This is a genomic window from Enterobacter asburiae, from assembly GCF_001521715.1.
GTDB lineage: Bacteria > Pseudomonadota > Gammaproteobacteria > Enterobacterales > Enterobacteriaceae > Enterobacter > Enterobacter asburiae.
On record NZ_CP011863.1, the window covers coordinates 4,343,549 to 4,397,278 of the forward strand.

At 54.3% G+C, this 53,730-nt stretch carries 65 protein-coding genes, 1 tRNA gene and 8 pseudogenes (3 of these 74 cut by a window edge); 48 read left to right on the forward strand and 26 right to left on the reverse strand.

What is annotated here, in order from left to right:
- A protein-coding gene (trhA, locus tag ACJ69_RS21090) for a PAQR family membrane homeostasis protein TrhA (RefSeq protein WP_023309101.1) crosses the window boundary here: on the forward strand, window positions 1–382 show its 3' portion. It extends 278 nt beyond the left edge of the window; the window shows 382 of its 660 coding nt (coding positions 279–660); the start codon falls outside the window, past its left edge; the stop codon is at window positions 380–382.
- Between the two features lie 75 nt (window positions 383–457).
- On the opposite strand, the gene ygfZ is transcribed toward trhA, so the two are convergent.
- A complete protein-coding gene (ygfZ, locus tag ACJ69_RS21095; RefSeq protein ID WP_054830214.1) occupies window positions 458–1,438 on the reverse strand; it encodes a tRNA-modifying protein YgfZ in 981 nt (326 codons plus the stop codon).
- A gap of 294 nt (window positions 1,439–1,732) precedes the next feature.
- On the opposite strand from ygfZ, the gene sdhE reads away from it, so the two are divergent.
- Both sdhE and ACJ69_RS21105 read left to right on the forward strand, forming a co-directional pair.
- Window positions 1,733–1,999, forward strand: a complete 267-nt coding sequence (sdhE, locus tag ACJ69_RS21100; RefSeq protein WP_010435322.1) for an FAD assembly factor SdhE — start codon at window positions 1,733–1,735, stop codon at window positions 1,997–1,999.
- Window positions 1,980–2,390: a protein YgfX gene (locus tag ACJ69_RS21105; protein WP_021242050.1), complete on the forward strand. Its 411-nt coding sequence runs from the start codon at window positions 1,980–1,982 to the stop codon at window positions 2,388–2,390. The genes sdhE and ACJ69_RS21105 overlap by 20 nt, the downstream gene beginning before the upstream one ends.
- A 6-nt stretch (window positions 2,391–2,396) precedes the next feature.
- Here ACJ69_RS21105 and fldB read toward each other — a convergent pair whose 3' ends face one another.
- Entirely contained in the window at window positions 2,397–2,918 is a 522-nt protein-coding gene (fldB, locus tag ACJ69_RS21110; protein ID WP_059347709.1) for a flavodoxin FldB, read from the reverse strand.
- A 101-nt stretch (window positions 2,919–3,019) separates the two neighbouring features.
- Here fldB and xerD point away from each other — a divergent pair, with 101 nt between their 5' ends.
- The 5 genes from xerD (at window position 3,020) to lysS (ending at window position 9,113) form a co-directional block, all read left to right on the forward strand.
- A complete protein-coding gene (gene xerD, locus ACJ69_RS21115) occupies window positions 3,020–3,916 on the forward strand; it encodes a site-specific tyrosine recombinase XerD (RefSeq protein ID WP_023309098.1) in 897 nt (298 codons plus the stop codon).
- Window positions 3,917–3,944: 28 nt separating this feature from the next.
- Complete coding sequence (dsbC, locus tag ACJ69_RS21120) at window positions 3,945–4,658, forward strand: bifunctional protein-disulfide isomerase/oxidoreductase DsbC (RefSeq protein WP_029740340.1); 714 nt, start codon at window positions 3,945–3,947, stop codon at window positions 4,656–4,658.
- A gap of 5 nt (window positions 4,659–4,663) precedes the next feature.
- On the forward strand, window positions 4,664–6,397 hold the full coding sequence (gene recJ, locus ACJ69_RS21125) for a single-stranded-DNA-specific exonuclease RecJ (RefSeq protein ID WP_059347710.1): 1,734 nt from the start codon (window positions 4,664–4,666) through the stop codon (window positions 6,395–6,397).
- Window positions 6,398–6,487: 90 nt separating this feature from the next.
- A protein-coding gene (gene prfB, locus ACJ69_RS21130) for a peptide chain release factor 2 (RefSeq protein ID WP_096151315.1) occupies window positions 6,488–7,586 on the forward strand; the annotation gives its coding sequence in 2 pieces (ribosomal slippage) (window positions 6,488–6,562 and window positions 6,564–7,586; 1,098 coding nt in all).
- A gap of 9 nt (window positions 7,587–7,595) precedes the next feature.
- Window positions 7,596–9,113 carry a lysine--tRNA ligase gene (gene lysS, locus ACJ69_RS21135; protein ID WP_029740338.1) on the forward strand — a complete coding sequence of 506 codons (1,518 nt, stop codon included), beginning with the start codon at window positions 7,596–7,598 and terminating at the stop codon, window positions 9,111–9,113.
- A gap of 38 nt (window positions 9,114–9,151) precedes the next feature.
- Here lysS and idi read toward each other — a convergent pair whose 3' ends face one another.
- Entirely contained in the window at window positions 9,152–9,694 is a 543-nt protein-coding gene (idi, locus tag ACJ69_RS21140) for an isopentenyl-diphosphate Delta-isomerase (RefSeq protein ID WP_059347711.1), read from the reverse strand.
- Between the two features lie 163 nt (window positions 9,695–9,857).
- Here idi and actS point away from each other — a divergent pair, with 163 nt between their 5' ends.
- The 5 genes from actS (at window position 9,858) to ACJ69_RS25375 (ending at window position 14,179) form a co-directional block, all read left to right on the forward strand.
- Window positions 9,858–10,601: an amidase activator ActS gene (gene actS, locus ACJ69_RS21145; RefSeq protein ID WP_059347712.1), complete on the forward strand. Its 744-nt coding sequence runs from the start codon at window positions 9,858–9,860 to the stop codon at window positions 10,599–10,601.
- An 80-nt stretch (window positions 10,602–10,681) separates the two neighbouring features.
- Window positions 10,682–10,755: transfer RNA gene (locus ACJ69_RS21150), tRNA-Gly, on the forward strand.
- A 1,142-nt stretch (window positions 10,756–11,897) separates the two neighbouring features.
- Window positions 11,898–12,524, forward strand: a complete 627-nt coding sequence (locus tag ACJ69_RS21155) for a recombinase family protein (protein ID WP_059347713.1) — start codon at window positions 11,898–11,900, stop codon at window positions 12,522–12,524.
- Window positions 12,525–12,815: 291 nt separating this feature from the next.
- Window positions 12,816–13,616: a helix-turn-helix domain-containing protein gene (locus tag ACJ69_RS21160; RefSeq protein ID WP_059347714.1), complete on the forward strand. Its 801-nt coding sequence runs from the start codon at window positions 12,816–12,818 to the stop codon at window positions 13,614–13,616.
- A gap of 191 nt (window positions 13,617–13,807) precedes the next feature.
- Window positions 13,808–14,179 (forward strand): hypothetical protein, encoded by a 372-nt coding sequence (locus ACJ69_RS25375; protein WP_153251291.1) that lies wholly within the window; start codon window positions 13,808–13,810, stop codon window positions 14,177–14,179.
- 37 nt (window positions 14,180–14,216) lie between these two features.
- Here ACJ69_RS25375 and ACJ69_RS21170 read toward each other — a convergent pair whose 3' ends face one another.
- Window positions 14,217–15,197, reverse strand: a complete 981-nt coding sequence (locus ACJ69_RS21170) for an IS5-like element IS5 family transposase (protein ID WP_000019402.1) — start codon at window positions 15,195–15,197, stop codon at window positions 14,217–14,219.
- Between the two features lie 42 nt (window positions 15,198–15,239).
- Here ACJ69_RS21170 and ACJ69_RS21175 point away from each other — a divergent pair, with 42 nt between their 5' ends.
- Window positions 15,240–15,782, forward strand: coding sequence for a phage baseplate protein (locus ACJ69_RS21175; protein WP_269670881.1), 543 nt, complete (start codon window positions 15,240–15,242; stop codon window positions 15,780–15,782).
- Window positions 15,783–15,815: 33 nt separating this feature from the next.
- Here ACJ69_RS21175 and ACJ69_RS21180 read toward each other — a convergent pair whose 3' ends face one another.
- The 19 genes and pseudogenes from ACJ69_RS21180 to ACJ69_RS21265 form a co-directional block, all read right to left on the reverse strand.
- On the reverse strand, window positions 15,816–16,487 hold the full coding sequence (locus tag ACJ69_RS21180) for an EAL domain-containing protein (RefSeq protein ID WP_044157545.1): 672 nt from the start codon (window positions 16,485–16,487) through the stop codon (window positions 15,816–15,818).
- Window positions 16,488–16,766: 279 nt separating this feature from the next.
- A pseudogene (locus tag ACJ69_RS21185) lies at window positions 16,767–17,801 on the reverse strand (tyrosine-type recombinase/integrase); the annotation flags it as partial.
- A gap of 37 nt (window positions 17,802–17,838) precedes the next feature.
- Window positions 17,839–19,046, reverse strand: a protein-coding gene (locus ACJ69_RS21190) for an IS3 family transposase (RefSeq protein ID WP_116799391.1) whose coding sequence is annotated in 2 segments (ribosomal slippage) — window positions 17,839–18,725 and window positions 18,725–19,046 — 1,209 coding nt in all. Because the reading frame shifts where the segments join, the coding sequence is not laid out codon by codon here.
- Window positions 19,047–19,137: 91 nt separating this feature from the next.
- Window positions 19,138–19,368 (reverse strand): annotated as a pseudogene (locus ACJ69_RS21200) (DUF6538 domain-containing protein); the annotation flags it as partial.
- A gap of 836 nt (window positions 19,369–20,204) precedes the next feature.
- On the reverse strand, window positions 20,205–20,594 hold the full coding sequence (locus ACJ69_RS21205; RefSeq protein ID WP_032637458.1) for a Mor transcription activator family protein: 390 nt from the start codon (window positions 20,592–20,594) through the stop codon (window positions 20,205–20,207).
- On the reverse strand, window positions 20,591–21,019 hold the full coding sequence (locus ACJ69_RS21210; protein WP_029464108.1) for a gp16 family protein: 429 nt from the start codon (window positions 21,017–21,019) through the stop codon (window positions 20,591–20,593). Before ACJ69_RS21210 ends, ACJ69_RS21205 begins: the two co-directional genes overlap by 4 nt.
- A complete protein-coding gene (locus tag ACJ69_RS24650) occupies window positions 21,009–21,224 on the reverse strand; it encodes a hypothetical protein (RefSeq protein ID WP_024153841.1) in 216 nt (71 codons plus the stop codon). Before ACJ69_RS24650 ends, ACJ69_RS21210 begins: the two co-directional genes overlap by 11 nt.
- Window positions 21,214–21,441, reverse strand: a complete 228-nt coding sequence (locus ACJ69_RS21215; RefSeq protein ID WP_024153840.1) for a hypothetical protein — start codon at window positions 21,439–21,441, stop codon at window positions 21,214–21,216. Before ACJ69_RS21215 ends, ACJ69_RS24650 begins: the two co-directional genes overlap by 11 nt.
- Entirely contained in the window at window positions 21,441–21,710 is a 270-nt protein-coding gene (locus tag ACJ69_RS21220) for a hypothetical protein (RefSeq protein WP_024153839.1), read from the reverse strand. Before ACJ69_RS21220 ends, ACJ69_RS21215 begins: the two co-directional genes overlap by 1 nt.
- On the reverse strand, window positions 21,697–21,993 hold the full coding sequence (locus ACJ69_RS21225) for a nucleoside triphosphate pyrophosphohydrolase family protein (protein ID WP_023229473.1): 297 nt from the start codon (window positions 21,991–21,993) through the stop codon (window positions 21,697–21,699). Before ACJ69_RS21225 ends, ACJ69_RS21220 begins: the two co-directional genes overlap by 14 nt.
- Before the next feature lie 15 nt (window positions 21,994–22,008).
- Window positions 22,009–22,281 (reverse strand): hypothetical protein, encoded by a 273-nt coding sequence (locus ACJ69_RS21230; protein ID WP_021553508.1) that lies wholly within the window; start codon window positions 22,279–22,281, stop codon window positions 22,009–22,011.
- On the reverse strand, window positions 22,278–22,466 hold the full coding sequence (locus tag ACJ69_RS21235; protein ID WP_054830068.1) for a hypothetical protein: 189 nt from the start codon (window positions 22,464–22,466) through the stop codon (window positions 22,278–22,280). Before ACJ69_RS21235 ends, ACJ69_RS21230 begins: the two co-directional genes overlap by 4 nt.
- A 78-nt stretch (window positions 22,467–22,544) precedes the next feature.
- Entirely contained in the window at window positions 22,545–23,156 is a 612-nt protein-coding gene (locus ACJ69_RS21240; protein ID WP_023214065.1) for a DUF3164 family protein, read from the reverse strand.
- Between the two features lie 17 nt (window positions 23,157–23,173).
- Window positions 23,174–23,414: pseudogene (locus ACJ69_RS24655) on the reverse strand (hypothetical protein).
- 2 nt (window positions 23,415–23,416) lie between these two features.
- Window positions 23,417–24,583 (reverse strand): ExeA family protein, encoded by a 1,167-nt coding sequence (locus ACJ69_RS21245; protein WP_059347717.1) that lies wholly within the window; start codon window positions 24,581–24,583, stop codon window positions 23,417–23,419.
- Between the two features lie 10 nt (window positions 24,584–24,593).
- On the reverse strand, window positions 24,594–26,363 hold the full coding sequence (locus ACJ69_RS21250) for a DDE-type integrase/transposase/recombinase (protein WP_059347718.1): 1,770 nt from the start codon (window positions 26,361–26,363) through the stop codon (window positions 24,594–24,596).
- A 3-nt stretch (window positions 26,364–26,366) separates the two neighbouring features.
- On the reverse strand, window positions 26,367–27,275 hold the full coding sequence (locus ACJ69_RS21255; RefSeq protein WP_059347719.1) for a hypothetical protein: 909 nt from the start codon (window positions 27,273–27,275) through the stop codon (window positions 26,367–26,369).
- A gap of 9 nt (window positions 27,276–27,284) precedes the next feature.
- Complete coding sequence (locus tag ACJ69_RS21260) at window positions 27,285–27,590, reverse strand: helix-turn-helix domain-containing protein (RefSeq protein WP_059347720.1); 306 nt, start codon at window positions 27,588–27,590, stop codon at window positions 27,285–27,287.
- A gap of 55 nt (window positions 27,591–27,645) precedes the next feature.
- The gene (locus tag ACJ69_RS21265; protein WP_054830067.1) at window positions 27,646–27,834 is read right to left on the reverse strand and encodes a DNA-binding protein; all 189 of its coding nucleotides are present in this window, start codon (window positions 27,832–27,834) and stop codon (window positions 27,646–27,648) included.
- Between the two features lie 92 nt (window positions 27,835–27,926).
- Between ACJ69_RS21265 and ACJ69_RS25380 the strand changes: the two genes are divergently transcribed.
- The 3 genes from ACJ69_RS25380 to ACJ69_RS21280 are packed head-to-tail and all read left to right on the forward strand — an operon-like array spanning window position 27,927 to window position 29,351.
- Entirely contained in the window at window positions 27,927–28,343 is a 417-nt protein-coding gene (locus ACJ69_RS25380; protein WP_153251290.1) for a helix-turn-helix domain-containing protein, read from the forward strand.
- Between the two features lie 13 nt (window positions 28,344–28,356).
- Window positions 28,357–28,893 carry a hypothetical protein gene (locus ACJ69_RS21275; protein WP_054830066.1) on the forward strand — a complete coding sequence of 179 codons (537 nt, stop codon included), beginning with the start codon at window positions 28,357–28,359 and terminating at the stop codon, window positions 28,891–28,893.
- 23 nt (window positions 28,894–28,916) lie between these two features.
- Window positions 28,917–29,351 (forward strand): hypothetical protein, encoded by a 435-nt coding sequence (locus ACJ69_RS21280; RefSeq protein ID WP_054830065.1) that lies wholly within the window; start codon window positions 28,917–28,919, stop codon window positions 29,349–29,351.
- Window positions 29,352–29,389: 38 nt separating this feature from the next.
- Here ACJ69_RS21280 and ACJ69_RS21285 read toward each other — a convergent pair whose 3' ends face one another.
- Complete coding sequence (locus ACJ69_RS21285) at window positions 29,390–30,160, reverse strand: DNA adenine methylase (protein WP_054830064.1); 771 nt, start codon at window positions 30,158–30,160, stop codon at window positions 29,390–29,392.
- A gap of 243 nt (window positions 30,161–30,403) precedes the next feature.
- Between ACJ69_RS21285 and ACJ69_RS21290 the strand changes: the two genes are divergently transcribed.
- Window positions 30,404–30,970 carry a DUF2441 domain-containing protein gene (locus ACJ69_RS21290; protein ID WP_054830063.1) on the forward strand — a complete coding sequence of 189 codons (567 nt, stop codon included), beginning with the start codon at window positions 30,404–30,406 and terminating at the stop codon, window positions 30,968–30,970.
- Here the strand turns inward: ACJ69_RS21290 and ACJ69_RS24660 are convergent.
- Window positions 30,891–31,214 carry a hypothetical protein gene (locus ACJ69_RS24660; protein ID WP_024160641.1) on the reverse strand — a complete coding sequence of 108 codons (324 nt, stop codon included), beginning with the start codon at window positions 31,212–31,214 and terminating at the stop codon, window positions 30,891–30,893. The genes ACJ69_RS21290 and ACJ69_RS24660 overlap by 80 nt on opposite strands.
- Window positions 31,215–31,345: 131 nt before the next feature.
- On the opposite strand from ACJ69_RS24660, the gene ACJ69_RS21295 reads away from it, so the two are divergent.
- From ACJ69_RS21295 to ACJ69_RS21435, 30 genes and pseudogenes are all read left to right on the forward strand, one after another.
- Window positions 31,346–31,696, forward strand: coding sequence for a putative holin (locus tag ACJ69_RS21295; protein ID WP_023229458.1), 351 nt, complete (start codon window positions 31,346–31,348; stop codon window positions 31,694–31,696).
- 2 nt (window positions 31,697–31,698) lie between these two features.
- Entirely contained in the window at window positions 31,699–32,427 is a 729-nt protein-coding gene (locus tag ACJ69_RS21300; RefSeq protein ID WP_054830061.1) for a transglycosylase SLT domain-containing protein, read from the forward strand.
- Window positions 32,411–33,061, forward strand: coding sequence for a hypothetical protein (locus ACJ69_RS21305; RefSeq protein ID WP_059347721.1), 651 nt, complete (start codon window positions 32,411–32,413; stop codon window positions 33,059–33,061). The genes ACJ69_RS21300 and ACJ69_RS21305 overlap by 17 nt, the downstream gene beginning before the upstream one ends.
- Window positions 33,058–33,390 carry a hypothetical protein gene (locus tag ACJ69_RS21310; RefSeq protein WP_000175096.1) on the forward strand — a complete coding sequence of 111 codons (333 nt, stop codon included), beginning with the start codon at window positions 33,058–33,060 and terminating at the stop codon, window positions 33,388–33,390. The genes ACJ69_RS21305 and ACJ69_RS21310 overlap by 4 nt, the downstream gene beginning before the upstream one ends.
- Window positions 33,383–33,694, forward strand: a complete 312-nt coding sequence (locus ACJ69_RS21315; RefSeq protein WP_006122433.1) for a hypothetical protein — start codon at window positions 33,383–33,385, stop codon at window positions 33,692–33,694. The genes ACJ69_RS21310 and ACJ69_RS21315 overlap by 8 nt, the downstream gene beginning before the upstream one ends.
- A complete protein-coding gene (locus ACJ69_RS21320) occupies window positions 33,694–34,239 on the forward strand; it encodes a DUF3486 family protein (RefSeq protein ID WP_011410682.1) in 546 nt (181 codons plus the stop codon). Before ACJ69_RS21315 ends, ACJ69_RS21320 begins: the two co-directional genes overlap by 1 nt.
- The gene (locus ACJ69_RS21325; protein WP_059347722.1) at window positions 34,236–35,759 is read left to right on the forward strand and encodes a hypothetical protein; all 1,524 of its coding nucleotides are present in this window, start codon (window positions 34,236–34,238) and stop codon (window positions 35,757–35,759) included. The genes ACJ69_RS21320 and ACJ69_RS21325 overlap by 4 nt, the downstream gene beginning before the upstream one ends.
- Complete coding sequence (locus ACJ69_RS21330; protein ID WP_045621860.1) at window positions 35,759–37,255, forward strand: DUF935 domain-containing protein; 1,497 nt, start codon at window positions 35,759–35,761, stop codon at window positions 37,253–37,255. The genes ACJ69_RS21325 and ACJ69_RS21330 overlap by 1 nt, the downstream gene beginning before the upstream one ends.
- Window positions 37,236–38,056, forward strand: a pseudogene (locus ACJ69_RS21335) (phage head morphogenesis protein). Before ACJ69_RS21330 ends, ACJ69_RS21335 begins: the two are co-directional and overlap by 20 nt.
- Before the next feature lie 2 nt (window positions 38,057–38,058).
- On the forward strand, window positions 38,059–38,517 hold the full coding sequence (locus ACJ69_RS21340) for a phage virion morphogenesis protein (protein ID WP_006122439.1): 459 nt from the start codon (window positions 38,059–38,061) through the stop codon (window positions 38,515–38,517).
- Window positions 38,518–38,731: 214 nt separating this feature from the next.
- Window positions 38,732–39,829 (forward strand): hypothetical protein, encoded by a 1,098-nt coding sequence (locus ACJ69_RS21345; protein ID WP_032637444.1) that lies wholly within the window; start codon window positions 38,732–38,734, stop codon window positions 39,827–39,829.
- A gap of 13 nt (window positions 39,830–39,842) precedes the next feature.
- Window positions 39,843–40,796, forward strand: coding sequence for a hypothetical protein (locus ACJ69_RS21350; protein WP_032637443.1), 954 nt, complete (start codon window positions 39,843–39,845; stop codon window positions 40,794–40,796).
- A 10-nt stretch (window positions 40,797–40,806) separates the two neighbouring features.
- Window positions 40,807–41,163, forward strand: coding sequence for a DUF2190 family protein (locus ACJ69_RS21355; protein WP_000537462.1), 357 nt, complete (start codon window positions 40,807–40,809; stop codon window positions 41,161–41,163).
- 1 nt (window position 41,164) lies between these two features.
- Window positions 41,165–41,611 carry a gp436 family protein gene (locus ACJ69_RS21360; RefSeq protein WP_032637441.1) on the forward strand — a complete coding sequence of 149 codons (447 nt, stop codon included), beginning with the start codon at window positions 41,165–41,167 and terminating at the stop codon, window positions 41,609–41,611.
- Window positions 41,611–42,075 carry a Gp37 family protein gene (locus ACJ69_RS21365; protein ID WP_032637440.1) on the forward strand — a complete coding sequence of 155 codons (465 nt, stop codon included), beginning with the start codon at window positions 41,611–41,613 and terminating at the stop codon, window positions 42,073–42,075. The genes ACJ69_RS21360 and ACJ69_RS21365 overlap by 1 nt, the downstream gene beginning before the upstream one ends.
- Window positions 42,075–42,326, forward strand: coding sequence for a hypothetical protein (locus ACJ69_RS21370; protein WP_006122445.1), 252 nt, complete (start codon window positions 42,075–42,077; stop codon window positions 42,324–42,326). The genes ACJ69_RS21365 and ACJ69_RS21370 overlap by 1 nt, the downstream gene beginning before the upstream one ends.
- The gene (locus ACJ69_RS21375; RefSeq protein ID WP_059347723.1) at window positions 42,316–43,743 is read left to right on the forward strand and encodes a phage tail sheath subtilisin-like domain-containing protein; all 1,428 of its coding nucleotides are present in this window, start codon (window positions 42,316–42,318) and stop codon (window positions 43,741–43,743) included. The genes ACJ69_RS21370 and ACJ69_RS21375 overlap by 11 nt, the downstream gene beginning before the upstream one ends.
- On the forward strand, window positions 43,740–44,264 hold the full coding sequence (locus tag ACJ69_RS21380) for a phage major tail tube protein (protein WP_162837902.1): 525 nt from the start codon (window positions 43,740–43,742) through the stop codon (window positions 44,262–44,264). The genes ACJ69_RS21375 and ACJ69_RS21380 overlap by 4 nt, the downstream gene beginning before the upstream one ends.
- A 2-nt stretch (window positions 44,265–44,266) precedes the next feature.
- Window positions 44,267–44,548 (forward strand): hypothetical protein, encoded by a 282-nt coding sequence (locus tag ACJ69_RS21385; RefSeq protein WP_054830059.1) that lies wholly within the window; start codon window positions 44,267–44,269, stop codon window positions 44,546–44,548.
- 98 nt (window positions 44,549–44,646) lie between these two features.
- The gene (locus ACJ69_RS21390; RefSeq protein ID WP_059347724.1) at window positions 44,647–44,988 is read left to right on the forward strand and encodes a phage tail assembly protein; all 342 of its coding nucleotides are present in this window, start codon (window positions 44,647–44,649) and stop codon (window positions 44,986–44,988) included.
- 196 nt (window positions 44,989–45,184) lie between these two features.
- Entirely contained in the window at window positions 45,185–47,650 is a 2,466-nt protein-coding gene (locus tag ACJ69_RS21395) for a phage tail tape measure protein (RefSeq protein ID WP_059347725.1), read from the forward strand.
- Window positions 47,650–48,524 (forward strand): annotated as a pseudogene (locus ACJ69_RS21400) (phage tail protein). The gene ACJ69_RS21395 and the pseudogene ACJ69_RS21400 overlap by 1 nt, the downstream one beginning before the upstream one ends.
- Window positions 48,524–48,733 (forward strand): annotated as a pseudogene (locus tag ACJ69_RS21405) (tail protein X). The pseudogenes ACJ69_RS21400 and ACJ69_RS21405 overlap by 1 nt, the downstream one beginning before the upstream one ends.
- Window positions 48,721–49,889 (forward strand): annotated as a pseudogene (locus ACJ69_RS21410) (phage late control D family protein). Before ACJ69_RS21405 ends, ACJ69_RS21410 begins: the two co-directional pseudogenes overlap by 13 nt.
- Window positions 49,889–50,401, forward strand: a complete 513-nt coding sequence (locus ACJ69_RS21415) for a phage baseplate assembly protein V (protein ID WP_059347726.1) — start codon at window positions 49,889–49,891, stop codon at window positions 50,399–50,401. The pseudogene ACJ69_RS21410 and the gene ACJ69_RS21415 overlap by 1 nt, the downstream one beginning before the upstream one ends.
- A 54-nt stretch (window positions 50,402–50,455) precedes the next feature.
- Window positions 50,456–50,802 (forward strand): annotated as a pseudogene (locus ACJ69_RS24670) (GPW/gp25 family protein).
- Entirely contained in the window at window positions 50,793–51,896 is a 1,104-nt protein-coding gene (locus ACJ69_RS21420; protein WP_006122457.1) for a baseplate assembly protein, read from the forward strand. The pseudogene ACJ69_RS24670 and the gene ACJ69_RS21420 overlap by 10 nt, the downstream one beginning before the upstream one ends.
- Window positions 51,889–52,467 (forward strand): phage tail protein I, encoded by a 579-nt coding sequence (locus ACJ69_RS21425; RefSeq protein WP_032636409.1) that lies wholly within the window; start codon window positions 51,889–51,891, stop codon window positions 52,465–52,467. Before ACJ69_RS21420 ends, ACJ69_RS21425 begins: the two co-directional genes overlap by 8 nt.
- Window positions 52,468–52,469: 2 nt before the next feature.
- Window positions 52,470–53,303 carry a gp53-like domain-containing protein gene (locus ACJ69_RS25790; RefSeq protein ID WP_233424635.1) on the forward strand — a complete coding sequence of 278 codons (834 nt, stop codon included), beginning with the start codon at window positions 52,470–52,472 and terminating at the stop codon, window positions 53,301–53,303.
- Window positions 53,304–53,305: 2 nt separating this feature from the next.
- Window positions 53,306–53,730: the 5' portion of a tail fiber assembly protein gene (locus ACJ69_RS21435; RefSeq protein ID WP_054830437.1), read on the forward strand. It continues 4 nt past the right edge of the window; only the first 425 of its 429 coding nucleotides appear in the window; the start codon lies at window positions 53,306–53,308; its stop codon lies beyond the right edge, outside the window.
- Window positions 53,715–53,730 carry the 3' portion of a tail fiber assembly protein gene (locus ACJ69_RS21440; RefSeq protein ID WP_054830438.1) on the reverse strand. It continues 410 nt past the right edge of the window, so only the last 16 of its 426 coding nucleotides appear in the window; the start codon falls outside the window, past its right edge; it ends in the stop codon at window positions 53,715–53,717. The two genes, ACJ69_RS21435 and ACJ69_RS21440, sit on opposite strands and share 20 nt — an antisense overlap.

Below are 53,730 nucleotides of genomic sequence, written 5' to 3' on the forward strand. Positions count from 1 at the left end.
TCTGATTGCAGGCACTTACACACCGTTTTTGCTGGTGGGGCTTAACTCACCGCTGTCGCGTGGCCTGATGATTGTTATCTGGAGCCTGGCACTGCTGGGGATCCTGTTTAAGCTGACCATCGCGCACCGGTTTAAGGTGCTGTCACTGGTCACCTATCTGACAATGGGCTGGCTGTCGCTGATTGTGGTGTATCAACTGGCGGTCAAACTGTCGGTAGGGGGCGTAACGCTTCTGGCCTTAGGCGGTGTGGTGTACTCGCTCGGCGTGATTTTCTACGTCTGCAAACGCATCCCGTACAACCATGCCATCTGGCACGGCTTTGTGCTGGGCGGCAGCGTCTGCCACTTTTTGGCGATCTATTTGTACGTGGGGCAGGTGTAGTTTTTTTCCACCGTGCGGGCGGTTGCCCTCACCCCGGCCCTCTCCCACAGGGAGAGGGAGGACACCTGGATACGATTACTCTTCTAACGAATATGGCAACGGCTCGATGCTCAACGTATTCGCATCGTCACGCACGCGGAACACGCTGTCGGCTTCCATGTCGTTGTTCATGACGGCCTGTACCAAAAGGCGTCCATCATCCAGCTGTACGGCGGCTAACACGGTGCCGGTGCGGCGCCAGTTATCACCCATCTTCAGCTCTAAGTCTTCACCCGCTTCAGGTACACGGCTGGCATGGCCCGCCAGCGTCCACAGCGCTCGTTTGTTTGCGCCGCGGAATTTTGCACGCGCCACCATCTCCTGGCCGGTGTAACAGCCCTTTTTAAAGCTGATACCCCCCAGCGCCTGCAGGTTCGTTGCCTGAGGAATAAACTGCGCGCTGTTTGCTGCGTCAATCACCGGCAGACCCGCTTCGATGTTCAGCGCCAGCCACTGCTGACTGTTGTTGAGCTGCGCTTCGCCGCGCAGCGCTTCGGTCACGCGTTCGGCCGTTGCCATATCCGTAACTAACAGGAAACGCTCCGCCGGGTGTTCAAACCACAGGATGGAGGTCGCGTCTTCGCTGACCACCTGCTTTTCTGCATCCGGCAGTTCGCTGAAGAGATTTTTCAGCGCCGCACGGGCCTGGAAACCGGCCACACCCAGCAGGACATGTTCGTCGTCCGGGGCGATAGTGACTTTGGAGAAGACCGCGTACTTCTTCAGCTCTTTGAGCTGGGCCTCTTGCAGGCTGCGGCGCTCAATAAAAGCAAAGCCGTCCTGACGGCGGAAGAGGCGCAGGTTGCTCCACATTTTGCCTTTTGGGTCGCAATGCGCGGCCAGCAGGTGCTGGTGTTCGGTCATCTGGCTGACGTCGGCGGTCACCTGGCCCTGCAAATATTTTTCGGCGTCGGCACCGGTGAGCGTTGCCAGCGCCCAGTCATCAAGAGAAATAAGCGTCAGCGGCAGACGCGCAGAGGCGGCGGGCTGGCGAGGAGAAAATGGTGTAAATGCCATAACGATATCCTGAATTGCTTAACGCTTTGATAATGCCTAATGGTAAAAGAGCCTGCAGGCAATGCAAGCGCTTTCAACAGACCATTTGTGCCCTAAACCGGTTATGCGTAGCGCTACGCAAAATAATGTAATCCGCTGTCTTTGTAGGGATTATTCTGGAAGCCTGCTCGGCGATCGCAATATTCCAGTAATGAAACGGTCAAAAACACGTTACACTAGCTGGTGTCCCCGTAGAGAAATAAAGAACACTGAACGGGGTACCGACTGTGCCAAACGTAATGCAGGAAACTGAACATGGATATTAACAACAAGGCCCGTATTCACTGGGCGTGCCGTCGCGGCATGCGTGAACTTGATATTTCCATCATGCCTTTCTTCGAATATGAGTATGACAGCTTAAGCGATGACGATAAGCGTCTGTTTGTTCGCCTGCTTGAGTCTGACGATCCGGATTTGTTCAACTGGCTGATGAACCACGGCAAACCCGCCGACACCGAGTTGCAACGGATGGTGCAATTAATTCAAACACGGAATCGGGAACGTGGTCCTGTGGCAATCTGATCTTCGCGTCTCGTGGCGCTCGCAGTGGATGTCTTTATTGCTCCACGGCCTGGTTGCGGCCTTTGTGTTACTGATGCCGTGGCCGCTGAGCTATACGCCTCTGTGGCTGCTGTTACTGTCGTTTGTCGTTTTTGACAGCGTACGCAGCCAGCGTCGCATTAATGCCCGTCAGGGAGAGATTAAATTACTGATGGATTCCCGCCTGCGCTGGCAGGGTAAAGAGTGGGATATTCTCGGTATGCCCTGGATGCTCAACTGCGGCATGATGTTACGGTTACGCAAGGTGGACGGCGGGCGTTGCCAGCATCTGTGGCTGGCGGCAGACAGTATGGATGCTGCCGAGTGGCGAGACCTGCGCCGGATGCTGTTGCAACAGACGACGCAGGGGTAACGCGCGTTAGCTAAACTTTTCAGCCATTTCGCCCAGGATCTGCTCGCACCAGCTTTGCAGGCGCTCATCGCTGAGATCGTACTGATTGGTCTCATCCAGCGCGAGTCCAACAAACAGCTCGCCGTCGGCAATAATCGGTTTTTTACTGGTGAACTCGTAACCTTCGGTTGGCCAGTAGCCGATAAACGACACCCCTTTCGGCGCCAGCTTGTCATGCAGCATGCCGAGCGCGTCCAGGAACCATTCCCCGTAACCCAGCTGATCCCCCATGCCGTACATGGCAATGATTTTGCCGTCGAGATTGACTGAATCGAGTTGATCCCAGATAGCTTCCCAGTCTTCCTGTATCTCGCCGAAATCCCATGTCGGGATACCGAGGATCAGCACGTCATACTGCTCCATCAGCGCGATCGCATCATCTTTCAGGTTATGCAACGTCACCAGTTCCGGGCCAATGATGTCGCGAATTTTCTCTGCCGCCATTTCGGTGTAGCAGGTGCTGGAACCATAGAACAGACCAATATTCATCGCGTAACTATCTCAATTCTTGCTTTGACTATGCGCGTAGTGTACCAGAAACCGGTCGCAATCAGGCATAATGGCCTGACTGCAGAATCAAAGGGGCTGATGTGGAAAAGGATCTCGCACTGATCGAACAGTTTCTCGACGCGCTGTGGCTGGAGAAAAATCTGGCCGAGAATACCCTCAGCGCCTACCGTCGCGATCTCACCATGCTGGTGGAGTGGCTTGCGCACCGGGGATTATCCCTTGCGAGCGCACAGCGTGACGACCTGCAGGCGCTGCTGGGGGAACGTATCGCGGGGGGCTACAAAGCCACCAGCTCCGCACGTTTGCTTAGCGCCATGCGCCGGCTGTTCCAGCATCTCTACCGTGAGAAGATTCGCGAAGACGATCCCAGCGCGCTGCTGGCATCCCCTAAGCTCCCGCAGCGGCTGCCGAAAGATCTCAGCGAAGCACAAGTTGAGAGATTATTACAGTCACCGGCTGTTGACCTGCCGCTGGAGTTACGCGATAAAGCCATGCTTGAGCTATTGTATGCTACCGGCTTGCGCGTTTCGGAACTGGTTGGTCTGACGATGAGCGACATCAGCCTGCGTCAGGGCGTGGTGCGCGTCATTGGTAAAGGCAACAAGGAAAGGCTGGTTCCGCTGGGGGAAGAGGCGGTTTACTGGCTGGAAACGTACCTGGAGCACGGTCGTCCGTGGCTGCTCAATGGTACGTCTATCGACGTCCTGTTTCCGAGCCAGCGCGCTCAGCAGATGACGCGGCAAACGTTCTGGCATCGCATCAAGCATTACGCCACACTGGCGGGTATCGACAGTGAAAAGCTTTCGCCGCACGTATTGCGTCACGCCTTCGCGACGCATCTGTTAAACCACGGCGCTGATTTACGCGTGGTACAGATGCTGCTGGGGCACAGCGATCTTTCCACGACGCAAATTTACACCCATGTCGCGACGGAACGCCTGCGGCAGCTACACCAACAGCACCACCCTCGTGCGTGAGTGCCGACGAATTGTAACAGGATCACATATGAAAAAGTCTTTCGCGCTGTTCACCCTGCTGGCAGCCTCATTTACCGGTTTCGCCCATGCGGACGACGCCGCCATCAAACAGTCGCTGGCTAAGCTTGGCGTCACCGGTAGCGATATTCAGCCTGCACCGGTTGCCGGCATGAAAACGGTGCTGACCAACAGCGGCGTGCTGTACGTCACTGAAGACGGCAAACACATTATTCAGGGGCCAATGTACGACGTGAGCGGCGCGCAGCCGGTAAACGTCACCAACCAGCTGCTGATGAAAAACCTGAACGCGCTCGAAAAAGAGATGATCGTCTATAAAGCGGCGCAGGAAAAACACGTCATTACCGTCTTCACCGACATCACCTGCGGCTACTGCCACAAGCTGCATGAAGAGATGAAAGACTACAACGCGCTGGGCATCACCGTGCGTTACCTGGCCTTCCCGCGCGCGGGCGTGCAGAGCCAGCCAGAGCAGGACATGAAGGCTATCTGGTGTGCGAAAGACCGCAACAAAGCGTTTGACGACGCGATGAATGGCAAAGGCGTTAAGCCGGCCTCCTGCGACATTGATATCGCTAACCACTATGCGCTGGGCGTGCAGTTTGGCGTGAGCGGTACGCCAGCGATTGTCCTGAGCAACGGCTATGTCGTTCCGGGCTATCAGGGACCGAAAGAGATGAAAGAGTTCCTCGACGCGCACCAGAAACAGTTTGGTGGTAAATAATTCGCGTGAAAGCCCCGATAAAATTGCGCCGCCGCGAGGCGGTTGAACCGGTTGATTTGCCAGACGATCTCCCGGCGTTGCTGAAGCGCCTCTACGCCAGCCGCGGCGTGCGTCGCGCTGAGGATCTTGAACGCAGCGTGAAAGGGATGCTGCCCTGGCAGCAGCTGAGCGGTATCGAAAAAGCCACTGAAATGCTCTACAACGCGCTTCGTGAGGGAACGCGGATTGTGGTGGTGGGCGATTTCGACGCCGACGGCGCAACCAGTACCGCGCTGAGCGTGCTCAGCCTGCGCGCGCTGGGCTGCGATAACGTCACGTATCTGGTGCCGAACCGTTTTGAAGACGGCTACGGCCTCAGTCCGGAAGTGGTCGATCAGGCCTACGCCCGTGGTGCACAGATGATCATGACCGTCGATAACGGGATCTCTTCCCATGCGGGCGTCGATCATGCTCACGCTTTGGGGATCCCGGTGCTGGTCACCGATCACCACCTGCCGGGCGAAACGCTGCCGGATGCGGAAGCGATTATTAACCCCAACCTGCGCGACTGCGATTTCCCATCGAAATCCCTCGCAGGCGTGGGCGTAGCGTTTTATCTGATGCTGGCGTTACGGACCCTGCTGCGCGATAAGGGCTGGTTCGACTCTCGCGGTATTGCCGTACCGAACCTGGCAGAATATCTCGATCTGGTGGCGCTGGGCACCGTCGCGGACGTGGTACCGCTCGATACTAATAACCGTATTTTGACCTGGCAGGGCCTAAGCCGCATTCGCGCGGGCAAGTGCCGTCCGGGGATCAAGGCGCTTCTGGAGATTGCCAACCGCGATCCGCTCAAGCTGGCGGCAAGCGACCTGGGCTTTGCTCTCGGGCCGCGTCTTAACGCAGCCGGAAGGCTGGACGATATGTCCGTCGGCGTGGCGCTGCTGCTGTGCGACAACATCGGTGAAGCGCGCGTGCTGGCCAACGAGCTGGACGCGCTGAACCAGACCCGTAAAGAGATTGAGCAGGGGATGCAGGCCGAAGCGCTGACCCTGTGCGAAAAGCTTGAACGCAGCGGCGATACGCTGCCGGGCGGCCTGGCGATGTACCATCCCGAGTGGCATCAGGGCGTGGTGGGCATTCTGGCGTCGCGCATTAAAGAGCGTTTCCACCGTCCGGTGATCGCGTTCGCCCCCGCGGGTGACGGCACGCTGAAAGGCTCTGGTCGCTCAATCCAGGGGCTGCACATGCGCGACGCGCTGGAGCGTCTCGATACGCTGTATCCGGGTCTGATGATCAAGTTCGGCGGCCATGCGATGGCGGCAGGCCTGTCTCTGGAAGAGGCGAAGTTCGACGAGTTTCAGCGTCTGTTTGGTGAACTGGTCACCGACTGGATCGACCCGGCCCTGTTGCAGGGGGAAGTGGTGTCCGATGGCGAGCTTTCACCGCTTGAGATGACGATGGACGTGGCGCAAATGCTGCGCGATGCCGGTCCGTGGGGGCAGATGTTCCCGGAACCGCTGTTCGACGGGCGTTTCCGCCTGCTGCAGCAGCGTATCGTCGGCGAACGTCATCTGAAAGTGATGGTCGAGCCCGTGGGCGGTGGACCGCTTCTGGACGGCATCGCCTTCAACGTTGACACGGCGGTATGGCCGGACAACGGCGTGCGCGAGGTTGAGCTGGCGTACAAACTGGACATCAACGAGTTTCGCGGTAACCGCACCCTTCAGATCATCATCGACAATATCTGGCCAATTTAGCGGCAGTAATCTCTATAAAAAAGGGCGTGGATTCGGTACAATCCCGCTCTTATCACCGCATTTTGACAAGTCCATAAAAGAAAACAGACCATGTTTGAAATTAATCCGGTAAAAAACCGTATTCAGGACCTCACGGAGCGCTCTGACGTTCTTAGGGGGTATCTTTGACTACGATGCCAAGAAAGAGCGTCTTGAAGAAGTAAACGCCGAGCTGGAACAGCCGGACGTCTGGAACGAACCTGAACGCGCACAGGCGCTGGGTAAAGAGCGTTCCTCTCTCGAAGCTATCGTAGATACGCTGGATCAAATGGCCCAGGGGCTGGAAGATGTTTCCGGTTTGCTGGAGCTGGCCGTCGAAGCCGACGACGAAGAAACCTTTAACGAAGCCGTGGCAGAACTCGACGTGCTGGAAGAGAAGCTGGCGCAGCTGGAATTCCGCCGTATGTTCTCCGGCGAATACGACAGCGCTGACTGCTATCTCGATATTCAGGCTGGTTCTGGCGGCACCGAAGCGCAGGACTGGGCCAGCATGCTGACGCGTATGTACCTGCGTTGGGCGGAAGCGCGCGGCTTCAAAACCGAAATTATCGAAGAGTCTGAAGGTGAAGTTGCGGGTCTGAAATCCGTCACCATCAAGATCATTGGCGATTACGCCTACGGCTGGCTGCGTACCGAAACCGGCGTTCACCGCCTGGTGCGTAAGAGCCCGTTCGACTCCGGTGGCCGTCGTCATACCTCCTTCAGCTCCGCGTTTGTGTACCCGGAAGTTGATGAAGATATTGATATCGAAATTAACCCGGCGGACCTGCGTATCGACGTTTACCGCGCATCCGGCGCGGGTGGTCAGCACGTTAACCGTACGGAATCGGCGGTGCGTATTACCCACATTCCAACCGGGCTGGTAACACAGTGCCAGAACGACCGTTCCCAGCATAAGAACAAAGACCAGGCCATGAAGCAGATGAAAGCGAAGCTTTATGAGCTGGAGATGCAGAAGAAAAATGCTGAGAAACAGGCGATGGAAGACAACAAGTCCGACATCGGTTGGGGCAGCCAGATCCGTTCTTACGTCCTTGATGACTCCCGCATCAAAGACCTGCGTACCGGGGTTGAAACCCGCAACACGCAGGCGGTGCTGGACGGCAGCCTGGACCAATTTATCGAAGCAAGTTTGAAAGCAGGGTTATGAGGAACCAACATGTCTGAACAACAAGCACAGGGCGCTGACGCGGTAGTCGATCTTAACAACGAACTGAAAACCCGCCGCGAGAAGCTGGCAGCGCTGCGCGAGCAGGGCGTGCCGTTCCCGAACGATTTTCGTCGTGACCATACCTCAGACCAACTGCACGCTGACTTCGACGCTAAAGAGAACGAAGAGCTGGAAGCGCTGAACGTTGAAGTGGCCGTTGCAGGCCGCATGATGACCCGTCGTATCATGGGTAAAGCTTCCTTCGTGACTTTGCAGGACGTTGGCGGCCGTATTCAGCTGTACGTTTCCCGTGACGACCTGCCGGAAGGCATCTACAACGAGCAGTTCAAAAAGTGGGACCTGGGCGATATCCTGGGTGCGAAAGGTAAACTGTTCAAAACCAAAACCGGTGAACTGTCTATCCACTGTACCGAGCTGCGTCTTCTGACCAAAGCCCTGCGCCCGCTTCCGGACAAATTCCACGGCCTGCAGGATCAGGAAGCGCGCTATCGTCAGCGCTACCTGGATCTCATCTCTAACGATGACTCCCGTAAGACCTTCAAAATTCGCTCCCAGATCATGGCCGGTATCCGCCAGTTCATGGTCAACCGCGACTTTATGGAAGTGGAAACCCCAATGATGCAGGTGATCCCTGGCGGCGCGTCTGCGCGTCCGTTCATCACCCATCACAACGCCCTGGACCTGGACATGTACCTGCGTATCGCGCCGGAATTGTACCTGAAGCGTCTCGTGGTCGGCGGCTTCGACCGCGTGTTCGAAATCAACCGTAACTTCCGTAACGAAGGTATCTCCGTTCGTCATAACCCAGAGTTCACCATGATGGAACTCTATATGGCGTATGCGGATTACAAAGATCTGATCGAGCTGACCGAATCCCTGTTCCGCACCCTGGCGCAGGACATTCTGGGCACCACGCAGGTTCCTTACGGTGAAGAAGTCTTCGACTTCGGCAAGCCGTTCGAAAAACTGACCATGCGCGAAGCGATCAAGAAATACCGTCCGGAAACCAACATGGCGGATCTGGATAACTTCGATTCTGCGAAAGCCATCGCCGAAAGCATCGGTATCAAGGTTGAGAAGAGCTGGGGTCTGGGCCGTATCGTGACCGAGATCTTCGAAGAAGTGGCCGAAGCGCACCTGATTCAGCCGACCTTCATCACCGAATACCCGGCTGAAGTCTCTCCGCTGGCGCGTCGTAATGACGAGAACCCGGAAATCACCGATCGCTTCGAATTCTTCATCGGCGGCCGTGAAATCGGCAACGGCTTTAGCGAGCTGAACGATGCGGAAGACCAGGCTCAGCGTTTCCAGGATCAGGTTGACGCGAAAGCGGCAGGCGACGACGAAGCGATGTTCTTCGACGAAGACTACGTGACCGCGCTGGAGCACGGCCTGCCACCAACGGCGGGCCTGGGGATTGGTATCGACCGTATGGTGATGCTGTTCACCAACAGCCACACCATCCGCGACGTGATCCTGTTCCCGGCGATGCGCCCGGTGAAATAAGGCGTTAAGATGTAAAAAAAGCCCCGAAAGGGGCTTTTTTATTGCGCCGCGAAGGCTTTGAGTTTTTCGCGGGCGGTCGTCGCTTCCATGACCATCCACGGGCTAAAGGCCCAGGGCGTCGCGTCCAGCGCGCGGAATAACGCGTCCAGCTCAACCCACTGATAGTCCATCACTTCATCTTCGTTTATCGTCACATCATTGGTGATGCGGGCAGCGAATACCGGGCAAATTTCGTTTTCCACGATCCCGGACGGGTCGGTTTCCCGATAGCGAAATTCAGGGGCGACGGCGGTGATATCGGACAGCTCAGCGCCTACTTCAAAGCGGCAGCGGCGGATTATCGCCTGTATCGTCTCTTCGCCGGACTGCGGGTGGCCGCAGACGGAGTTGGTCCAGACGCCGGGCCAGGCTTTTTTGGTTAAGGCGCGCCGGGTGATCAGACATTCGCCGTTTGCGTTAAAAAGCCATGAAGAGAACGCCAGATGCAGCGGGGTATATAAGGTGTGCGCGGCATATTTTTCCTGAGTGCCAATCACCATTCCCTGGTCGTTTACCAAAATAACGTGTTCTTGAATACTCATTGATGCTCCAGTGCCAAAATGCCGAGTGGTTCAGCACCATCAGCCGGATCATTATACTGCATTCTTATACGAACGGTTTGGCGCGTAGAGCGGAAAAGGGCATGACCCATATTCGTTTTGGCTGTTATCATAGTGCGCCATTCACGCTGACCGAGGATCTGTTTTGTTTGCAGGAAGCCTGACGAGAAACCCCATCACCGCCATTTTTTGCCTGACGCTGACGCTATTGCTGGCGGGCTGTTCAGGGAGCAAATCTTCGGATATGGGCAGCTATTCCGGTTCGGTCTATACCGTTAAGCGCGGGGATACGTTGTACCGGATTTCGCGCGCAACGGGAACCAGCATGAAGGATCTGGCGCGGCTGAATAACCTCTCTCCGCCCTACACCATCGAGGTGGGGCAGCAGCTGAAGGTTAGCGGCGGATCGTCCTCGGGTAAAAAATCCTCTTCGAAAGGCAAAACCGCCAAAGTGACGCCGTCCTATCAGGTGCCGCAATCGTCATGGCCGCCGGTTGGACAGCGCTGCTGGATTTGGCCTGCCAGCGGTAAAGTGGTCGCCCCTTACTCACTTTCTGAAGGTGGCAACAAGGGTATTGATATCGCGGCTGCGCGCGGTACGCCGGTTTATGCCTCCGGGGCAGGGAAGGTGGTTTACGTGGGTAACCAGCTGCGCGGCTACGGTAACCTGATCATGATTAAGCATGGCGAAGACTACATCACGGCCTATGCGCATAACGACACGATGCTGGTCAACAACGGGCAGAACGTCAAAGCCGGGCAGAAGATTGCCACCATGGGCAGCACCGGCACGGACGCGGTGAAGCTGCATTTCCAGATTCGCTATAAGGCGACGGCAATCGATCCGCAGCGTTATCTTCCTGCGCCCGGCAGCAAACCGAAGTGCTAAGTGATTATTTTATCGCCGGTTAGTTGTGAAGAGGCTTGTATGAAGGTGCGTAAGGTCTATAATGCCTTACGCACCTCAAAGCGGGCGTAGTTCAATGGTAGAACGAGAGCTTCCCAAGCTCTATACGAGGGTTCGATTCCCTTCGCCCGCTCCAGCTATTTCCACTCTAAAATATTCTTTAGAATCAATAAGCTAAAAGCGGATGTAACCAGTGTTACCTTTAAAGGTACCCACGGGGCTACTCATTGCTGCTGCGATCTGGTATGTGGTTAGGGAGCATATCAAATAGCTGGCGGTGGTTCCACGTTCTTACCGCGATAGCCCAACAATGAACAAAAAGCCGAGCACCCGGCATAACTCCTACAGCTTTCAGTGAAGCGCATTTTTGCCGATGCTCCCACATGCCACACGTCGAGATGACGTTGCAGGGAATAAACAGGTTTTATGGTGGTTACGGTACTTGCAAACCATATGCAAGCTCTGCCAGCGTCTCAGCCACGCTCCCGAAAGGGTACACGGCGATCCTGATAAACTTCACTGTCTGACATAACACCCGATGAAGTCGCTACGCTCCGCACGTTGTCTTACCACCAACGGGCTTTATGGCTTGTATTGTCTGAAATCTTGTAATGAGTTAATTCTCAAGGCTCCTCGATATTTACTAAAGTACCAAAAAGGCCACGACTGAAAAGTACTGTACTCGGGCGAGTGGGTGTCCCCCACCCAAAGGAAGCCTTTCCCCCGTGTGCCTCTCGGGGCTGGGTGGCTGTGGAACGTTTGAAAGAACAGTGCTGTGTGTGTTCTGCTGGGTATTCACCTTGCTGGTCTATCAGAATTCACGTACAGACGCTTGTTCAGCTTCTGAATGTGGCTGTTCGTTCGTCGCACCTTCCTGTATCAACCTGCGGCATTCTTCAATCTGTGAAGGGGTTTGCTTCTCTCTCTGCTGGCCGCGCTCTCCTCTCTATCGTTTACTCTGCTTAGGCTACGTTTCACCGTTCGTTCGTCGGGCGCTCCACGCTGTTGTGCTCTCTGTCGTCACTCATTCAGATTCTCTCTCTGGTCGTATCCTCGTTCGTTCCTCTCTCTATATAGTGGTGTTCTAAGTTTATTGTTATTAATCAATTAGTTGATTATCAACCTTGAAATAGTTCCACTGTCTCATATGGGTATACCTGAATGGCATATCATTACCCAGTATCATACAGGTGTAAATAAAACCCTATTGACTACACATTGTTGATGTGATCTCTTATAAGTCTAGTTGTGATATTTCATTGAGACTTAGGGGGAAGCATGGCACATAACGCGCTTATTTATTGCCGCGCCAGTACAGCAGAGCAACACGCAGACCGGGCACTGCACTCACTTCGAGAGTTTGCCAGTGATAGCGGGTGGTCTGTGCGGGCAGAGTACATCGAGAATGCTAGCGGTGCGAGACTGGCACGCCCTGAACTGATGCGTTTGCTGGATGATGCGAAGGCCGGGGAGGTCTTGCTTGTCGAGAGCATCGACAGGCTAAGCCGCCTTACACAAAAGGAATGGGCGACACTGAAACAGAGGATTCAGGATAAAGGGCTAGTTATCGTTGCCGTTGACTTGCCAACCTCATGGCAGCTACTGAACGATACAGCGTCAGAGCTAACAGATGGCATCCTGAGAGCCGTTAATGCAATGCTGATTGATATCCTAGCAACGATGGCACGAGTGGACTATGAGACTCGTAGGACACGCCAAGCGCAGGGCATCGAGCGTGCTAAAGCCGAGGGGAAATATAACGGGAAGTCCAAGGACGAGAGTGCCCGTGAAATTGTCCGCGATATGCTGACCGTCGGTAACAAACCAGAATACATCATGAAAGCTGCCGGAATAAGCCGCGCGACTTTTTACAGGATTAAGCGTGAAATACAGGCCGAGGTATAGTCTGAACTGACTGATTTCAGCATTCTGTAACTCATTGAATTTACTATGTGGCAATTAGGTAGACACCTGTTAGAGGAGAAAGCGAGTTCTGACTGAGTTTGTAGAGGGACTGTCTTACAAACGATGGTAATTAGAATATCACTCTACAGGGAAGGAAGCGAAGTCCGTACAAAACGCTTGCGCATCTTCCTCTAACCCTCCGTGGCACGTGTGCTCGGGGTAAATCCACTGGTGCAATCTCAGACCTAACCCCCAGCACCACACCCCCCGCACCGTAACCAAAGGAGAAATATGTTCAACACAGATAATCTGCCAAACCAGTTCGACGACCCACGTAGCCAGTTGGCACAGGGCGCCAAACCGTGGTGGGATGCGTTCGACAGCGGTAAGTTACCGGACAAAGCAGCACTGGAGCAGATCCCAGCTTACCGCGCCACATGGGAGGCGTACTGTGAATTTGCTGGTATCAGCATCGCACCAGATGTAGATATCACACAGTTAACTGATGCACAGCTACGCGCCTGCAACTGGGAACAGCGTATGCGTTTCCGTAGGGCGGCGCAGGCTAACCCGCACTACTGCCCGGTTAAACAAACGGAAGTCACTATTGGCGTAGGTAAGGCACTGGATGCAGGTTGGAGCGGTAAGAAAGCCACCTCAACTGCACTCATGCGTGAAGCAGCTAACAAAGAGATTACTGAGGCGTATATGAGTCGTACAAACCAGAAAAGCAAGCTGCGTGCAGCATTGGCGCACCATGATAATCACCCAGCAGTTCAATACGCCAAAAAGCAGGGGAATAAGATTCGAGTAGATGCAGATGCCCTAAGCCCGGGATTGTCAGCAATTCAAGATGCGGCGAGCCTGTTCCGTAAACTCAGCGAGCATGAAAAACGCCTTGCTGATATGGAAGCCCGTATGCGTGATCTGGAGACGTTCAAAGCTAATACTGAGGCACGTCATGTTATTGAGGATGCAGGTCAAGACCCCGCAGAATTAGCGCGGGTAATGCGAGCGGATGGGGATTCTTACGGTAAGATTGCGAAGGCATTAGGCCGTAGCCGTAGCACAATCCAACGGTGGGTAGATTAGCTGCGGGCGTGTACGCAGTTTGCGTACAGTTGCGTACACCTAAAAACATCGAAACCTCTTCTACTACGTAGTAGTAGATAGAAAATGATTATCCCCTCTCATGTGTCTCAAAAATCACCGCATACTATGTATGGCGAGAACTGAACCATCCCACACAGGTAAATACTTATCGTAATAACAAAGGAGTCAGAATGAATAATTCAAATAGTTTTAATAGCACCTTCCCAACTGGCAAACACTCACGAGTCGGTACTGGCTACCAAAATACTTTTGATGTTAAATCGAAGCGCACTGCATTTAGTCCGTCCCAGCGTCAACGTATCCCGGAGTTGGGTAGAGAATTACGTTCAGCAACTGGAAAGAAACGAGAGCGATTAATGGCTGAGTTTCATGAAATGCTCGATTCAATTAATCCAACACCTGCCGATATCAGGATGATTACCCAATACGCTAAGGAAGGTGCGAATAAGCGGGGAAATTCTTCTCGGCTGACTCAGTCATTTCATTTCTTCATGTTTGAGCCGATTTTTTCTCCCGTAAATGCCTTGAATCAGCCTATTTAGACCGTTTCTTCGCCATTTAAGGTGTTATCCCCAGTTTTTAGTGAGATCTCTCCCACTGACGTATCATTTGGTCCGCCCGAAACAGGTTGGCCAGCGTGAATAACATCGCCAGTTGGTTATCGTTTTTCAGCAACCCCTTGTATCTGGCTTTCACGAAGCCGAACTGTCGCTTGATGATGCGAAATGGGTGCTCCACCTTGGCCCGGATGCTGGCTTTCATGTATTCGATGTTGATGGCCGTTTTGTTCTTGCGTGGATGCTGTTTCAAGGTTCTTACCTTGCCGGGGCGCTCGGCGATCAGCCAGTCCACATCCACCTCGGCCAGCTCCTCGCGCTGTGGCGCCCCTTGGTAGCCGGCATCGGCTGAGACAAATTGCTCCTCTCCATGCAGCAGATTACCCAGCTGATTGAGGTCATGCTCGTTGGCCGCGGTGGTGACTAGGCTGTGGGTCAGGCCACTCTTGGCATCGACACCAATGTGGGCCTTCATGCCAAAGTGCCACTGATTGCCTTTCTTGGTCTGATGCATCTCCGGATCGCGTTGCTGCTCTTTGTTCTTGGTCGAGCTGGGTGCCTCAATGATGGTGGCATCGACCAAGGTGCCTTGAGTCATCATGACGCCTGCTTCGGCCAGCCAGCGATTGATGGTCTTGAACAATTGGCGGGCCAGTTGATGCTGCTCCAGCAGGTGGCGGAAATTCATGATGGTGGTGCGGTCCGGCAAGGCGCTATCCAGGGATAACCGGGCAAACAGACGCATGGAGGCGATTTCGTACAGAGCATCTTCCATCGCGCCATCGCTCAGGTTGTACCAATGCTGCATGCAGTGAATGCGTAGCATGGTTTCCAGCGGATAAGGTCGCCGGCCATTACCAGCCTTGGGGTAAAACGGCTCGATGACTTCCACCATGTTTTGCCATGGCAGAATCTGCTCCATGCGGGACAAGAAAATCTCTTTTCTGGTCTGACGGCGCTTACTGCTGAATTCACTGTCGGCGAAGGTAAGTTGATGACTCATGATGAACCCTGTTCCATGGCTCCAGATGACAAACATGATCTCATATCAGGGACTTGTTCGCACCTTCCCTATCAGGCGATAGTGTTTGATGCCGTGACGGATACGGGAATACGCAGACAGGCTGATATTACCAGCTATCCCGTTGAGAGCGGGGCAGAGGTGAGCGATCACGTTCAGATTAAGAATAATACATTCAAGCTATCGGGGATTATTTCCGAAACTCCGGTGAGGCTGGAAAAGGATTTGTTATACAGCGCTGGTGTGAATGGCACTCGTATCAGTCAAGCTATCGAATACCTCGATAAGATGTTTGAAAGTCGCCAGCCCATCACATTAGTGACAGAGCACAAAGTGTACGATAATGTTATTCTCTCCGGTATTTCCTACGATTATAAATCTGAATACGCGATGCAATTCGATCTTGAATTTGAACAGATCAGGCTTGTCAGTAAAGCTACAGTTAATGTGATTGCAACTAAAACGCAGGGAAATAAATCTGTAGGCGGTACGGTGAAACAGAAGGTGGTGAACAATGCACCTAAGAAAACTGAATCTGACACTGTTACGACGGAGTTTAAAAAATGAGGGGCTTATGCCCCTTTTTTGATGGTTTCAACACTAAAGCAATGAATCCACATTTTTAAAAGGGACAGATTTAAAAAGATAGCCCTGTAATCCCCAAATTCCCACCTCACGCAGTAACCCCATATGATCTCTATTCTCAATCCCTTCAATAATAATTTTGTCGCAGTGTTTTTTGATTGATGCAATCAACAGGTTGAAGGTTGGTTTCTGCACCTGTTCATTAAAGAAGCAGCGATCTATCTTTACAACCTCAAAGTATCCTTCGATCAAACTAACTACATTCGCGTTTCCTGCGCCAAGGTCATCGAGCCATAGCCCATTTACACCCTGGCTCAGCGATTTTAATAAGGGACTTTTCAATCCCTTATCCAAACCAGGGAAATGCTCAGAAAGTTCAAGTTTGACGAATGGCATAGATTCAAATGCTTTTATCAATGTTTGATCGTGCCGAACGAGAAAAGCCATTTGTTGATCAATGTTTAGTGTGCAAAAAAGTTTATTTCGTTCGAACCACTTTTGTTTGCTGGAAATGATACCGCATTGTTCGTATAGAAAGAGCCGCTTCCTATCTAAATCCCAAGATGAAATAACAAAGTCAGGATGACAAGGACGGCCATCATTGGAAATGAAACGAGTTAAAAGTTCAACGCCCATTAATCTCTCGTCAACATTCATTATTGGGTCTGCAATATAAATGTGTTCCATACTAATTGCTCATTTTAGTTATGTACTGATTATCATCTAAAAAATACCATTTATCAATAAAAGCGATCAATAATTTGTTTTTGATCGTTGTAATCTATTAATTTTTGGTGGTTGATTTTTTTAAAAGTTGTTTGAGTAAATAAATTCTGTCATCCTTTTTTATCTTTTATTTATTATTTATCAATTGGTTGGTTGTTTTTTTTGTGAGAGCTAAGCTCGCAGGTATGAGCAAGGTGAATAGCAGCGCATCAAAAAAATAATTTGACATTAGTTATAAATTTATGCGTGGGGAGCTTGCTCCTCTTTGTTTAATTCTGGGAAAGTGATCTCTGGATAGGCCACCATTTCCACATAGTCGGATAGCTCTTTCATGGAACACCCCGCGCTGTAGGTTTTGAATGCTTCTGTGGCAGCGGCTTGGGAAGAGTGTCCCGTGATGTAGCCGATCCGTTGTTCGGGTACTCCGGCACGGTCGAGACACGTGATAAAATGCCCCCTCAAACTGTGAAAGCATTGACGGTCTGTAGCCATAGGCACTACGCGACGCCGTAAGCGGGTGAATGCTTGGGAATAGAATGGTCCTTTCTTACCGTCTTTGCGTTCAATCTTGTTAGCCTGTGGTAACAGGTAATCTCCAGTGTTCAAACTCAGATAATAATCCACCATGCCGATCAGAAAAGCATGGATAGGAATGTGTCTAATCCCTGCCTTCGTCTTGGATTTGCTAATGTAGAATGTCCGTATCCCTTCCACCATAACGATCTCTTCTTTCTTCAAGCTGGCTATTTCGTCCAGCCTTGCACCAGAGAACAAACCGATCAGAATAACTGCTCGTAGCTCTTCGTCTGCTTCGTTGAGTAGTGTAGATAGCTGATGCCATTCAAACGGCTGATAGCTTTCAATTGTGCGCCGCGCTTCAAGGTTGTGACCATGAAACGGATTTAGGGGGGCTATAGCGTCATAGCGGCGTTTGGCGAACTCGTAGAGGCTACCTAACGATGTAAGCCAGTTTTGCACGGTCTGGGGCGCTACATCGCGTTTCTGCTGCTCTTCTATGAAGTCTGTAACTAATCGGCGTCCAATCTGATCCAGGCTGATATCAACTTTCCCAATACTCTGGAGAAACACCTCAACGGCTCGCGCCGATTTGCTCAGTGTGGAGAATGATCTCCGATCCTGGTAGGCAGTAGCGTATTCATCTCGTAAGAAGCACAGGTGAGGAATCGAACTGGCTCGCTCTTCAATCAATGGTTTATTCTTGTTCTTCCTGATTTGAGAGTGCAGGGAAGTGATCGCAAGCTGAATACGCTTATCTGATCTTGACCCTCCATCTCCGGACAGCTTTTGTATCTTAAGTTAACGATGTCCGCTGCCGCCGGTATTCCCTCGGGGAGTGATATCCCAGCGCGCTGTGCGGGTGGTTTTCATTGTAATGCGTGAACGCTACTGCAAGGTTTCGCAGTGCTGTTCTCACATCCGGTTTTGGCATGAACGCGATATAGTCTTCTTTCATCGTTTTCACGAACCGTTCGGCCATGCCATTACTCTGCGGGCTGCTCACCGCTGTTGTGCAGGGCTCCAGATTCAGCTCTCTCGCGAACCTCCGCGTTTCATACGCGGTATACGCTGAACCGTTATCCGTCAGCCACTGCACTGGTGTTTCCGGTAGCCTGTCGCCGAAGCGCTTTTCCACCGACCTCAGCATCACATCCTGCACGGTCGAACTGTCATAGCCTCCCGTGCTTGCTGCCCAGTCTATGGCCTCACGGTCGCAGCAGTCCAGCGCGAACGTTACCCGCAGTTTTTCGCCGTTGTCGCAGCCGAACTCGAAGCCATCTGAACACCAGCGCATATCGCTTTCTGCCACCGCTATCTTGCCCTTATGTTCACGCTTCGGTCGCTCTGGTTTGTCATGCAACAACAACAGGTTATGCTCGCTCATTATCCTGTAAAGCCGTTTGGCGTTCACAGGTGGCTGTCCCTCTGTGCGACGTTGCTTGCGCAGGATGCCCCACACGCGTCGATAACCATAACTCGGCATATCGCTGATGATGTCGAGGATAGCCGACAGTATTTCTTCGTCTGCTTCGTCATTACGCCGGTTACAGCGCCTGTCCTGCCAGTCGGCAGAACGGTTAATCCGCAGTGACAGCTGCGCACGCGACACGCCCATGGTGCGGCTGACCAGGGCTATTCCCCGTCCTTTGGCAACAAGGGCGCGTGCGCTATCCATTTTCGCGACTGGCCGTACTCCACGGCTTCTTTCAGGATCTCAACTTCCATCGTCTTCTTGCCCAGAAGGCGCTGAAGTTCCCGGACCTGCTTCAGAGCAGCAGTAAGCTCAGAAGCAGGAACGACTTCCTCTCCGGCCGCAACGGCGGTGAGGCTGCCTTCCTGATATTGCTTCTTCCACTTAAACAGCAGGCTGGGCTGGATACCATGCAGGCGGGCGACATGGGAGACATTCATGCCCGGCTCCATCGTCTGCTGGATAATGGCGATCTTCTCCTGAGGAGTTTTACGTTTACGGGCTTCTTGCCCTAACAGGATCCCGGTCATCTCAAAATTGGCATTAGTGTTAGACATATATTCAAGCCTATCTCTTATCTGGAGATACAGCTACTGTCCGGTGTTTCAGGGGGCTACATCACTGAATACGCTTATCCTCAGTATCAGGCTTGAACTGTTCTTTAAGGTTGTTCCACTCTACCAGCATGTGGTTACGGAAGTGACGCGCCTTGTAGATATCTCTTGTCCCTGTACTTTTCCGATACAGGCGCTTCCCGCCGAACATGTGACGCATATAAGACGGGATGTAGATTTGAAACTGCCATACACCGTCCGGTGAAAGATAAAGATACTCCTGGCCCTTGATTGTCATGAGACTGATCCTCTAAAATCTCGCAATCAAGTATCAATAATAGTTACTATGTTGATTCGATGATCGTCGCGTTGCGGAAATTATGAAACAGAGTTTCGATTCCCTTCGCCCGCTCCAGTATCCTGATAAATCAATAAGTTATGATTTATAAGTTAGTTGCGTTGCCCCGCTTTAGCAAGTACAACTTAAATTTCCCATTGTTCTACGCCCGCACCTGTCGCGTTATTGATCTGTGGTGCAAGGGAGCACATCATCACGCTTGCGGTGGTTCCAGGTTCTTACCGCGACAGCACAAAACGAACAAAAAGCCGCATAACTGGCATAACTCCCGAACAGATTGATCACACGCATTTAAGCCCGATGTGTGGCCTGTGAGCCACGTAAACAGGTGAATAGTGGTAAACGTACCTGCACACGACATGCAGGCTCTGCCAGCGCTTCGCTCACGCTCCGAAAGGTACACGAGCATCCTGATAAGGTGTGATCCCTCTGACAATCTGATTTGGTCACTGGTGGCTTTCGCAAAGCGAAACCAACCAGGTTGGCCTGATGATGCCGCTACGCTCCGCTTGTTGCTTGTAACACTAACGGGGCTTTATGGCTGCTATTGTCTAAAATTGCTAATAAAGACCTTAATACGGCTTATAGCTATCAACTTGAAAGACATCTCTTTTTGATTAGACTTGAGATAAATGACAGGGAATAAGTGAGATAATTATGGGAAGAACTGGGTCAACATGGGAAGAGACTGGATGGAATATGCAATAACCTTACAGTATGTGAAAATCAGACCGGCCCGAAAAAAAACAGAACTCGCACCAGCCTGATTGCAGATATTACTCCTTTTTCCCCGTATCGGTATCAGGTTCGCCATCAAACAGTTTGCCCTGCATCCGATCCAGTTCTTCTTTTCTGACCCGCTTCACCACGCTGTAAACCCACTGTAGTGAAACACCAAATTTGCGGGCCAGTTCGTGATGGTTGCGCCCGTCAAACTCCAGGAAGATTTCCCGGTCGCGCTGGCTGACCTTCCAGACCATCCCCATCGGGAAATAGACGTTTTGCCCGCCCCAGACCTGCATCATGCGGTTCGCGACGGCCTGACCTATCTGGTCGGCAACTGCGGGTTCGATATCAATAATCTCGCGGACGGTCTCAGAGGTGTGCTGTGCCAGTTCCACCAACAGTTCAGGCCCTTTACTACGAAACTGATTCAGGTCGCTCATTGCTTCACCCCCGCAGCTCTGCGCTGCCACTTCTTCAGTTTCTCAATAACGCTACTCGCCTGCTCATTGCTGAGCCAGCGTAACGCGCTGATGCCCGTTTCCCGTTTAACCCACAGCGCCAGCGCCTGCTCTGAACTGTCACGGACGACGCCTGCCGCAGCCATTTCAAGCCATAGCGCACGGATTTTCTTTGACTGCGGATGACTATCCAGCGGTAAGCCGGACGTGGCTTTTCCGGCAGGCTTAATGCGAAAGCCTTTCTTTTTCATGGATTCGAGCACGCGGTTTAGCTGCGGGGTATCCATCCCTTTGGTTGAGGCTTTGCCGGTCAGCCCCTGTAGCATCTGGCGGTAGGTGTCCTCATCCATCTGGAGATCGCTGCGGGCAATATGAATGAGTTGAATAAGACGCTGCTTAGTCATCATCGCCACTCCTTTTACCTGCGACACCGATATAGTCCACATATAAAGGAAGCGCGACAGGCCAGCACAGGAACATAACGGCCCAACTGATCCAGTATCCGGCACCGCTGTAACGTGAGTAAAACCCTGAACGGCGGTGCAGTTCAGCAGTACACCAACCTACGAGGCCATACCAGAACAAGGCACATACAATAGATTCAGCCATCATGATGAATTCCTCCCCAGTTAATATGAATATTGCGGGCTGTAGTAACCGGATCGTTATTCCACCATGCACCTGACATGTAATTTTTAACCTGCTCTCGCCCAGCAATAACGCCAATTTGAATGCCCGGTCTGACATTCTTAAAAAAGGCACGGGCAAAAAGATATTTGGCAGATGTGCGGCAATGGCTCGGTGCTTTCTTCTTGCGTAACATCATCATTATTTGGTCTCCCGTTGCGGCGGTTCTTGACCATCTTCTTGTTCGGTGATTGCCTCAATCGGGTATTTAATGAATGTGCTTTTATCTTTATGACTTAACTCAACCTGACCTCCAATTTTGAATTCACTATTTAACACCCGTTTACCGCTGTAGATGTCGTTATGGTATGGCCCTGCTTTGATGATGATACCGTCCTGAACAATAAAATAGAGAAGATCCTGACCGTAATCAGCAAACTCAATAAGAACGCGCTTTTTATTCTTCTGCATAAGTCACCCCCAGACGTTCAGCAAGGCGTTCCAGCTTTTTCTGCTTATGAAAGTCGATCATCAGGCCCATCCCGTTGAGGCGGAACTGTTCAATCATGATTTCAACGTCAGCCAGTTCGCCAGCCAGATCAACTTCATTGCCCAGTCCGTTCATGTTGCGGGCAGCGGCAGCGGCCAGTTCGGCGGCTTCTTCCATCAGCTTCAGCGCCTGTGCTTCAGGGCCAAAGGTTTTGAGGGCCAGATTGTAGATTGTCGAACGGTTATATAATTTCATGCCTTTCATCTTATCTTCCCCAAATCAATGGCGTGATACGCCGATAACTTTCACGTGGCCGTCCTCAGTAATTTCCAGCTCGTACAGCGGCGGCATTTTTCTCAGGTGGTCACTGGTGGCGTGAAGAACGTAAATGGCCTGATCCAGGCCATTTGTTGCTACGATGGCGTGCGAAGCCATGCTGATTAATTTGATTAATACCTGCCGGATATGGTTGGGATTTTCACAACCACATTCACTGATATATTCCGCGACAATTTCACGGGTCCGTTTTTCGGCTTCTTTTGCAGTAATCATTTCTTTGCCTCACAAGGGATGAACTCCATGGCCGGGACTTCGGTGTAGTAATGCTGGCTGCAGTGCGGGCATACCAGCGTGATGAGGACGGCTGGCACATGGTATTTGCCAGAGGTAATGACGCTGGCGTCGCTGAACTTCAGAGTGGTGATACATTTCTGACAGTTGGAACATTTGACGGACATGATTTATTCCTCAATGCTGTTTTCGGCGTGCAGAAGCCCACGGCGCTGACGCCGAAATAAAAAGAAAGTGAATTAAAATTAAATGGCAGCGATATCTAACGGAATATTAATTAGCTTCCCGTGTTTATCTTTCTCCCGGAAATTAATATAGGTTTTGGACATTGCCACCTGCAGTGATTCCGATATGGCCTCCATTGCCCGGTTCCAGCGCTCGTCCTGAATCTTGACGCGGCGCAGGGAAAGAATACGCCCGGTGTTAAGCTGGCCCTCTTTGTCCACCTGGAAAGCATCGCTGATGATGGCCCGCAGGTTGGCGTTTGCGCCTTCCGACCACTCGGTGACGCACTCGTCTATCAGGTCTTTGGCAATCTGCAGTTCTGGCCCGAAGGTCAGGGTTTCCTGCACGCGGATGGTGATCTGCTGAGCACCGTCGAAGCTGCTGAAGGTCACGTTGCCTTTGGCACCGCCGCGCGTTCTGCCGTACTTCTCGGCCACAAGGTCAAGCCAGGCATAGCACTCGTCAAAGGCTCGACGCTTGAAGTCGCTGAGTTCGTCGTGTTTAACCTTCGCAGCGGCAACCTGTTCTTTAACGAAAGAATCCATCGCAAGGTCATAGTCAGACACCTGGTCAACCGGCACCAGACGGCCCTTACGGTCTTTCATGTAGTCTTCTTTATTTACTTCGCTCATTTCTGTTCACCTTATGGTTAATGTAATGACTCTGACCAGGTAATGCGGCAACCATGCAGTTCAAAGACGCCCTGACGAAAGCGCCCTGAGCCGTCATGGCCAACATGGGTATAACTTGCCTTGCCCTGCTCCAGCAGGCGGGCACAGTGCCCGTTGCGGGCGATACGGATAACCGGCTTACTGCCAGCAATCATGACGCTCTGTAATGGCAGACTGCACCTTGCTCATCTGCTGGTTGATATCGGCGATGGATTTCATGGTTAAACCCCCTTGACGACGTCGGCGTTGACCTGCGGAACCCCGATTTCAGCAGCCAGATTCATGGCGGCTATCACCAGGTTACTGACGGCCAGCGGATACAGCAGGCTGACCATGCTTTTACGGTTGCTGCCCAGATTGCTCAGACGGGCACGGATGGCTTCCACAGCGCTGGCGTCCATGATGTCGGCCAGCTGCTTACCGGCGCGTTGCAGTTTGAACGCCAGAAATTCTTCCAGGCTGTTGTCCAGCGGCAGCAGTTCAACCACCTCGCAGCGCTGGACGACCTCACGGACTTCCATGTTGCGTTCGGACAGTTTGTCCGCCAGTTCAGGCTGGCCAATCAGCACGATGGACAGCAGTTTTTTAAAGCCTGATTCCAGCTCGAAGAAGCGTTTGAGGTGCTTCAGGGTCGGAATGGGCAGACTGTGGGCTTCCTCAATCACCAGAACGTGACTGAAGCCCGCCTGGCTGCTGTCCTTCAGGACGCGGTGCAACTGGCGGAAGCGGGCATCCTGGCTGCGCTTGATACTCTCCAGCGGCGCGATGGTGCTGATAATGGCCTCGGCGATAGCAGCCGCCTTCAGGGTTTTGCCCTTCACGTCGTTGTCTTCCATGGCGATGATGTATGGCTCGATGACAATCACCGGCGCGTTCTCGCGGTTGACGCGTTCAATCAGGTCGCGGCGCAGCGTGGATTTACCCGCGCCGGACTCGCCGATAACCGCCAGAAAGCCACCGTGGCGGGCGGTCTGGAACAGCGCCTCACGCACGTAACGGATATCCGGCGTGGTGAACACATCGTCCGCGCCCTGCATGGCCTCATCGGCGAACGGGTCACGGAAAAGGCCAAACGCTTTTTTGGTTGCTGGAAATAACACCTGCTTTTTGAGTAACATGTTCTCTGCCTCGCTGAGGTTGGTTTTATCGGTAGTACCCGCTGTACGGGGCGTGGCTGCGCCCTGTACAGCATCAAAACTCTTCGCTGTATCAATCCCCTGACTTTCCAGCCAGGACGCCAGACGCTGGCGCACCTCTTCGGGGCTGGTACGGGGCCACTCGTTATGGTTCACAATTTGGGCCAGCGTGGCCTCGGAAACAGCAACGGCTCTTGCCACCACCGCTTGCGGGATACGGGCCTCTTTCAATTGTTGCTTCAGTACCAGCATGTCTTCCTCCTCAGTTGCCGTTTACGATGCTGATAACGCTGTTGTGGGCCGGAGCGGTCAGGGTGACCATCACTTCATCCAGTGCGGCTTCCGGTACGCCTTCCGGGTACCGTGCCGTTAACTGGCGGTAACATTCCGGCGTCCAGGTATGGCCGTTCGCGCTGAACTTCTCGCGCAGGGCTTTCGCGGCCTCCACATGGGTCATAGGGCGCTGCTCAATACGCGGCCCGCGCACGTCTGAAGCCTGACCGCGCTTCGGCATATAGGCCGGAAGCGTGGTGTCGTCGATATGTTTATACGGGTCAAGTCGTCCGCCAAACGGCAGCGCCTTCGCCTTGCGTGCAGCTGCTGCATCGGCGGCGTTGTCGGTGCCGGTGACCAACTCTTCGATTTCTTTTGCCGCCGTCTGCGCCGGAGTCTCCGGCAGGGCTTTGTAGCTTTCGCCAAATACTGTCGCGCTTTCGGCAAAGCCAAACTCGTTCTTTCTGACCTCTTCGACCAGGAAGAACGTCTCATGGCCGTCTTCGCCGGTCAGCACTACCTGCGCAACATCGCTGCGCCACGGGTTACGGGTAATCATCAGTTTTTCACCGACCAGTACGCCCGGCACCGTCGAAACATCAAACTCAGCACCCCGGAACGAGACACGCAGTTTTGATGTGACCTTGCGGAGTTCAGGTGCGGCCACCGCCAGTTCACGGCAGACCTCAACGGATGGCGCTTTTTTCAGCTGGTCAGCGGTAATCTTCAGCCAGATATCCGTGCGGGTTTTACCGTGGCGGCTGTGAACAGCCGTGGCGTTAAAGTGGCTGCGCCATTTCACCGCCAGCGCGTTCAGCTCTTCCAGGCTGTGAACCGGCTGGAACTTGAGACCCGGCTCCAGCTTGCGTTCGATAATGTCACGCGCCTTTTCCACCTGCCCGGTGGCGCGGGCGTTATGTGGTTTATGCGCTATCAGGTTGATACCCAGTGAGCGGCACATGTTTTTCGTCATGCCAGCGGTGTTCGCCGAACCGGGGTCGAGGTAGAGTATTTTCGGCACGCCGTGCAGCACGTCAGCGCCACCACGCTCCTGCAGGGCGTTGATAAGAACAGAACAGAGGTTCTCACCGGATTCCGCGCCCATCACGTACTCAACGTAAATCCAGCCGCTGGTGTGGTCGGTAATCTCGTAACTCCACACGCGGTCACTGGCGATGCGTGCGATGTTGGCAGGCTTGTTCTTGTAGAACTTCGCGCTGTCCATCACCTGCAGCCCTTTATGGCCGTTGCTCAGGTAGTAAAGCGTACAAAGTGAGGCATCAATCTCCCAGACGTGGTTGGGATGCAGGCTGGCCATCTCGGACGACGGGGCCGGTGCGTCAAGCTGTTCCGGGTGAAGGCCATAGTTACGCAGGGCGCGGCTGATGGTGTCCTCGGACAGCGGGAAAAACTCGCCTGTGGCCTCGTCCGTTCTGCCTGCGGTGATAAAGCCGTTTGAACGCAGGGTCTCCACCGCATCCGCGATGGAATACAGGCGCTTACCGTTCTTACGGGTGGCCTCGCGCAGCGTGGCGGATATCAGCGCGGCTTCGTCGCGGCTCAGGGCGCTGCGCCCGGCATCGGCGCGTTTTTTACGTTTGTCAGTCACTGATACCTCCTTCAGCTTGCGCAGCAGGGTGGCGCGGGACATGCCCAGTTCAGCGCAGGCGGCGTCGTATATCGCACCGCGCTTACCATGCCCCGCGTCACGTGCCGCGCGGGCAACATAAACCAGTCGTTCAGTCAGGGCGGCACTCATCGGTTATGCCTCCTGCCCGTTAATCTGTGGCGTCGGGTCAGTCAGCCATGAAGGGGCGGCGTTACCTGTCGGCTCATCCGGCAGGTCAAACGTGGAGCGCAGGCTACGTGCGGTGCTTTCCAGCTGGTAGACCAGACCGGCCATAAAGTCTCTGGGGGTATCAATCATGTTTTCAGCGCAGTATGCGCACAGGGTCTCAAAGGCGCTGGACAGTCGAACCGCGATGGCAGATTCCGCCTCAACCGCTAACGCCGTCACTTCCGCCCGCAGCTTCTTCACTTCTTCATCAGGCTTGGGTGGCTGAATACGGGATTTCTTCTCCAGTTTGGTGGAGAGAGAGTCGATTTTTTCGTTTTTGTCGGCCAGCACGCGCTGTTGTGCTGCGTTGGTTTCGCGAGCTTCACGAAGAGACTGGCGCAACTCACGTACCGACATGCGATCAACATCATCCAGCGTCAGGCCTGCCACTGTGCCGCCATCTGCTAATTGAGCCAGTTCTTCATCATCTTCCAGCATTAGTTCGTATAACTTTGAGCGCCCTAAAAGCGAAAACGTTTTCGCTTTTGACTCCAGTTCTGGAGATAGAAATTTGAGTGCGGCCTGCGCCATTTTTTGCGCTATGCGAGGTTCAATGCCGAGATGCTCTCTGACAATCTCAACAAACTCGCCATGCGGCTCATTCTCTTTAAGGATAATCAGCCGCTTACCAGCCTCCAGCATGGCTTCAGCACTCTGAGCCATGTAAAAGCGTGTCTCGTGAACGATGCGGTCACGTTCATATGGCAGGCCATCACCAAACTGCTGCATGATTTCGATGCGATGCTCGGTCATGGCATTCAAACTGACACTAAGGCCATCGGCCAGCGGCGCATCTTCCACTAGTTCAACTGGTTGTAATTTTGTGCGTCCCATTTTTGTCCCTTAGCGGCTGCCAGCCATAACGCGCTGGTTAATTTCATTGATGCGATCCTGTGCTCGCGCCATCTCGTTGCTATGTGCCATAGCGATTTGTAAAAGCTGAACTCCCGGTGCGAAACGCCCGTTATCCAGCTTGAGTGCCAGTCCCTCTTCAATCAGGGTATTTAGTGCCCGATTGATATTTGCTGGAGACTCACCCAATGCCGAGGCAAGTTCGCCATTGGAGACACCATTCAGGGCGTGACCACGCAACGCTTTTAAAACACGCAGAATGCGGGAGCCAGAACTGGAGGTATTTGCCTTACTCATGTCACATTCCCCTTTTTGCGATATGTGATAACCTGTTACATATATTTGAACTACATCAGGCAGCCTGCGCTGATGGCTTGAGTCCCAGTTTCACGGCAATCTCATGAGCCTGTCCGTATTTAGCTTTTGTTATACCGTTTAGGACTCGATACACAGCTTCACGGGAGTATCCGTTCTCCTCAGCCCACTGGGTAACAGTGATGCCGTGTTGCTGGAAGCGAGTTTTAACTTGTGCGGGTGTCATTTTGCGGCCTCCGGTTATGCAATGATGTTTGTATGATTCGTGGTAAATTATTGTCCCAAAAATGGGACTTGTAAAGGTTTTTGGTGACAAAAATGTCTCTTGGCAAAAGATTAAGAGAAGAGCGTGAAAGGCTGGGGTTTAGTCAGTCCGATTTTGCTGAATTAGTCGGTGCTTCGCGAAAGTCCCAGCTCCGTTGGGAAAAAGATGAATCTGCGCCCGGTGCGGATGTGCTTAGTATTTGGGCGAGTAAAGGGCTTGATGTTTTGTATTTGATCACTGGACAGCAACAAAGCGGACATCTTGTGCATAATGAAAAATCGGAGATTGATGAAGATTTGCTAGGCAAAATAGTCAACAAGCTAGACTTGCTAGCCAAGCGTGCGAACCGACGCTGGACTACAGGAGAGTTAGTACTTCAATCATCAAGAATATATAATTTCTTGATAAAGGATGAAGTTGTTGATGAGCAGAAAATCGATAATGTTTTGAAACTTGTCGTAAATCATTAATAAAGGGACAGTTATGGGCCAAAGAGAAGAAGAGCTGCGGATGTTATCAGACCAGGTTCTTGATAGTCTTAAAGGGCTACCTCAAGATGGTCAGGAACGTCAGGTTACAATTAGTGTTGGTGGTGATAATCATGGCTCAATACATGTTGGTTCTGTTGTCAACATTACCTCGGCACCACCTCGTAAGCGTGAACTCCACGAAATGGAAAGCCGTGAATTAGCTGGTATCAGAAGAGATTTGCTGAGCAAAAGTAAAGATGCGAAATGGCGTTGCTACTTCAATGTCCCTGTAATTCTGCTCTTTGGTTTAATGTTTTTAGCATTTGGCTTTGCACTGTGGAATATATACTTACTATACAATTACGGGGCGAAAGCAAGCCTTTTAGTTCTAGATGAGAAAACGTTTTTCATGTACCTATCGTGGGCTTTAGCCGTTACCTTCAGTGGTAAGAGAATGGATAAGATTCGAAGGGTGGAAAACAGAATAATTCAAGAAAATCAGTCAACTATTGACGCCATAGATGTAATTTTAAGACGGCGATCATTTTAAGAACATTGTTTGGGGATTATTGTATGAACCGTAGTTTGTTATTGCTGTTAGTTGCTGCTTTAGTTGGATGTGGTGAGCCTACTGATAAACCAGAAGAAAACCAACTGCAAAAATTTACCGTGTCGACTGATAACGAAACTGTGAATAGGTTGCTTCCTTCTATTAGAACTGCATTGCCTGGCCTTGATAAATATGCAGTCCAGTTTAGGGATGTATCTGTGGAGCAAAATTATTGGCTCACTATCAAATTTCATGTCCCAGACGATGCGAAAATACCTAATGATTACATGACATTCGGGCATAACTGTTTTATTGAAATTAATAAAGAAGGAACAGCGGTAAAAATACCCAAAGCACCTTGTAAGGCGCTGATGCTAGATCAGAATGCTGATAATGTTGATAGTGAACAATGGTTTGAACTCTCAACCACCAAGAAACCAGATGGAACTGTCCAGTAAGATGACGTAATAAGGGGCGGAGTTACCCGCCCTTAGCTTTAAAAGTTACAAATCACTAATTCTTTTCGTGGTGTTGCCTTGCCCGAGACTTTCAGGTTGTAGCTGATATCGACTGTCTGAATGTTTAGTCCGTTAAACGCCTGCCGCATTTCCGGGATATCGTTCACCGATATAATCATTTTCCCTTTGATGCTCCGCGCCAGCTCAGCCATGTGGATATAGTTACTCATCGGAAAATCAACACCATAGCCTTCTGTTCCCCAGTACGGTGGGTCGCAGTAGAAAAGCGTATGCGGGCGATCATATCGCTCTATGCACTGGTGCCAGTCCAGATGCTCTATCAGCGTTCTCGACAGGCGCAGGTGTGCCATCGACAGTTCTTCTTCGATGCGCAGTAGGTTGAAGCGCGGCGCACTGGTTGTAGAGGTTCCGAAAGTGTGATCGGCGACCTTACCGCCAAACGCCTGTTTCTGCAGGTAGTAGAACCGGGCCGCCCGCTGTATGTCGGTGAGTGTCTCCTCCGGCGTATCCTGCAGCCATTTGTAAATCTGACGGCTGACCAGTGCCCATTTGAACTGGCGGACAAACTCTTCCAGGTGATGTTTTACCACCCGATACAGATTCACCAGTTCACCATTGATATCGTTAATGACTTCGATCTTGCTGGGTGTCTTAAGAAAATAAAGCGCAGCTGCTCCGCAGAATGGCTCCACATAGCAGGTATGGGCCGGAAATAACGGTAAAATATGCTTCGCCAGACGACGTTTTCCGCCAATCCAGGGAACGATGGGCAAAGATTGTTCTTTCATTATCCGTAAGCCTTTTGCAATCAGTGAAAATATGGCAGGCTAGTCTGGTCTCGCGAGACTGACTGAACCCTGGTCGGCTCACAGCGCATACCTGTGGGTTGATGACCAGTCCGGTATTCGAGCACCGGGCTGGTCGTTCTTTCACTGCCAGGATGCGGTTTATGGATAACTGTTTTCTATTAACGCAATTTACTGGATGTGTAACCTACGTGCAGTGTTTGTTCGATAAGGATTGTTTTCTGAATGGGAACGTATTACACACTTGATTCCGCTAATCGTCTGCCTTCGCCTTGCCATGTAATTACCGGAAAATACGAACCTGAAGTGCCGGAGCTGGCCGCTTTCCTTCATCAGATGTATCCGGATGGTCTTTCCAAGCACGGTCATAACTATCTCTATAACCCCGGCCCTAAAATGGAAGATGACGGCGGAGTCAGCAGAAGCCTGCTGGTCGGTCTGGTGTTTGAGTTAGTTCGCCGTAGCCATTTTCCTGACAAACCCTCCCGCTATCAGTCACTGTTTGCCTGTCAGCATCTGAGTGAAGTCAGGAAGTTCCGGGGATTACTGGCCGATGAAAGAGGCGAAGAGGAAATCAGAACGGCACCGATATATGAAGTCATCACAGATGAGCCGGTGCATCGCGGAGATATGAGGTTATTGAACAGTGATTGCCCGGTGCTGGAACTGTATCACCGGGCCTGGCTTTACTGGTCGGGAGAAGCGGCTCCGGTTAAGACTGGTGAGGAAGAACCGTTCTGGGAACTGCTGATTCCGCTTCCAGTATTCGTTGGTCGCAGGATAACTGAGTAGCAGGATTAGGCGCGGCTTTAAATCGTGATGTCGCCGCCACATTGCCAATCATCATGACGTTGTTTTCTCCGCTGGCGAAATGACTTCTTCTCTCTTCAAGTGCAACCAGCGCGTTTTTCAGTTCTGCAATCGCTTCGGTTGGGCAACATGCATCCACGCTTAGCGTGTAAGTTTTATTTTTCTCTCCGGTTCTGATCCCAAAGAGGAACCCTTTTTTAAAACCGGGCTGTTTCGGTTCAGTCATCGTGCTTGCCTCCCCTGTGTTTTGTGTGCCACCATTCTGGCCGCTTCCCTCTGCGAACACTTATAACGCGCTTTAAAATCCGTATCCCGCCACATTTGTGATGCTGTCTCCCACACAACAAGGAGACACCCATGAAAAACCTGAAAAAATTCATTCCCCCTGTTAAAAAGCCCCGTCTCAGCGGCTGGCTGCTGACCTCTGTGCTGTTGCTCGGCACCATCGGTCTGGTCTCGCCCCAGCAGCTGCCGGTGGTTGTCTACAAGCTGTCGCTCATCACGCTGGCGGCTGTGCTGGGCTACTGGCTTGACCGTTCGCTTTTCCCCAAAGCCCGCCCCGGTCAGTATCTGAAGCACGATGACAGGCTGATGGCTGATGGTCGCTTCCCCGTCCAGACTGGCCTTCACCTGGTCTTTTCCGCTGCGCTAATCCGTCGTGCGCTGATTGTTGCCGCAGTCTGTCTGGCCGTAGCGATGGGACTGTAACCATGAACTGGCCTCAAATCACTCTCATCATCCTGCTTGCCTTTGGTCTGGGCGTAACCGCCATCAAGCATGGCGAGCTACGCAATGATAAATACAGCTTCTGGTGGCAGCTCGCTGGTAACCTGGTTATTTCCTGGCTGCTCTGGTGTGGCGGTTTCTTTAGTCAAGCCCGCGCAGCTCAGCCGCCACAGGCTGCTCTGCAGTATCGCGACGATGTGATCCGTAATGCCCGGCTTGAATGGGGAATGTCAGCGCCGGTGGCCGACTTCGCCGCACAGCTGCATCAGGAAAGCGGCTGGCGACCTGATGCGGTCTCGCCGGTTGGCGCTCAGGGGCTGGCGCAGTTTATGCCCGCTACCGCTGACTGGATAAGTCAGCTGATGCCGGGGCTGAACAGCCGTGAGCCGTTTAATCCGGCATGGGCCATCCGGGCGCTGGTCAGCTATGACCGCTGGCTGTGGCAGCGTGTCAGCGCCGCCAACGGCTGCGAACGTATGGCCATGACGCTGTCCGGCTATAACGGCGGTCTGGGCTGGGTACAGCGGGACAAACGGCTGGCCTCACAGCAGGGGCTGGACAGCGCCCGCTGGTTTGGCCATGTCGCCACGGTGAATGCCGGACGTAGCGCCGCCAACTGGCGGGAGAACCGCCACTATCCGCAGCGCATCCTGCGGGAGCTGGCTCCGCGCTATCTCACATGGGGAGGCAGCAGCTGTGTGGAACCAGGTTAAAAAATTACCGTGGCGCGGCATGGTGCTGATGCTTGTTCTGGTGGCTGTTCTTTATGGACTGAACCGCTGGGGCTATCACGACGGTGCTGAGGACGCAAAACGTGACGGTGACGCAGCGCTCAGTCGGCTGCAGTCAGCGTTTGATACCTACAAAACCGAACAGACAACGCTTGAGAACGCAGCGCTGCGGGCCTGGGCAAAGCGTTATCAGGAACAGGTTGTCGCCGGGCATCAGGCCGAGACCAGTTACCTTGAGCAGATTGCTCAGCTTGAGAGCCAGAACAAACAACTACAGGGGCAAATTAACGATGTCACACAGCGCTGGATTGATGAAAAAGGTAAGAGCCATCCCATTGAGTGCGTGTTTACTCGCGGTTTCGTGCGCCAGTACAACGCCGCGCTCGGATATGACAACGCATCCGTCGACACCGGTCATTCAGACGCAACTGCCGCCGCTGGCACCGGCACTCGCGCAGCGTCCGGGCAACCTGCAGCCGCTGACGCCTGGCTACGCGACTCAGGTGTCTCCCAGCGTGACGTCCTCGCCAACATCATCGACAACGCGAAGCAGTGTCGCATCTGGCGCGGCCAGATAAACGGGCTGCTGGACGAACGGGAAGGATTACAGAAATGACGTTGCAGGTTGAATTCTGGACGGTGGTGGGCTTTCTCATCACCTTCATGAGCTTTGTCGGCGGTATGGCCAAGTGGCTGTTCAGTAAAGCGGAGGAGCGTCAGGCGGCGCGGTTCGCCTCCCTTGAGCAGTCGCTGCAACAGTCCGCCTCCAACTGGGGAGAGCTGGAAAAAGAATTTATGCGGTTTAAGGCGGATTTACCGCTGAACTACGTCCGCCGCGAGGATTACATCCGTGGCCAGACGGTCATCGAGGCCAAGCTGGACGCACTCTACAACAAACTGGAAGTGGTACAGCAGTACCGTCATACAGGAGGTCACCATGGTTGATATCGCCCGCGTGCGCCGGGAATCCCTGCGCTGGAGTCTGCTGGTTGCTCTGAACAAAACCCGCCCGTATACCGCCAGCGAGACGCTGCTGCTGGATGTATCCCGCGCCATCTACCCGGACACCACGCCGCTGGAGCTGCGCCGAGAGCTGGATTATCTGGCCGACCGCAAGATGGTAGATCTGGAGAAAAAACCCTCCGGCGACTGGTTTGCCGACCTGACCCGCCTCGGCGTCGACCTGGTGGAATACACCGTGGAATGCGGCCCCGGCATCGCCCGCCCGGAAAAGTACTGGAGTGAATAATGGCCAGACGCAGCACGATAGAAAAGCTGCCGGAAGATGTGCGTCGCTGGCTTGAGCGGGCGCTGACTGAATCCGGCTTCAGCGGGTATAACGAGCTGGAGTCCCTGCTGCGTGAGCAGGGTTACGTCATCAGCAAATCGGCTATCCATCGCTATGGCCAGAAGATTGAGCGCCGCTATGGCGCTATCCGTGCGGCGACAGAAGCGGCCCGCATGCTGACCGAGGGAGCTGCTGACGATCAGGATGCGCGTTCGGAGGCGGTGATCGCCCTGATTCAGACCGAGCTGTTCGAGAGTATTGTCCAACTGCAGGAAGCGGAAGAAGGCGAAGTCGACCCCAAAGAGCGCGTGGCGCTGCTGTCGAAGGTGGCGAAGAACGTGGCCACGCTGTCCCGCGCGTCCGTCAACCTCAAGAAGTTCCAGTCCGAAGTCCGGGCCAGAGCGCAGCAGGCAGCCAGCAACGCCGAGAAAATTGCCCGTAAGGGTGGACTGTCAACCGATGCAGTACAGGCGCTGCGCCGTGAAATTCTGGGGATTGCCACATGAGCCAGCTTGCTCCCGTTTTGCCTGATACCTCGGCGCTGGATATCCCCGCCGTTCTGATGCCTTACCAGCAGCGCTGGGTGGCTGATACGTCGCCGCTCAAGGTGATTGAGAAGAGCCGCCGTACCGGTATCACCTGGGCTGAAGCGTCCGATGATGTGCTGACCGCAGCCTCTTCAGCACCTGCGGGCGGGATGAACGTGTATTACATCGCCTATAACCAGGACATGACCGTCGAATATATCCAGGCGTGTGCGATGTGGGCGCGGGCATTCAACTATGCCGCCAGCGAAATCGAAGAGGGTTTCTGGGAAGAAGACGAAGACGACAAGCACATCAAGACCTACACCATCAAGTTTCCCGACTCCGGCTTCCGCGTTGTCGCGCTCTCCAGTCGTCCGTCTAACCTGCGTGGCCGTCAGGGCATCATCGTTATCGATGAAGCGGCGTTCCATGAGCAACTGGATGAACTGCTGAAGGCGGCGCTGGCGATGCTTATCTGGGGCGGTAAAGTGCGCGTTATCTCCACCCATGACGGTGACGATAATCCGTTCAATACGCTTATCGGTGATATCCGGGCCGGGCGTCAGGGGGGCAGCGTACACCGCATTACTTTCCAGGAGGCTGTGTCGGAGGGATTGTTCCACCGCGTCTGCCTGCGTACCGGGAAAGAATGGTCGCAAGCGTCCGAGCAGGCGTGGATGGCATCGGTGTACAAATTCTACGGTGCCGGTGCATCGGAGGAGCTTGACTGTGTCCCGGCCAACGGAGGCGGCGCCTGGCTGTCCCGCGCCCTGATTGAGTCCCGTATGTCGGCAGGCACGCCAGTGTTGCGCCTGACCTGCCCGGAGGGCTACGAACTGAAGCCCGATGACGTCCGCTGGAGCGAGACGCAGGACTGGCTGGATGAGAATCTGAAGCCCCTGCTGGAGGCGCTTCCCGCCGATGCCCGCTCGTTTTTAGGGCGTGACTTTGGCCGCAGCGGTGACCTGTCGGTGGACTATCCCCTGTTGCAGGAGAAGAACCTGGTACGCCGCGTGCCGTTCGTGCTGGAGCTGCGCAACGTGCCGTTCAAACAGCAGGAGCAAATCGCGTGGTATCTGATGGACGGCCTGCCAAACCTGATGGGCGCGGCGCTCGATGCCCGTGGTAACGGCTCTTACCTCGCCGAATACGCCATGCAGCGCTACGGCTCCAGCCGGGTTAAGCAGGTCATGCCTACTGAAAACTGGTATCGCGAGCATATGCCGCCGGTCAAGGCTGCGCTGGAAGATGGCAACCTGGTGGATTTACCGAAGGACGAAGACACGCTGGACGACCTGCGGGCCGTTCAGGTGGTAAACGGCGTTCCCCGCGTGCCGGAACAGCGCTCAAAAGCGAAGTCTGACAGTGGCAAACGTCACGGGGATTCAGCCATCGCGCTGGCGCTGGCGTACTTCGCCAGCCGTGAAATTAACAAAGGGCCGGTGAAGGCAAGCTCACGCCGTCGTCGTCAGGCGGCCCGTATGCTGGAGGATTACTGATGGCCCGTGGACTCTGGGTTTCACCCAATGAGTTTGTCTCTTTTGCCGAACCCAATAAAACGCTGACGGAGCAGATCGCCTCGCGCAGCCGCTCCATCGACTTCTTCGGGCTGGGAATGTACCTGCCTAACCCAGACCCCATTCTGAAATCTCAGGGCCGGGATATCCGCATCTATCGTGAACTGCGTACCGACCCGCTGGTTGGTGGGTGCATCCGCAGGCGTAAGGCGGCGGTCAAGTCGCTGGAGCGTGGTCTTGAGCGCGGTCATGCCCCGGCGCGGGTATTCAGCTTCATCCGGGATATGCTCGACGATCTGGATTTGTCCCGCATCATCGGCGAGATGACCGACGCCGTTCTCTACGGGTATCAGCCCTGTGAGGTCATGTGGGGGCGTTCTGTTAAATCCTGGGGCATCGCCGATATCGTGGGTAAGCCGCCAGAGTGGTTCCAGTTCGACAATGACAACCTGCTGCGCTTTCGGGCAAAAGACGCCGGGCTGGAAGGCGAGCCGGTACCGCTGAACAAGTTCGTGGTACCGCGTCAGGACGCGACCTACGATAACCCGTATGGCTTCCCTGACCTGTCGATGTGCTTCTGGCCCGTGACCTTCAAAAAAGGTGGCATGAAGTTCTGGGTGCGCTTTGCCGAGAAATACGGCTCACCGTGGGTTATCGGCAAGCATCCGCGCGGTACCGCTCAGGGTGAGATTGACCTGCTGCTGGATTCCATGGAGGCAATGGTGGAAGACGCGGTGGCCGCTATCCCTGACGATTCCTCTATCGAAATCAAGGAGGCCGCAGGCAAGGCCGACAGCAGCGATATTTATCAGAACCTGATAACGCTTGCCCGCAGTGAAATCTCCATCGCCCTGCTGGGGCAGAACCAGACCACCGAGGCCAACAGTAACCGCGCCTCCGCGCAGGCCGGACTGGAGGTCACCGATGATATCCGTGACGCTGACGCTGATATCGTAGAAAGCGCGGTGAATCAGGCCATCAGGATGGCGGTATCAATGAACTTTGGCGATGTGGCCAGCCCCGTCTGGAAGATGTGGGAACAGGGAACGGTCGACGATACTCAGGCAACCCGCGACGAGAAACTCAGCCGCGCCGGTGTGGTCTTCACCCCGCAATACTTCAAGCGTGAGTACCAGTTGCAGGACGGCGATATTGACGAGACACCACCGTCAGAGCGCCAGAAGAACACGCTGCCGCTGTCGTTCGCCGAGGCCATAGATGCTGATATTCAGGCCCAGCAGGACCTCGATGATGCGCTGGATATTCTGATGAACGGTGGTAACTTAAACGGCGTACTTGCGCCGGTGCTGGAGCCGCTCTTTCACCAGGTGAAAGACGGCGTTAACCCGTCTGAGCTGTTGGGGGCGCTGGCTGAACTGTACCCGCAGATGAATGCGGATGACCTGCAGGAACGGCTGGCCCGTATCATGTTTGTTGCAACTGTCTGGGGGCGTCTGCATGAGCGTGACAACGGCTGAACTGGCGTACTGCATGACGCTGCCCCCAAAACGGGCTGTCAGCTACCTGAAGTCCAAAGGGTATAGCTTCACGTGGGACTGGGAGGAGATGTGGCAGGATGCCCATGCCCGCGCCTTTACCGTCGCCAAAGTGACCCGCCTTGATATCCTGGAAGATATCAGGAGCGCCCTGCAGCAGGCACTGGATGAGGGCAAGACTGACCGCTGGTTCCGCCAGCAGCTGGAGCCGGAGCTGCAGCGCAAGGGATGGTGGGGGCCACGTGACACCACCGACCCGGTAACGGGCGAGCCGGTCACCATCCAGCAGGGCAGCCCGTGGCGGCTCGACACCATCTTTCGCACCAATATGTCCGTACTCTACAGCGCCGGTCGCTGGGCGGAGCAGATGGAGAACGTCGACGACAGGCCGTACTGGATGTATACCGGCATCAACGACAGCCATACCCGCAAGAGCCATCTGGCGCTGCATGGTCTGGTGCTGCGCTATGATGACCCGTTCTGGCAGGCGTTCTACCCGCCGAACGGCTGGCGCTGCCGCTGTGGCGTCATTGCCCTGAGCGCGGCGGATGTGCGTGCCCGTGGCCTGAAGGTGTCAGATTCTGGCTCAGCCATGGGCTGGGAGCTGAAGCTGGTCTCAGAGAAAACAGGCGAGATGCAGAACGTCGCCACCTTCAATACCGGTACCACGAAAGTGGCCACCGACGTCGGCTGGTCTTACGCGCCGGGGCTGCATACCGTCCCGACCTTGCCCGCTATCAGGGTACGCTTCAGCCGCTGGCACAGCAGGAACTGAGAGGATAACGATGGCTTCCGATAACCTGGTCAATATCACCATTAACGATGAATCCCTGCGCCGGAGCCTCCGTGCGCTGGACCTGGCTGCCACAGACCTGGAACCCGCGATGCGCAAAATCGCCGGAACCCTGCTGGCGGAGACGCAGTTTAACTTTCTCGATGAGGGGCGTCCGGGGTGGACTCCCTCGCTGGCAGCAGAAGAGCGCGACGGACAAACACTGCAGGACACCGGGCGTCTGATGGGGTCAGTATCAACCGACCATGATGACCGGCAGGCAGCGGTTGGCACTAATGTCGTTTATGGGCCGATTCACCAGTTCGGTGGTAAAACGGGGCGTAATGAGTCCGTTGAACTTCCGGCCCGTCCGTTCCTGCCGCTGACAGGGGACGGTGAGCTGCAGCCTGAAGTGGTTGTCCCCATCCTCGATACGATTGTCCGCCATCTTGAAGCAGCGGCCCGTCGCTGAGTTTTGTCTCTACAGGCGGGTGATTTATCATTGCCAGCCGCTGAGGGGCTGTATTACCTTTATAAAGGCTTTACAGCCCCCGCTTTGCACCACTATTTGCCCGCAGCGTGAAATTCCCCGTACCGATACCCCCGATTTTTTCTAAAGCAGATTAAAAGCGCTGCTGATGCTTTTTCCACAGACTGTCCCCGACAACGTAACGCGGGACAGCAAAATGCCAGCCATTCACATTTTTAAAGCCGGTACTCATACCGATATGCACGGCACGAAATTGCCGTTCACGCAAAGCGATCTTGCCGCCTGCGTGAAAGCCTATGACCCGTCCGTCCATGAAGCGCCTCTCGTTATTGGCCACCCCAAAACGGAAGACCCGGCGTGGGGCTGGGTGAAATCCCTGTCGCTTAACGGCGGCGATCTGCTCGCTGAGCCTGACCAGCTCGACCCGCAGTTTGCCGAACTGGTGGGCAACGGACGCTTCAAAAAGGTCTCCGCCTCGTTCTATCTCCCTGACTCACCGAACAACCCGAAGCCCGGCACGCTTTACCTGCGTCATGTCGGCTTTCTGGGGGCGCAGCCACCTTCCATTAAGGGGCTGAAGCAGGTTTCGTTTGGTGAGAAAGAAGAAGGCGTCGTGGAGTTTGCCGACTGGAGTGATATCACCAATGCCTCTTTATGGGGCCGTCTGCGCGATTTTCTGATCGCCCAGTTCGGGCTGGACGAGACCGACAAGGTGCTTCCTTCATGGCAGGTTGACTCCCTGCGCGAAGAGGCTTACCGCGACACCGGGAAGTCTGAACCGGACTTCAGTGAACACAATCCCAACCCTCAACAAGAGAACAGCACCATGACTGAAGAAGAAATCAAAGCGCTTCAGGCGGAAAACACACGTCTGAAAGCAGAAGCCACCCAGCGGGCAGAACAGGAAGCGAAGAGCAAGCAGGACAAACTGCACGCGGACAACGTCTCCTTTGCCGAGAAGTTGGTCGGCGCGGGTCGCCTGACCCCGGCAGCAAAACCGGTTGTTGTTGCCATTCTTGATGCGGTAGCCGGTGGCGATAAGCCTGTCGAGTTCGCCGAGGGCGATACCCGCACCCCGCTGGCCACGGCGTTTAAGACGCTGCTGGATGGCACTGCCCCGGTACTGAATTTCAGTGAACACGCGACCAAAGACCGCGTGAGCACGGATATCAAAACGACGTCAGCGGAGTTCGCTGAAGCCGACCCGGAACGTCTGGCGCTGCATCAGAAAGCGCTGGAACTGTCGAAAAAAGAAGGCATCAGCTACGACGCTGCTGTCTCCCGCTGCCTGTAATTAAGGAGAGAACATGTCTGACTATTTAAAGGGTAAGCGCGTCGTTGACCCGGTGCTGACCAGCATCGCTCGCGGTTATAAAAATGCCGTGTTCATCGGTGAGCGCATTTTCCCCATTGTTCTTACCGATAAGGAAGGTGTGACCGTGCCGACCTTCGGTAAATCCGCTTTTGTGGAGTATGACACCGAGCGTGCCGTGGGGGCTGACAGTAACGTTCTGGTGCGTGAGAAAACCGGCAAACTGGATCTGGTACTCAACGAGCACGATCTGGCCGCACCGGTGGACTATCGCGAGCAGGCGGAGTCGATGTTCAACGAAGAAGCCAAAGCCATTCGCCGTGTGACGAGCGGCGTCAACCTGAAACGCGAACTGTATGCGGCCCGTCTGGCTCAGGACAAAAACGTCTATCGCGCAGCTAACGTCAAAGCGCTGGCCGCTGCCGACCGCTGGGGCGGTGGCAAGGGTGACCCGATTGGCATCATTGAAGGCGGCATTGAAGCGGTGCGTAATGCCACCGGTCTGCGTCCAAACCTGATGACCATGGGGGCCAGCGTGATGTCGCTGCTGAAGTTCCACCCGGCGATTCAGGCCGCGATTGGTGCTAACGAGCGCAAGCGTATCACCATCGAAATTCTGAAAGACCTTTTCCAGCTGGAAGATGTGGTGATCGGCGAGCCAGTCTCCATGGCCTCCATGAAAGACGCGCAGAACAAGGACAAAGTCCCGACCGATATCTGGGGCGACAACCTGATGCTGCATTACGTCGGCAAACCCCAGCCAGGCACCGACAGCGCCGACGAAAACGAACCGTCCTTCGGTTACACCCTGCGCCGTAAAGGGATGCCGGTGGCGGATAAATACGACGGCGTCGGCGGCAAAGTGAAGTACTGCCGTTATACCGATATCTACAAAGTCGCCGTGGTCGGTGGCGATGCCGGGTATCTCGTCACCAACATCGTGAAATAAGGAGACGGTCATGGGTACAACTCAACAGGTCATTCTGACCACCACCGTGACGGCCAGCGCGGCGCTGACGCAACAGCGCTTTGTCGGTGCCGATAATGGCCCCTGTCAGGCCGGAGCCGTCGCGCTTGGCGTGGCAGAGGTGGATGCCGCTGCCGGTGATGTAACGCCGGTCAACGTACTGGGTATTGTTGCAGTCGAGGCTGGTGCTGCGATTGCTAAAGGGCAGAATGTCCAGTCGGATGAGAATGCCTGCGCCGTTCCCCAGACAGCCGCATCAGGCGAGACCCCGGCGGGTATTTCTGCCGGGATTGCGCTGGATGAGGCTCTGGCCGAAGGCGACGTTATCCGCATCCTGCGCGGGGTGTGATATGTACTGCACCCTCGCGGATTTGCTTGAACAGGTTCCTGAGCGGACGCTAATTCAGCTCACCAATGAGGAGCTGGACTTCGATTCGCCCGCGACGGTGAAAACTGAGGTGGTGGACAGCTGTATTCGCTATGCCGATGAGCTGATTGATGCCCATCTGCGCGGACGCTATACCCTGCCGCTGGCGGAGATACCGACCGTTCTGCGCGACATTGCCATCACGCTGGTGCGTTACCGGCTCTACACCCGCCGCCCGGAAGGCGCAGTCCCGGATACCGTGAAGGATGACCACAAAGAGGCCCGGCGTCAGCTTGAGGCCATCCGCGACGGAAAACTCACGCTGGGGCTGCAGTCGACTCAGAAAGACGTGCCTGAGTCCGGTGAAATCCGGGCACGGGCACGCCGCCCCACCTTTGGCGGGCGCGACGGCTTACTGGAGAAATACTGATGAACGTTCTGCCCGTCCTCGATGCAGTACTGACCCGGTTACGGGAGAAGCTGCCGCAGCTGCAGGTGGAGTACTTCCCGGAGAAACCGGCTGAATATCGCCTGAATCATCCGGTTGGGGCGCTGCTGGTGAGCTATGCCGGGTCGCGCTTCGATAAGCCGAATGATATCGGTGCGGTACTCCAGCCTCAGACTATCCAGCTCTGCGTCACGGTGGTCTTCCGCCAGCTCAACGGTAAAAGAGGCGCGATTGATGTTCTGGATGCAGTCCGTCGCATCCTCGGTGGCTACACCCCGCCGAACTGCCGCCGTCGCATCTGGCTGACCCGCGAGGTATTTATCGGTGAGGTCAAGGGGCTGTGGCAGTACGCCCTCGACTTTGCCACTGAAAGTGTCTTTATCGAAGACAGCGATTTACCGTCCGGCCCGCTGTTAACCGAAGTGAACTATGAGGAAAGCGAGTGATGAAAGAATACCGCTATTCCGGCCCGGCCAGCGGCGTCACGCTGTCGGACGGAACCGAAATCCTGCTCTGGCCGGGGAAAAATGTTTCCCTGCCGGAGGAGCATGACTATGTGAAGGTACTGGTGGCGCTGAAGCATCTGACACCGGTATCTGAAGAGACTAAACCCGCCAGCACACCGGTTGTGCAGTCACCAAAGCGCAGGAACGTCGGCGACAACGATGTGAAAACGGAGGACTCCCATGGCAGCTAACTATCTGCATGGCGTCGAAACCATTGAGGTGGAAAACGGTGCCCGCCCGGTAAAAACAGTGAAGTCTGCCGTCATTGGCCTGATTGGTACCGCCCCGATGGGGGACGTCAATACGCTGGTACAGTGCCTGTCTGAGAAAGATGCCGCGGCGTTTGGCAGCCAGCTCACCGGCTTTACCATTCCACAGGCACTGGATGCGATCTACGACCATGGCGCAGGCACCGTTCTGGTCATTAACGTGCTTGATCCGTCTGCTCATAAAACCGCTGTGGCCGATGAAGATGTAACGTTCGACAAGGCGACGGGCAAAGCGAAGCTGGCTAATCCGGTGGTCGCGCAGCTGGTACTGAAACCGGACAGCGATGGCCAGCCTTATGTGGAAGGTCAGGACTACTCGCTTGATGCACAGACCGGGGTGATTACCAACCTCGGTAAGAGCATTACCGCAGATGCAACGGTGAAGGCCAGCTATAACTATGCTGACCCGACCAAAGTCACCCCGGCTGATATCATCGGTGCCGTTAATGCGGCGGGCAACCGTACCGGCATGAAGCTGCTTAACGACAGCTTCAACCTGTTTGGCTACTTCGCAAAAATCCTGATTGCCCCGGTCTTCTGCACCCAGAACAGCGTCTCGGTTGAGCTTATCGCCATGGCTGAGAAGCTGGGCGCGGTGACCTACATCGACGCGCCGATTGGTACCACTTTTGCTCAGGCTCTGGCGGGGCGTGGCCCGGAAGGCACCATTAACTTCAACACCAGCTCCGACCGCGTCCGTCTGTGCTACCCGCACGTCAAGGTGTACGACGCGGCCACCAACAGCGAACGGCTGGAGCCGCTGAGCCAGCGTGCTGCAGGTCTGCGTGCAAAGGTCGACCTGGACAAGGGCTACTGGTGGTCGTCCTCCAACCAGGAGGTTCTGGGTATCACCGGCGTGGAGCGCCAGCTGTCGGCAATGATTGACGACCCGCAGAGTGAGGTGAACCTGCTCAACGAACAGGGCATCACCACGGTCTTCAGCAGCTACGGCAGCGGCCTGCGTCTGTGGGGCAACCGTATGGCGGCATGGCCAACGGTCACCCATATGCGCAACTTTGAGAACGTTCGCCGCACCGGTGATGTGATCAACGAGTCCCTGCGTTATTTCAGCCAGCAGTACATCGACATGCCGATCACCCAGGCGCTGATTGATGCGCTGACAGAGTCGGTCAACGCCTACGGTCGCAAGCTGATTGGCGACGGTGCGCTGCTGGGCTTCAGCTGCTGGTTTGATCCGGCCCGCAACGAAGAGACGGAGCTGGCCGCCGGTCACCTGTTGCTGAGCTACAAATACACGCCGCCACCACCGCTGGAGCGACTGACGTTTGAGACCGAGATCACCTCGGAATATCTGTTAACCCTGAAGGGGAATCGCTGATGGCAAAGATTGAGATCAACCGCATCACGAATGCCAACATCTACCTGGATGGCGCTAACCTGCTGGGCCGGGCCGAGGAGGTCAAACTGCCTGACGTCTCCATGACCATGCAGGAGCATAAGGCGCTTGGGATGGTGGGCAAGGTGGAACTCCCGGCAGGCTTCGACAAGCTGGAGGGTGAGATCAAGTGGAACAGCTTTTACCGCGATGCGATGCTGTCTGCCGCGAACCCGTATAAGTCGCTGGCGCTGCAGTGCCGTTCCAGCGTCCAGCGTTACAGTTCGCAGGGGCTGATTGACGAAATTCCGCTGGTCACCTTCCTGACAATCATGTTCAAGAAGAACCCGCTGGGGACGTTCAAACAGCACGAGAATGCCGAGTTCTCCAGTAGCTTCACCTGCACGTACATCAAGCAGGTACTGGATGGTGAAGAGCTGCTGGAGCTGGACTATCTGGCCAACATCTTCCGCGTCGGCGGCGTTGACCAGTTGACTGACTACCGCATCAATATCGGGGGCTGACGGTGACCGTCGAGATTGAAGATAAAGGCGGGAACTGTGGTTCGATTGGCATGGGAAATGGTACGTGGTTTACCATCCTTGATATTCCGGGGGTGGAAAACCTTTTTAATACCCAGAAAACCAATGACCCGATTGACTGCACACGCTCTAAAGCACGAAAGCTCGCTGACCTGATTGAGGCATGGGAGCCACCTGACCACTGGTTCACCGGCATCGGCAAAGCCGAAGGAAAGGCGCTTCTCATCGCCTTCCTGCGTAACTGCAAAGGCTTTCGCACTCGCTGACATCACAGGGGCTTCGGCCCCTTTTTCTTTAATTTCCTTTAATAACCACCGCCTTCCCACTCAGACATACTGCCCTGAAACCATACAGGAGCATGACCATGTCACAGACCAACACCGAAGCCGAAATCTTCCCCCTGCAGTTCCCTTTCACCACAGCGGCAGGTGATTCCATTTCTCAGCTCGCGCTTAAGCGCCTGACGGTTAAAGACCTCAAGCAGGTCAAGAAAACCCATAAGGACCCGGCTGACTGGGATGAACCGCTGATTGCCCGTAGTACAGGCCTGCTCCCGGAAGACCTGGACAATATGGACCTGGCTGATTATCTGGAGCTGCAGACCCGATTTCAGAAAATCACAGGGCTGGGCAAGAAACCCGAAGACGATGACAAAGGCACAGGGGCTACTGGCGAGGTGGTTCCGGTTCCAGCCGGGGGAAATTGACGCTCTCGATATTGACGATCTGGAAATGTGGCTGGAGCAGGCTGAAGAGCAAATCAAAAGCGAGTACGGCGACAGAGACTGACCATTTTGATTAAGTATGACAGCAGCCGGATAGCGGCTGCTTCCTCCTTCCAGTATCCCTTCAGCACTTTCCTGACCTTTCTTCTTTTATATACCGACCCGGAGGATATCCATCGTGGCCAGTAACTTTTCCGTCGGCGTTGTTATTGGTGGCATGATTGGCAGCACCTTCCGTTCTGCGATGAGCGGTACCCGACGCGCCCTTGATTCCCTCAATGACACTTCCCGCCGTCTGCAGGAACGCCAGGACAATCTGACCCAGAAAATTGCCCGCTATGGCCACCTTGGCACCTCCTCCATGCAGAATCTGAACAATGCTCTGCTGAGGGTGGGCCGGACTATGGAGCAGGTTGAGCGGCAGCAACGCCGTTTGTCGGCAGCCTCTGCCACCAGTGATGCGCTGAAAGCCAACCGCAGGGACCTGTATTCTCAGGGGGCTGAAACCGCCGGTATTGCGATGATGCTAGGTGCCCCGGTTCTAAAATCCGTCAAGCAATATGCTTCTTTTGAATCTCAGCTCCGAGATATCGGTGTTACTGGTGATTTGAATAAATCACAAGAGCTACAGATTGGTAATATTATTCGGCAAAAGGCTCTGGAAACTAACCAGTATCAGGAAACATTAATGGAGGGGATTGGTACCCTCGTTGCTGCAGGGCAGGAACCATTAAAAGCTGCCGGGAAAAGCGGTCTGCTAGGAAAAACAGCGACAGCGTCTGGAGCAGACATTAACGATTTAGCCAAAATGAGCCTTGCTTTTGAGTCGCTTCGTATTACGGATAATCAAGAGTTAGAAAAAGCATTTAACCGCGCGGTATTTGGCGGGAAAGCCGGTCGATTTGAATTAAAAGATATGGCGCAATATTTACCTGAAATGGCCCAGCAATTCGCCGGAAAAGGTATTTTTGGACAAGAAGCCTTATCTCAAATTATCGCAAGTCTTGAGGTTGGTCGCGAGGGGGCCGGTTCTGAAGGGGAAGCTGCGACCAACATGCGGAACTGGTTAGCATCTATGGGACGAGGCGATATTGCCAAGCGCTATGCAAATGCTGGCCTTGATTACCAGGATTCAATGAGCCACTACGTCTCTGCTGGCAAGTCGCAATATGAAGCATCCATTCTTATCGCAGATCGTTTTATTAAAAGTAAAGGGAAAGAGTTCTTATCTCAGTGGGAGAAAGCTGGAGCAAGAGGAGACCGGGAAGCGCAGCAAACATTAATGGAATCCTTTGGACTTTCTTCAATATTTACAGATGTCCAAACAGTGAACCATCTTTTAGCCATGAGGCAACGCTGGGGGGATTACCAGAAAATAAAAGAGGATATGAATGGTCCAACAGCGCAGAACTCTATAAATACTGATTTCGAGAAAAAAAATGACACACTAGAGGCTCGATGGCGTAGAACGCAGATCGGTTTTAACGAGTCGGCTATCAGTATTGGCGAGTCTCTGCGTCCTGCGTTGATCCAGTTAGGAGAAACGTTCATCCCCCTGATAAACAGCGTTGGTAAATGGATTGCGGCGCATCCACAGCTGGTCAGCGGCACTATCAAAGTCGTCGGTGCATTACTTGCTTTTAAGATGGCCACTATCGGTCTCAAGCTGGGGCTGAATCTGCTGTTCTCTCCTTTCACCAGTGTCTGGAAAAACATCATTTTATTGCGAACCAACTGGCTTCGTCTGACGCTTGCACTGGGTGAAGGCGGTAAACTCCGCTGGCTGGTGACCGGCTTCAGCGCTGTCGCCAGAGGTGCCAGAACTCTGGGGGGCGTGCTGTCAGGTGGGCTGGTTCGCGGCATTATGATCGCCGGACGTGCCGTTCTCTGGATTGGCAGGGCGCTGCTGATGAATCCCATTGGTCTTGCCATCACCGCCGTCGCGGCGGCGGCTTATCTTATTTATCGTAACTGGGGGGCTGTCAGCAGTTGGTTCAAACAGCGCTGGGCTGACATTAAAGAGGCTTTTAACGGCGGTATCGTGGGGATTGGTAAGCTGCTGATTAACTGGTCGCCGGTTGGTCTGCTCTATAAAGCCTTTGCGGCTGCGCTGAAATATCTCGGCGTTGATCTGCCCGCGAAGTTCACTGACTTCGGTGGCCATCTTATCGACGGGCTGATAAACGGCATCAAAAACAAATGGGAGTCGCTCAAAACCACCGTCACAGATATGGGCGACAGTGTCGGCGGCTGGTTCAAGGAAAAGCTGGGCATCCATTCGCCGAGCCGCGTGTTTATGGGCTTTGGTGACAATATCGTGCAGGGTGCCGCTATTGGCCTGCAGCGCACCACTCCGCTTGCGGCGCTGGCCGGACAGAAGCTGGCAGAAGAGATGACGCCTGACGTTCCCCGTATCCCGTCGCCGGAAATCATGGCTGCGGGATATTCGGGCCGTGGCGCAGCTGCTTCTGGTGGCGGAACATCTGGCGGTATTCAGGTCAGCTTTAACCCTCAGTTTTTCCTCAATGGCAAAGAAACCTCAGCGCCTGCCGGGCTGACCGGCGCACTGAATATGAGCCTGCATGAACTGGAGAAAATGCTGGAGCGTCTGCTGGCTCAGAAACAACGTCGGGGGTACGAATAATGTTTGCGGTACTGGGTGATATTGAGTTTGAACTGATTACTTACTGGACGGTTTCGAGGCAACGTTCGGCGTCGATTATGCCGAACATGCCCGCATAGAGGGTAAGCCCGCCTGCAGTTCGTCGCGACAAGCTGGACGAAATCCAGATAAGCCTGGTCTTCCATCAGCATTATTGTGTGCCCGACGTGGAGCTGGCGAGACTGAGAACGGCCATGAAGGCCCATCAGGCGCTGGCACTGGTTTTCGGCAATGGTGACTATCGCGGCTGTTTGTGATTACCGACGTGACCGCGACCAGCGAGCAGACCGACAGCACCGCAACGTGCTGGCCGTCAATGCCACTGCATCGCTGCGGGAGTATATCGGCGACCGAAGAACCCGCTGCAGCCACCTGCAATACGCACGCAGGTTCCCGGCGTCGGAGCGGTCTCCGGTGCCGTTCCTTCACCTTCCGGGGTGGCGCAGTACGTTCGCGACGGCGTCAATTATGCCAAACAGGCGCAGTCCGTTCTCCAGACCACCATCAGCGCCGTTCGGGTCGCGCAGAAGATGAAGGATAACCAGCCGTTGCGCTGACCCGCGTGCCAGTCTGATGAGTGGTCTGGCAACGTGTCCGGGCGCTAGGTCAAAGCGTTCCGGCATTTAATGCGCTCTCCGAATCCATGCCCGAAGCCATCAGTCTGGCCAGAGCCACCAGTGATGCGGCCACGTATGTGCAGCAGGCGCAGTCTTCGCTGAGCGGTGTTGACGGTAGCAATATCGCAGCATCGCTGGATGCCGTCTCTGGTCAGCTGAATTCAGCCAGCACCACCTTCACCCGCATGTCGCCGGGGTTAAGCACCATGGCAGCCAGAATACTGGCGAGGAGTGTGTGATGTTTCTTGAACATGTCACCCGTGACGGAGAACGCTGGACTCTCTCGCATGGCAGTACTATGGCGACCCGCTGGGCTATCCCGGATAATTGCCGTCAATCCGCACGTGGCCATTACGCCGGTGCTGCCCTCCGGTTGTTGTTACTGATTCCGGTTATCGAGGCTGAAGAAGCCAGTACAGAAGAGGATATTGCCCCATGGCTGAGATGAACAGCACTGCACAGGCCGCATCAGCGTTAACCGGCGTCAGCGATGTTCTGAGTCCGGTATTTACTCTGTGGTATCTCCAGAAGAACATCACCACCGATATCGCCCCCTATGTCACCCGCGTGACCTACAGCGATAACATCAAAGCGAGTCCGATACCATTGAGGTGGAGCTGGACGACACCGACGGTCGCTGGCTGGATAAGTGGTATCCGGGCAAGGGCGACACGCTGACGCTGAAAATGGGTTATCAGGGCGAGAAGCTGCTGTCCTGCGGTACGTTCTCGATAGACGAGATCGAGGTGAGTTCGCCCGCGTCTGTTGTCGCTATCCGGGGCGTGGCCACGTCGGTCAACAACGCCCTGCGGACAAAATCCAGCCGTGGTTTCGAGAGCACCACGCTGGCGGCCATCGCCGGGCGGATTGCCAAAAAGCATCAGCTGAAGCTGGTTGGCAGTATTGAGTCCATCAAAATTGACCGGGTGACCCAGTACGCTGAAACGGACGTGGGCTTCCTGCGTCGGCTGGCCAGCGAGTATGGTTATGCCGTAAAAGTTGTCAGCGACCAGCTGATTTTCTCTCATCTGGCCACGCTGCGCGGTCAGGAGCCGGTAAAACAGTTGAAGCCACAGGATGTGGCCAGTTTTTCCCTGCGTGACACCATCAACCGCGTCTACAAATCCGCAAAGGTAAAACACCAGAAGAGTAGCGATAAAAAGCTGATCGTCTACGAAGCTGATGGCGGCACCAGCGAAAGCGACAAACAAACCAAAGGCGGTAAGGTCACCAGTGCCGACTCACTGAAGGTCAACAGCCGCGTCAGTGACCCGGACAGCGCCCGGATTAAAGCAGATTCGGCGCTGGCCAGACATAACGAATACCAGCAGAACGGCTCCCTGACGCTGATGGGGACGCCCCAGTTGACTGCAGGCAACAAAATTGAACTGGTGGGCTTTGGTCAGTTATCCGGGCCATGGCTGATAACCACTGCCCGCCATGCATTTGACCGTAACAGCGGCTACATCACCGAACTGGAGGTGGCACGAGGGCCGGTCACGCAGGGCAAGGCGAAGAAAGGTAAAAAGACCGGCAAAACCCAGACGCTGACCGTCTATAAACCGGACGGCAGCACCTCCACGGTAATAAAGGAGAAGAAATAATGGCAGGTGTCACCCGTCAGGTCGGTACAGTCAGCGCCGTCGATGCCGACAAGGTTCAGGCCCGAGTTCGTTTGCCGGAATGCGATAACCTGCGCACTAACTGGCTTAACGTGCTGCAGCGCAATACCCAGGATAACAAGGATTACTGGCTCCCTGACGTGGGGGAGCAGGTTGAGGTGCTGCTCGATGCCAACGGCGAGGATGGTGTCATTCTGGGCGCGGTGTACTCAGACGTCGATAAACCACCGTTCAGCGACAAAAATGTCCGGGGCACAAAATACGCTGATGGTGCTGAGTTCAGCTATAACCGCGCGACCCATACGCTGACGGTTAAAGGCGGTATCGAGCATGTGGTGATCGAGGTTGCGGTGGGTATCAGCCTGAAGGGGAAAACTATTGATTTGACCGCTGACACCACCACGGTGAACGGCGACCTTAAAATCAACGGCAATGCCCACTCGACAGGCAGCATGCTCTCTGACGGCCAGAACTCCAATCATCACTCCCACTGACCTTCTTAAACGCCTTTAATATCGGCGTTCCCGCACAGGGGCAATACTGCCCCCATGAAAACAACCTCAGTATTCTGGCAACCGGCTCTGCAGGCCCCGGCGAAATCGTCCGGGGGCTGGATGATATCTGGCAGGCCATTCAAATCATCCTGCGTACTCCTCGCGGCAGCGACCCGCATCGCCCGGAGTTCGGCAGCAATCTGCACCTTTATATCGACTGGCCTATTGACCGGGCCATTCCGCATGTGGTGCGCGAATCCGTCGATGCCATTCGCCGCTGGGAGCCTCGCTGCCAGCTTATGTCGGTTAAACCCGCCGTCGACGGCGAACATCTTTCGCTCCGGGTGAGCTGGAAAGGCTCTGACGGACAGCCCCGGACTCAGGAGCTTTTATGGCGCTGACAGAACCCGATTTTATTGAACGCGATGCCGACAAAATCACGGCTGAAATGATTGCTCAGTACGAAGCCGCGACAGGCAAGACGCTGTACCCCGCCCAGGCTGAGCGCCTGTTGATTGACCTGTGGGCATACCGCGAAATGCTGGTCAGGGTGGCGGCGCAGGAAGCGGCCAAACAGAATCTGGTCGCCTTTGCCCGTGAGCCGATGATTGATTATCTCGGTGAACTGGTCGGTGTATACCGTCTTGCCGCGCAGCCTGCCACCACCACGCTCCAGTTCTCCGTGGATGAGGCACTGGCCATTGATGTGCTGATTCCGGCAGGAACCCGCGTCAGCGCTTCCGACAGCATTATTTTTGCCACCGATACGGACGTGGTACTGAAAGCCGGATTGCTGCTGGTCAATGCCACGGCCACCTGTACCGAGCCGGGAGCCGCTGGCAACGGCTGGCAGCCTGCGCAGGTCAGTCAGTTGCTCGATGAGATTGATAACGTCGACCTGCAGGTGACTAATCTGGCGGCCAGTTCCGGTGGTTCAGAGCAGGAAGACAATGACAGGCTCCGCGAGCGTATCAAACTGGCCCCGGAGTCATTCACCAACGCCGGAAGCCGTATGGCATACCGCTTTCATGCCATGCAAGCCCATCCCAACATCGTCGACGTCGCTGTGCTCTCCCCGGTTCCCGGCACTGTAGAACTGTATCCGCTGCTCAGTACCGGCCTGCCGGACGACAGCATCCTTACGCTGGTAGAGAGTTTCTGCTCGGACGAAAAAGTCAGGCCGCTCACTGATACCGTGCGGGCTAAAACACCTGTGCAGGTGGATTACGCCATTGAAGCCAACATCACTATCTATCGTGACCAGGATGCCAACTCGATAAAGGACAACGCCAATAGCGCCATACAGAACTGGGTAGCGTCCCGTACCGCCACGCTGGGGCGCGATATTGTCCCCAGTCAGATTATCAGCGTGCTGTCCGTTGCCGGAGTGTATCAGGTCGAACTGGTGACACCGGTGCTGAAAGTGGTGGCAGAAAATGAATGGGCAAACTGTACGGCGATCACTCTCAATATGACCGGAGTATCCGATGGCTGAGCCGCTACAACTTCCGCCACCGCTTGAGGGTGATATCAGCCTCAGAACGCTGGGAAGACTGGCCGGGCGGCTGGATAACATCGACCTGAGCGTACTGATGGTCTATCTCGTCGATATTGTCGACAGTTCCGCGCTGCCATGGCTGGGCGAGCAGTTCTCACTGTTCGGCGATGGCTGGGAGCTGGCGGAGTCGGACGATGTACGCCGCATGCTTATCAAATCCGCTATCGAGCTGCACCGCTACAAAGGGACGCCGTGGTCAATCCGGGAAATCATCCGCCGTTTCGGCTTCGGCGAAGTGGATCTGATTGAAGGCACTGGCCAGATCGGCTACGACGGCAAACACACTTACAACGGGCTTTTTGTCCACGGCGATGTGGAAGCCTGGGCGGTCTATCGCGTCATCCTTCAACAGCCCATCACTAACGATCAGGCAGCACTTTTACGTCAGACGCTCGCTGCTTTTGCTCCGGCCCGCTGCCATCTGGCGAGCCTGGAGTATCAGTCTGTCGCCATTCGCTACAACAACACCGTCAACTATGACGGTAGCTATAACCACGGGAGCAGTTAATTATGGCAAACCTACCTGAAACCCCACAGTGGGAAGAAGGCATCTACCAGATTGAGGTCTCTGACCCCGTTCTGGGCGGGCCTGACGGAATTTCTAACCGTCAGGCTAAACAACTGGCCAGCCGCACGTCATACCTCAGACAGAAGGTCGAAAAAAGCGGAACAGACCTGGCTGCACATATCGCGGCAGCTGACCCGCATACCCAGTACGCGCCGAAAGCCAGCCCGACATTCACCGGCACGCCAACAGCGCCCACGCCTGCGAATAGCGATAACAGCAAGAAGCTGGCGACGACAGAGTTTGTAGCCAAAGCACTTGCGGCGCTTGCAGGCAGCGCCCCTGAGACGCTGGATACGCTTAAAGAGCTGGCGGATGCCCTCGGTAACGATCCGAATTTTGCGACCACGGTGCTTAACAAACTGGCGGAGAAGCTGGCCAAAGACCAGAACGGCGCAGATATTCCTGACCCGGCGCTCTTTGTCAAAAACCTTGGTTTAGGGGAAGCAGCCAAACGCGAAGTAGGGACTGGTGCTAACCAGATTCCTGATATGTCTGGGTTCACAAGAAACCTGGTAAATAATGGTTGGCAAAAATTTCCAGGTGGACTGGTTATTCAATGGGGTATGGGAGGTATGCCCGCTGGAGTGCTCACAGGCGATGTAACATTCCCTATAGCTTTTCCATCAACTGTATTTGCCATCCTTGCCACAGATACAGGCGGAGCCAGCGTTCCCTACGGCACAACCAACCGTAGCAAAACCGGATTCACTTTGACGCGTACCTCAAATTCTGGCGCGGGCAATGTGAATGGATTTTATCTGGCGATAGGACAATAAAGATGAATTACATATACTCCGCAATAAATAACTCTTTTTACCCTTCCAGTATGAAAGATGATTATCAACGAGCCGATACATGGCCCGACGATGCTGTCGAAGTCGATGATAATATTTACCTTGAATTTACTGCTGAGCCGCCAGAAGGGAAGATGCGTATCGCGGGTGAAAACGGGTTGCCAGTTTGGGGCGATTTAACACCGCCGACACGCGAAGAAATGATTAAGGCAGCGGAACAGCAACAGCAGCAACTGATTGATTCCGCGATGCAGTCAGTCAGCGTTATCCAACTCAAATTGCAGGCTGGTCGAATACTGACTGACTCGGAAAAAGCAAAGCTGAACGCAATTCTGGACTACATCGACGCGGTGACAGCGGTTAACACCACCAACGCGCCGAATGTAGACTGGCCTACACTTCCGGCTGA

Coding starts and splice junctions, on each gene's coding strand:
- ygfZ (WP_054830214.1), bottom strand. CDS start 1,438: ATGGCATTTACACCATTTTCTCCTCGCCAGCCCGCCGCCTCTGCGCGT.
- sdhE (WP_010435322.1), top strand. CDS start 1,733: ATGGATATTAACAACAAGGCCCGTATTCACTGGGCGTGCCGTCGCGGC.
- fldB (WP_059347709.1), bottom strand. CDS start 2,918: ATGAATATTGGTCTGTTCTATGGTTCCAGCACCTGCTACACCGAAATG.
- dsbC (WP_029740340.1), top strand. CDS start 3,945: ATGAAAAAGTCTTTCGCGCTGTTCACCCTGCTGGCAGCCTCATTTACC.
- lysS (WP_029740338.1), top strand. CDS start 7,596: ATGTCTGAACAACAAGCACAGGGCGCTGACGCGGTAGTCGATCTTAAC.
- idi (WP_059347711.1), bottom strand. CDS start 9,694: ATGAGTATTCAAGAACACGTTATTTTGGTAAACGACCAGGGAATGGTG.
- ACJ69_RS21155 (WP_059347713.1), top strand. CDS start 11,898: ATGGCACATAACGCGCTTATTTATTGCCGCGCCAGTACAGCAGAGCAA.
- ACJ69_RS21160 (WP_059347714.1), top strand. CDS start 12,816: ATGTTCAACACAGATAATCTGCCAAACCAGTTCGACGACCCACGTAGC.
- ACJ69_RS25375 (WP_153251291.1), top strand. CDS start 13,808: ATGAATAATTCAAATAGTTTTAATAGCACCTTCCCAACTGGCAAACAC.
- ACJ69_RS21170 (WP_000019402.1), bottom strand. CDS start 15,197: ATGAGTCATCAACTTACCTTCGCCGACAGTGAATTCAGCAGTAAGCGC.
- ACJ69_RS21180 (WP_044157545.1), bottom strand. CDS start 16,487: ATGGAACACATTTATATTGCAGACCCAATAATGAATGTTGACGAGAGA.
- ACJ69_RS21205 (WP_032637458.1), bottom strand. CDS start 20,594: ATGAGCGACCTGAATCAGTTTCGTAGTAAAGGGCCTGAACTGTTGGTG.
- ACJ69_RS21210 (WP_029464108.1), bottom strand. CDS start 21,019: ATGATGACTAAGCAGCGTCTTATTCAACTCATTCATATTGCCCGCAGC.
- ACJ69_RS24650 (WP_024153841.1), bottom strand. CDS start 21,224: ATGATGGCTGAATCTATTGTATGTGCCTTGTTCTGGTATGGCCTCGTA.
- ACJ69_RS21215 (WP_024153840.1), bottom strand. CDS start 21,441: ATGATGATGTTACGCAAGAAGAAAGCACCGAGCCATTGCCGCACATCT.
- ACJ69_RS21220 (WP_024153839.1), bottom strand. CDS start 21,710: ATGCAGAAGAATAAAAAGCGCGTTCTTATTGAGTTTGCTGATTACGGT.
- ACJ69_RS21225 (WP_023229473.1), bottom strand. CDS start 21,993: ATGAAAGGCATGAAATTATATAACCGTTCGACAATCTACAATCTGGCC.
- ACJ69_RS21230 (WP_021553508.1), bottom strand. CDS start 22,281: ATGATTACTGCAAAAGAAGCCGAAAAACGGACCCGTGAAATTGTCGCG.
- ACJ69_RS21235 (WP_054830068.1), bottom strand. CDS start 22,466: ATGTCCGTCAAATGTTCCAACTGTCAGAAATGTATCACCACTCTGAAG.
- ACJ69_RS21240 (WP_023214065.1), bottom strand. CDS start 23,156: ATGAGCGAAGTAAATAAAGAAGACTACATGAAAGACCGTAAGGGCCGT.
- ACJ69_RS21245 (WP_059347717.1), bottom strand. CDS start 24,583: ATGCTGGTACTGAAGCAACAATTGAAAGAGGCCCGTATCCCGCAAGCG.
- ACJ69_RS21250 (WP_059347718.1), bottom strand. CDS start 26,363: ATGAGTGCCGCCCTGACTGAACGACTGGTTTATGTTGCCCGCGCGGCA.
- ACJ69_RS21255 (WP_059347719.1), bottom strand. CDS start 27,275: ATGGGACGCACAAAATTACAACCAGTTGAACTAGTGGAAGATGCGCCG.
- ACJ69_RS21260 (WP_059347720.1), bottom strand. CDS start 27,590: ATGAGTAAGGCAAATACCTCCAGTTCTGGCTCCCGCATTCTGCGTGTT.
- ACJ69_RS21265 (WP_054830067.1), bottom strand. CDS start 27,834: ATGACACCCGCACAAGTTAAAACTCGCTTCCAGCAACACGGCATCACT.
- ACJ69_RS25380 (WP_153251290.1), top strand. CDS start 27,927: ATGTCTCTTGGCAAAAGATTAAGAGAAGAGCGTGAAAGGCTGGGGTTT.
- ACJ69_RS21275 (WP_054830066.1), top strand. CDS start 28,357: ATGGGCCAAAGAGAAGAAGAGCTGCGGATGTTATCAGACCAGGTTCTT.
- ACJ69_RS21280 (WP_054830065.1), top strand. CDS start 28,917: ATGAACCGTAGTTTGTTATTGCTGTTAGTTGCTGCTTTAGTTGGATGT.
- ACJ69_RS21285 (WP_054830064.1), bottom strand. CDS start 30,160: ATGAAAGAACAATCTTTGCCCATCGTTCCCTGGATTGGCGGAAAACGT.
- ACJ69_RS21290 (WP_054830063.1), top strand. CDS start 30,404: ATGGGAACGTATTACACACTTGATTCCGCTAATCGTCTGCCTTCGCCT.
- ACJ69_RS24660 (WP_024160641.1), bottom strand. CDS start 31,214: ATGACTGAACCGAAACAGCCCGGTTTTAAAAAAGGGTTCCTCTTTGGG.
- ACJ69_RS21295 (WP_023229458.1), top strand. CDS start 31,346: ATGAAAAACCTGAAAAAATTCATTCCCCCTGTTAAAAAGCCCCGTCTC.
- ACJ69_RS21300 (WP_054830061.1), top strand. CDS start 31,699: ATGAACTGGCCTCAAATCACTCTCATCATCCTGCTTGCCTTTGGTCTG.
- ACJ69_RS21310 (WP_000175096.1), top strand. CDS start 33,058: ATGACGTTGCAGGTTGAATTCTGGACGGTGGTGGGCTTTCTCATCACC.
- ACJ69_RS21315 (WP_006122433.1), top strand. CDS start 33,383: ATGGTTGATATCGCCCGCGTGCGCCGGGAATCCCTGCGCTGGAGTCTG.
- ACJ69_RS21320 (WP_011410682.1), top strand. CDS start 33,694: ATGGCCAGACGCAGCACGATAGAAAAGCTGCCGGAAGATGTGCGTCGC.
- ACJ69_RS21325 (WP_059347722.1), top strand. CDS start 34,236: ATGAGCCAGCTTGCTCCCGTTTTGCCTGATACCTCGGCGCTGGATATC.
- ACJ69_RS21330 (WP_045621860.1), top strand. CDS start 35,759: ATGGCCCGTGGACTCTGGGTTTCACCCAATGAGTTTGTCTCTTTTGCC.
- ACJ69_RS21340 (WP_006122439.1), top strand. CDS start 38,059: ATGGCTTCCGATAACCTGGTCAATATCACCATTAACGATGAATCCCTG.
- ACJ69_RS21345 (WP_032637444.1), top strand. CDS start 38,732: ATGCCAGCCATTCACATTTTTAAAGCCGGTACTCATACCGATATGCAC.
- ACJ69_RS21350 (WP_032637443.1), top strand. CDS start 39,843: ATGTCTGACTATTTAAAGGGTAAGCGCGTCGTTGACCCGGTGCTGACC.
- ACJ69_RS21355 (WP_000537462.1), top strand. CDS start 40,807: ATGGGTACAACTCAACAGGTCATTCTGACCACCACCGTGACGGCCAGC.
- ACJ69_RS21360 (WP_032637441.1), top strand. CDS start 41,165: ATGTACTGCACCCTCGCGGATTTGCTTGAACAGGTTCCTGAGCGGACG.
- ACJ69_RS21365 (WP_032637440.1), top strand. CDS start 41,611: ATGAACGTTCTGCCCGTCCTCGATGCAGTACTGACCCGGTTACGGGAG.
- ACJ69_RS21370 (WP_006122445.1), top strand. CDS start 42,075: ATGAAAGAATACCGCTATTCCGGCCCGGCCAGCGGCGTCACGCTGTCG.
- ACJ69_RS21375 (WP_059347723.1), top strand. CDS start 42,316: ATGGCAGCTAACTATCTGCATGGCGTCGAAACCATTGAGGTGGAAAAC.
- ACJ69_RS21390 (WP_059347724.1), top strand. CDS start 44,647: ATGTCACAGACCAACACCGAAGCCGAAATCTTCCCCCTGCAGTTCCCT.
- ACJ69_RS21415 (WP_059347726.1), top strand. CDS start 49,889: ATGGCAGGTGTCACCCGTCAGGTCGGTACAGTCAGCGCCGTCGATGCC.
- ACJ69_RS21420 (WP_006122457.1), top strand. CDS start 50,793: ATGGCGCTGACAGAACCCGATTTTATTGAACGCGATGCCGACAAAATC.
- ACJ69_RS21425 (WP_032636409.1), top strand. CDS start 51,889: ATGGCTGAGCCGCTACAACTTCCGCCACCGCTTGAGGGTGATATCAGC.
- ACJ69_RS25790 (WP_233424635.1), top strand. CDS start 52,470: ATGGCAAACCTACCTGAAACCCCACAGTGGGAAGAAGGCATCTACCAG.